This window comes from Arthrobacter sp. H35-D1 (assembly GCF_030063185.1).
In the GTDB taxonomy this organism is placed as follows: Bacteria; Actinomycetota; Actinomycetes; order Actinomycetales; family Micrococcaceae; genus Specibacter.
In genome coordinates this window covers 1-57671 of the sequence record NZ_JASISP010000005.1, presented here as the reverse complement: position 1 = coordinate 57671, position 57671 = coordinate 1, and the positions used below count along the sequence as shown (strand labels likewise).

Below are 57671 nucleotides of genomic sequence, written 5' to 3'. Positions count from 1 at the left end.
CTTGGGGCTGCGGGAAAAGAGGGAACGCTTGGGCTTGTCAGCGTTGCTGGGTGCGGAGTCAGTCGTTTTGGCCATAGTAATTCAATTCTAGCGGGTGTTGGAGGAGAATGCTGCGCGGGAAATTGCCAACGCTTTCCGCTACTGGGCGGCGATGAGCGATGCTGCTTCTTGGCGCGTGGAACCTGAATCCTCGATGCCTTCGGCAATATGCGCCAGGTGCTCGGGAATATCAAGACCCTTTTTGCGCATGGCAGTGGCCCAGAGGCGTCCGGCGCGGTAGGAAGAACGAACCAACGGCCCGCTCATGACGCCCAGGTAACCGATTTCCTCCGCTTCCTGCGAGAGCTCCACGAACTCCTGCGGCTTGACCCAACGGTCCACCGGCAGGTGGCGCTCGGAGGGGCGCAGGTACTGGGTGATCGTGATCAAGTCGGTCCCGGCGTCGTGCAGGTCCTGCAGGGCCTGGGAAATTTCCTCACGGGTTTCACCCATGCCAAGGATCAGGTTGGACTTGGTGACCATGCCTTGGTCCCGTCCCTGGGTGATGACATCGAGCGAGCGTTCGTAGCGGAAGGCCGGGCGGATTCGCTTGAAGATGCGCGGCACGGTCTCCACATTGTGGGCGAACACCTCGGGCTTGGATTCACAGATGGCTGTGATGTGCTCGGGCTTGCCGGAGAAGTCGGGGATCAAGAGCTCGACGCCGGTGTTCGGGTTGAGCTCATGGATTTTGCGCACTGTCTCGGCGTAGAGCCAAACCCCTTCGTCTTCGAGGTCGTCGCGGGCCACACCGGTGACGGTGGCATAGCGCAAGTTCATCTTCACGACGGAGCGGGCAACTTTGGTGGGCTCAAACATGTCAATGGGCGAGGGCTTGCCGGTGTCGATCTGGCAGAAGTCGCAACGACGTGTGCACTCGGAGCCGCCAATGAGGAACGTTGCCTCGCGGTCTTCCCAGCATTCGAAGATGTTGGGACAGCCTGCTTCTTCGCAGACCGTATGCAGGCCTTGGCTCTTCACCAGGTTTTTCATGGCGATGTACTCGGGGCCCATGGATACCTTGGCCTTCATCCATTCGGGCTTGCGCTCCACGGGGACGGCCGAGTTTCGCTGCTCAATGCGCAACAGCTTGCGTCCTTCAGGTGCCAACGTCACAGCAGTGCTCCTTCTGACTGGGCCGCTTTCGCGGAACCAGCGGTTGTTGCCTGTTCAGGCTGGGTCTCGGCGATCAGCGGGGCAAGGAAACGCGCGGTGGCGTCCTTGACCAGCGGCACGAGATCTTGCGGGGAAATGTTCTTGCCGGTTTCGGCCTGCAAGGTGGTGGTTCCTGCATCCTGAATGCCGCAGGCGATGATCTGCGCATACGGATCCAGGCTGTTGTTGGCATTGATGGCAATGCCGTGCATGGTGACGCCGTCGTGGACCCGGATGCCAATGGCGGCAATCTTTCGGTCCCCGCCCTTGTCATCGGCCGGCAGCCAAATGCCGGCGCGGCCGTCGACGCGAACGCCCACCACGCCACAGTGGCCCAACACCTCAATGATGATGTCTTCCAGGGCGTGGACGTAGGCCCGGATGCTGTGGGCGTCGGCCAAGCGCACAATCGGATACATGACCAATTGTCCGGGGCCGTGCCAGGTGAGCTTGCCGCCGCGGTCCACGTTGATCACAGGCGTTCCGTCAAAGGGCCGTTCATGGTCCTCGGTGCGTTTGCCTGCCGTGTAGACGGGTGCATGCTCCAGTAAAAGGGCAGTATGGGGTGATTTGCCAGCAACCACATCGGCGTGGACCTGGCGTTGTTGCTCCCAAGCATCGTTGTAATCGATAAAATTCGGGGCAAATCCGACTTCGCAGAACTCAACAGTCATACAGGACACTTTAGAGGACATTGCATCCACACCTAAATCAGAATTCACACCGTTTCGGTCGCCTGTGGATAACTTGACGCACGAATTCAAAAAGCGGACTAGAACTGATACATGGACAAGGTGGGAATCGACGCAGCAACCGGGCAGTCGCCGCGGGTGCCCGGCCATGAGCCTGTGCGCTGCTTGGGACAGGGGGCGAATGGGAGTGTGTGGCTCATTGCCCCGGACGACGGCGGCCCTTGCCTTGCCGCCAAAACCCTCACCGTTGCTGCGGGTGACGGAGCAGACACAAACGATGCTCTGCTTCGTCACAATGAAAGCCAGATCACACAGGAGTGGAGGGTGCTTGCCCAATTCCGGCATGACCATCTCATTCCAGTCCATGGGGTGGTGCAGGATTTCTCGGGTGCCTGGGTGCTGCTCATGGACCATGCCGCAGGAGGGTCATTGGAGCAGGTGGTGAGCAGCCGGGGCACGCTGGAGGTGGGGGAAACGGTGACTGTCCTGACGCCGATGGGCCAGGTTCTGGCCTTCTTGCACGCCAGGGGTGCCGTGCACGGAGACGTGTCCCCGGGGAATGTGTTGCTTAGTTCCGCCGGCAAGCCCCTACTATCCGACTTTGGCTTCGGGAGGTTGCTCGGCCAGGAAGAACGGCCGTTGGCGGGAACACCAGGCTTCTACTGCAGCACGGACACGCTCCGTGATGAAGCCGCCGACGTATATGCCTTGGCGTCCGTGGGCTGGTACGCCCTGACGGGGCGGCCGGCGCCGCCCACGAGGGACAGGTTGCCGTTGGGCGCATTCGTGGGGGACGTGCCCGGGGAGCTGGTGGCTGCCCTGGAAGCGGGGCTGGATGAAGATCCCGCCCGCCGGCCCACGGCCGCCGCGTTTGCGCAAGCCGTGTTCCGCAGTTCCGCTGCCGTTCCCGTGGCACTCGGGCATGCCGTGCATCCGAGCGTCCTGCCGGAGCTGCTGACCCGCAAAGAGGCCAGGGATCGGAGGGCCAAGGGCCATGCCGGCGCAACCAGGGTGCGTCGCGGCGGACGGGCTACCGGCGCCCAGCGGCCCCACGCAATTCGCAGGCGGAAGCGGGCAGGGTTGCTGGTGCCTTTCCCTGTGCTGCCACGGTGGTTGCGGCTGCGCGAACTGTGGCTCAATCGCCAAGGCAGGCGCATGGGCCCGTTGTGGGGCAGTGGAGTGGCCAAGGCCCGCGTGCGCGGGACTGGAGCGGACACCGGAGCGGGTATACGGCCGGGGACAGGAGCCGGTCATGGGTCGGGGAGAAGAGCCGGACGACGAGTGGTCATGCTCGCCCTGGTTGTCGCGGTGGCGGCATGTTTGGCTCTGGCGGCGGTCAACGGTGCATGGTTGGGCCCCGGTGCACAGGGGCAGGGCGACACGCCTGGAACGAATTCCCACGGTACGGCCAGTGCATCCCAGAGCGGGTGGTCGGTGGCTTTGCCCGCGGTGATTCGAACGGGGCTGGCGGCGGAGGCGCCGCTGGATGCATTGCCTGCGCTGGCCTGGCTGCGCTCGTATGCGCTGTCCACGGCAAATGCCGCCTTGTTGTCCAAGGTCAATGCCCCAGGTTCCCCGGCCCGAGACGCGGATCTTGCCGTTCTGGCGAGCCTGGAAGAACGCGGCCACATGTTCAGCGGGCTTCAGACAAGCATTGAACACGCCAGCATTGAACAAACACGCGGTGTACAAACACGCGGTGCCGGTGCGTCGCGCACGACGGTCGGGGCCACGGTCACCACGAGCGCCTTCATTGAACAGGATGCCGCAGGGAACGTTGTCCACCGGCAAGAGAAACCACAGCAGCAGGTGCTGGAAATCGTCATGGTGAAGGTGGAAGGGAGGTGGGTGATTGAAGAAATACTGGGTGCCGGATAAGGCGTGCCGGACAGCGGAGGCCGAGGCAAAAAAGTAGGTGGCAGCCGCACAAGCAGCTGCCACCTGTGGACCAACGACTTTGCCGGTCCCAACCTTGAAGGCTTGGTTATGCCTCGAGCGTTGCCTCGAGGGTGATCTCAACACCTGCAAGTGCTGCAGAAACGGGGCAACCGGCCTTGGCTGCATTGGCGATGCGGTCAAAGTCTTCCTGGCTGATGCCGGGAATCTTGGTGGCAAGTGTCAGGTGGCTGGTGGTGATGCCGGTGCCTGGCACGAAGGTCACGGCAGCCGCGGTGTTGACGTAGTCGGCAGCCTTGCCCTCTTCGCCAAGGAAGAGGCTGAACGCCATGGCAAAGCATGATGCGTGTGCGGCGGCAATCAGCTCTTCCGGGCTGGTCCCGCCCTCGGCAGCTTCGGCGCGTGCCTTCCAGGTGATGTCAAAGCTGCCAATTTCCGAGCTGTCCAACGTAACCTGTCCGGCACCTGTGGGAAGGTCGCCGACCCAGCCTGCATGGGCGTTGCGAGTTGTAGCCATGTTCACTCCTATGAATCGTAAATGAGGGGCACTATTGATCGGCTGTGCGGTAGCCCAGCGATCCCTTCCAGCCTATGCCCTAAACATAAACAAGGCACTTTCGCTGCCTGTCGGCGTGGACACAATCCACGTCACAGGCACCGAAAGTGCCAAAGGGTGTGCGGGCTAGACGGACCAGAGGGCCGCCACGCCGATGTTGATCAGGGCCATGCCGCCCACTGCATGGGCCAGGCCCTTGGGAACTTTCTGGTTGGCCCTCGCCTTGCGGTAGCCAATGATGGCCGGAACCAGGACCGCGATGGCGATGATGATCTTCACACCCATCTTGATGTGGAAAGCCGTTGTCGGGCTGCCGGTGGCCTCAAAAACGCCCACAAGGGCAAGGCCCGTCACAAGCTGGGCGATGGCGCCCCACAGCTGGATGGGCAAAACGGTGGGCTTCTTGAACGTGGCAAACCAGCCGCCAACAATGGCTGCTGCGCCGAGGATGTGCAGGAACACCAGAATGCTTGTAAGTACTGTCATGGGGTTAGCTTACGCAACTTGGTGACACAGTGTCTAAGGCAGTCCGCTTAATGTGGCACACATGACACCGACAGGAAAAACACCGGCGGCCGGTGACTTGATTGCTCAAGTCACCGGCCGCCGTCGAACGTTCACTGCATTAGCGAACCAGGGATGTTACAGACCCAGGTCTGCCTCAAACGCCCCATCTTCCAAGCGGGCCTTCAAGGTCTGCAGGAAGCGACCGGCATCCGCGCCGTCCACCAGGCGGTGGTCGTACGTCAGGCACAGGTACATCATGTGGCGGATGGCGATGGTGTCGTCGCCGTCGGCATCGGCCACCACCACGGCGCGCTTGACGATCGCGCCGGTGCCCAGGATGGCAACGTTGGGCTGGTTGATGATCGGGGTGTCGAACAGTGCCCCGACGCTGCCGATGTTGGTGATCGAGAACGTGCCGCCGGCAAGTTCATCCGGACCGATCTTGCCGCTGCGGGTGCGAGCGGCAACGTCAGCAATCTTGCTGGCCATCCCGGCCAGGTTCAGATCGCCTGCATTGGCAATGACGGGAACCAGCAGGCCCTTGTCAGTGTCCACGGCAAAGCCCAAGTGTTCGGCATTGTGGTACGTGATCTGCTGGGTTTCCTCGTCGTACTCACCATTGACCGAGGGGTGCTGCTTGAGCGCCTCCGCCACGGCCTTGGCAATGAACGGCAGGTACGTCAGCTTGGCGCCATTGACGGCCTGGAACTGATCCTTGGCCTTGGTGCGCAGCTTCACGATGCGCGTTATGTCAATCTCGTGCACCTGGGTGAGCTGCGTGGAAGCTTCCAGCGACTCGCGCATGCGCCGGGCGATGACCTGGCGGATCCGGGGGGCCTTGACTGTGGTGCCGCGCAATGAAGACGGTACGACGGCGGGAGCGGACTTCGGTGCCGAGGCTGCTGCCGGTGCCGGAGCAGCGGCCTTGGCAGCCTCCGCTGCAGCGAGCACATCCTGCTTGCGGATGCGCCCGCCAACACCGGTTCCGGTGACGGTGGAGATGTCCACGCCCTGCTGGTTGGCCAGCTTGCGTACCAGCGGAGTCACGTAGTTCGACTCGGAGCCCGAAGATGCCGCAGCGGCCGGAGCAGCTGCAGGCTTGGCCGCCGGTGCAGCAGGTGCTGCCGGTGCGGGGGCCGACGCCGGTTTGGCCGGAGCTGCTGCGGGCTTGGCTGCCGGAGCGGCGGGTGCCTGTGCAGGTTTGGCAGCTGGAGCGGCAGGGGCTGCCGGCTCCGCTGCGGGAGCCGCCTCGGCTGCCGGAGCTGCCGCGGCGGGCTTGGCCGCAGGAGCGCCTGAACCAATCAGGGCCAGGACGCCACCAACTTCGGCAGTCTCGTCTTCGGGTACGCGGATTTCCTGCAAGATACCTGCCACGGGGGACGGAATCTCGGTGTCAACCTTGTCGGTGGAGACCTCAAGGATCGGCTCGTCGACCTCGACGGTGTCGCCCACGGCCTTGAGCCAACGGGTGACAGTGCCTTCGGTGACGGACTCGCCCAGTGCGGGCAAGATGAGCTCGTGGGCATCGCCGGAAGGCGCATCTTCCGAGGCTGCAGGTGCTTCCGCAGGAGCTGCAGGAGCTTCGGCAGGAGCGGCAGGCGTTTCTTCCGGGGCGGCAGCTGGTTCGGCCGGCGACTCTGCCGGGGCGGCTTCGCCGGAACCGATGCGGCACAGGGGGGCACCGACTTCAGCGGTCTCGTCCTCGGGTACGAGGATTTCTTCCAAAGTGCCGGCGAAAGGCGACGGGATTTCTGTGTCAACCTTGTCGGTGGAAACTTCCAGCAAGGGCTCGTCGACTTCGACAAGGTCCCCGACCTGCTTCAACCATCGCGTGACGGTACCTTCGGTGACGCTTTCACCCAAGGCGGGCAAGTTCACGGATTCAGACATTTCGTCCCCGTTCTCCTTCTTGTGTGCTGCATTTCGCTAATGGTGCACTGAAGTGCATCGCTAGGAAATTCTGCAAATTATGTATTGTTTTGTAGCTTAGTGCACCCGGCGCGGGCGCCGGGTGCACTAAGGAAATCTCTTGCTAGCCGTGGAGCGGGCGACCGGCCAAGGCCATGGCCGCTTCACCGAGGGCTTCGTTCTGCGTGGGGTGCGCGTGGATGAGGCCGGCAATGTCCTCGGGGTACGCTTCCCAGTTCACGATGAGCTGTGCCTCGCCGATCTGCTCGCCAATGTGGGTGCCGATCATGTGCACACCCACCACGGGGCCGTCCTTTTCGCGGACATACTTGATGATGCCGCCGGTGCCCAGGATGGCGCTCTTGCCGTTGCCTGCCAAGTTGTACTCGGTGGTCTCGACGTTGCCGTCGCCGAACTTTTCCTTGGCCTGCTTTTCGTTCAAGCCGACGGAAGCAATCTCCGGGTCGCAGTACGTGACCTTGGGGATGTTGATGTCCTCCACGATGACGGGGTTCATGCCCGCGATTTCCTCGGCGACGAAGATGCCCTGCTGGAAGCCGCGGTGTGCGAGCTGGATGCCGGGGACAATGTCGCCCACGGCATAGACGTTGCCAACACCGGTGTGCAGGCGCTCGTTGGTGATGACGAAGCCGCGGTCAACGGTGACCCCTGCTTCCTCAAAGCCCAGGCCCGCGGTGGAGGGGCCGCGGCCCACGGCAACGAGCATGAGGTCCGCTTCGAAGGTCTTGCCGTCCACCAAGGTGGCCTTGACGCCGTCGTTGTTCTGCTCAATGCCCTGGAAGAAGGTGCCCGTGTTGGACTTGATCCCGCGCTTGCGGAACGTGCGCTCCAGGATCTTGATGATGGACGCGTCCTCGTTCGGAACCAGCGACGGCAGGCCCTCGATGATGGTGACGTCGACGCCGAAGGACTTCCACACTGAAGCAAATTCGACGCCGATGACACCGCCTCCGAGGACGATGGCGCTCTTGGGCAGCTCAGTCATGGTCAGGGCCTCGTCGGAGGTGATGACCTTGCCGCCGATCTCCAGGCCAGGCAGGCTGCGCGAGTAGGAACCGGTGGCCAGAACAATGTTCTTGCCCGTGTAGTTCACTCCGCCGACGGTGACGGTGTTGGCTGCGGTCAAGCGGCCTTCGCCGTCGATGACGGTGATGCCCTTGCCCTTGATGAGCCCCTGCAGGCCCTTGTACTTGCCGGCAACAATGCCGTCCTTGTACTTGTTGACGCCCACCAGGTCGATGCTCTCGAGCGTGCTGTTGACGCCAATGGAGGAGCCCTCACGCGCAAGGTCGGCAACTTCTGCTGCGTGCAGCAATGCCTTGGTGGGGATACAGCCGTTGTGCAGGCAGGTGCCGCCCAACTTGCCCTTCTCCACGAGACCAACGGTCATGCCCAGTTGGACGGCACGCAGCGCCGTAGCGTAACCGCCACTGCCACCGCCGAGAACCAAAATATCGAATTCTTGCCCAGCTGCCTGTTCGGCCACTTAGACGCTCCCTCGCGTTAGGTTGGCGCACCTGTTGATTGTGCGCTTTTTTCATCAATTATTGAAAGAAGCGGGCTCTTCCAGCAAGGAGGGGCTGCTTCTTCCGGTCAAAGACAAATACTTTCAGCATTTACCTTACGTCAGTTGACGCATGCAACACCCACACCCAAGTCACACTAAAGGCGAATGTGGTCATACTCACTTTGTTGGCGCCGGCAGTGCAGGCCCGGCATAACCGGGCCTGCACTGGCTTTGGATGGGGCTGCACCGACTTTCGCGGGTCAGTCCTTCGTTGCTCAGGCGCTGCGGGCGACGACGTCTTCCACATAGCTGACAAGGGTGCGGACAGCCATGCCGGTGCCCTGCTTGGGCGTGTAGCCGTAGGGTGCGCTTTCATTGAACGCGGGCCCGGCAATGTCCACGTGGGCCCACGGGATGGTCTCCCCGCTCTTGCTCTTGCCGATGAACTCCTGGAGGAACACGGCCGCTGTCATCATACCGCCCATGCGTTCACCGATGTTGGCCATGTCCGCCACCGGGGAATCCAGCGACGGGCGCAGTTCCTCCGGCAGCGGCATGGGCCAGAGAAGTTCGCCGGCCCTGTCGGCCGCTGCCTTCAGTGCGGCGCTGACGCCTTCGTCGCCCATGACTGCGGCCGTACGGTGACCCAAGGCCACCACCTGCGCACCCGTGAGCGTGGCAACGTCGATGATGACGTCGGGGAACTCCTGGGAAGCTGCCACGAGCCCGTCGGCCATCACCAGGCGGCCCTCGGCGTCGGTGTTGAGGACTTCAACGGTCTTTCCGCCAAACATCGTGAGGACGTCGGAGGGCCGAATGGCCGTGCCCGAGGGCATGTTCTCGGCAATGCACAACCAGCCGGTGACATTGACGGGCAGTCCCAGCCCTGCCACCGCCAACACTGTGTTCAGCACGGCAGCGGCACCGGCCATGTCGCACTTCATGGTCATCATGCCCGCGCCCGGTTTGATGGAGATGCCGCCGCTGTCAAAGGTGATGCCCTTGCCGACCAAGGCCAGATCAGCCACTGCGCGCTCGGACTTGTACTCCAGCTTCACCAGGCGGGGCGGGCGCGAGGAGCCCTGGCCCACGCCCATGATGCCGCCGTAACCGTCCTTCAGGAGCCGCTTTTCGTCGAAAACGGTGACCTTGACGGGCAAGCCCTTGGCCAGATCCTTCGCGGCTTCGGCGAAAGTTGCCGGGTACAGCTTGCTGGGCGGTTCGTTGACAAGTGTCCGCGTGGCGTTGACGGCCTTGGAGACAATGGCGGCGCGTTCCAGTGCCGCAGCCAGTTCCGGATCCTTCGCCTGGGTGGAGTGGATCGTGACCTTCGCCACCGGATCCTTTCGGCCCTTGGTGCTCGAATGCAAGCTGGCGTACTGGTAGGCACCCAGCGCGGCACCTTCAGCCAGGGCGGCGACTTCGGTGACCGTCGTCGTCGGCACCGCGAAAAGCACGTGCTTGATCCCGGCCAGCTGACGGATGGTGGCCCCGGCAGCGCGGCGCAGTGCCTCTTCGCTGGGAGCGCCGTTCTTGACGGGACCGACGCCGGCCAGCACCAGAATGCCGGCACCGGTCTCGGGCATCCCGGGCAGGCGCACCACCTGGTCGGCCGCACCGGTGACGCCCAAGGCGGGCAGGGATGCCTTGAGCGAGGAGAGGGCCGCGGGGGAGAGGGGTGCATCCAAAAGGACGGGGCCGTCTTCGCCCTTGCTCACGGCAATGACGAGGGCGTCGGCGGAGACCTTTGCCAGCTCGGTGCCGATCACGCGGAAGCTGATGTTTTCTTTCACACTCACTGAAATACTGTCCTCACGTTGTATGTAGATGAACGGTCATGAATGCTTTTGATCGTAGCCCCATCGCCGGCCAATTGCCTGCCGAATGCCCGCCGGCACCGATTGGCAGGTGTTGCCCGGCGCGGGCTGCGGTACCGTATGAGCCATGAGCGAAAAGAGCGAAGAACTCCTGCAGGGCCCGCTGCACCAGTGGCATCTTGACCACGGGGCAAAAATGGCCGAGTTTGGCGGCTGGCTGATGCCGTTGCAGTACGACGGCGGTGGCGTGGTGGCCGAGCACAAGGCGGTGCGCGCTGCCGTTGGCCTTTTTGACGTCTCGCATTTGGGCAAGGTTGCGATTCGCGGCGCCGGAGCCGTGGAGTTTGCCAACCGATGCCTCTCCAACGATCTCGGCCGGGTCAAGCCCGGCAGCGCCCAGTACACGTTGGCACTGACGGAGAGCGGCACCGTCATTGACGACCTCATTGCCTATTTGCGCGCCGGGGACGAGTTGTTCCTGATCCCCAATGCCGCCAACACCGCTGCCGTGGTGGCTGCCCTGGAAGCTGCTCGGGCCGCCGGGGGAGCCGAGGTGGAGATCGCCGATCTGCACCGCAGCTTTGGCGTCTTCGCCGTCCAGGGCCCGCTGGCCAACACCGTCATGGCGGCCGTGGACCTGCCACAACCCGCCGACTACATGTCATTCGTCGATGCGACGGTTAAAATCAATGGCGCCGACATTGCGCTGACCATTTGCCGCACCGGCTACACGGGCGAGCTTGGCTACGAAGTGGTGCCGGCATGGGAGGACGCTCCTGCGGTGTGGGAGGCGCTGGCTGCGGCAGTGGAAGATGCCGGCGGCCGCCCGGCCGGGCTTGGTGCCCGCGACACCCTGCGCACCGAGATGGGCTACGCACTGCACGGGCACGAACTCTCCACCGAGATCACCCCTGTCGAGGCCGGCGTTGGCTGGGCCGTGGGCTGGAAGAAGGACGCGTTTTGGGGCAAGGAAGCGCTTACCGCGCAAAAGGCCGACGGCGCGCCCCGCAAGTCTGTCGGACTGCTGGCGACTGACCGCGGCGTCCCTCGAGCCGGAGTGGAGGTCCTGGACCTTGCAGGGAACATTGTTGGCCACACAACGTCGGGGACGTTTTCGCCAACCTTGGGCAACGGCGTCGCACTTGCCTTGGTGGAGCCGGGCATTGAAATGGGTCAGGCGCTGGCCCTTGACATCCGTGGGCGTCGCTTGGGCGTGAAAGTGGTCAAGCCGCCCTTTGTCCAGGGCAGTACCAAGGCGTAGCGCCTGAAGGGCTGATGCATCGAAGGCCTGAGCTCGAAGAGCCGGCGCATCATAGCCGTGCGCATGAAGCACTGCAGCATGGAATGATCAGCACGCAAGCAGCGTTGTGCTGTGCAAAGACGCAAGCAGCTGAGGATAACCATGAATGTCACCGAGTACACCCCGTTCCACGACCCCGAGTCCCTCTATGTCCTCAATGAGGAACTGCTGGCCGCCGAGGACCTCAAGGGGATAAACCTGCTCATGTCCATTACCGGCTTCTCCGACGCGGGCCACGTCGTGAACCAGATCTCCACCGAACTCACGGAGCAGCTGGCAGGGGAGCCGGTGGCAATCTTCGACGTTGACCAGCTCGTTGACTACCGCTCGCGCCGGCCACGCGTGACGTTCACGGAGGACCGCCTCAGCGACTATCGGGCTCCTACGCTGGTGCTGCACCGCATGGTGGACGCTCTCGGCACGCCGTTCCTCCTCTTGTCCGGACATGAACCGGACCTGCAATGGGAACGGTTTAGCCGCGCCGTGCTGGGCCTCGTCGAACGTTTTGACGTCAATCTTGTGGCATGGGTGCATTCGGTGCCGATGCCCGTCCCGCACACCAGGCCCATTGGGGCCACGGTGCACGGGAACCGTCCGGACCTGATCGAGGGCATTTCGACGTGGAAAACCACCATGGACATCCCGTCGGCGATCGGACATCTCCTGGAAATCAAGCTGGACGCCGCCGGCCGCAACGTGGTGGGCTATGCAGTCCATGTGCCGCATTACCTCTCCGACGCCGAATACCCGCCGGCCGCCGTGGCCGGTTTGGAATATTTGGGCGCCGCGGCCTCGCTGATGCTGCCCAGCGAACGGCTGCGGGAGGCCGGACGCGCCGTGGAACGCCAAATAGCCGAGCAGGTTGAAGGCTCCAGCGACGTTGCCGCCGTGGTGGCAAACCTGGAAAAACAGTACGACGAACGCACCGAAGGCACGGCCCGCCGTTCGCTGCTGGCAGGGGAAAATGATGAACTGCCCGACGCCGATGAACTCGGTGCCGCCGTCGAGGCATATTTGGCAAGCCGTGATGGAGGGCCGCAGCGCGGAGCCTAGAAACAGGCAAGAACGTAAAAACTACAGAGTCTGAAACTGGCATAAACTGTTCCGGTGAATAGTAGACGTGCGTGGTTGGTGTGGGGTGTTGGAGTTTTTGCCTACCTGATTGCCGTCACGCAGAGAACATCCTTTGGTGTCGCCGGGCTTGTGGCCACGGACCGCTTTGACGCCACGGCGTCGGCCCTTTCGGCGTTCACTGTCATTCAACTCGTGGTGTACGCCAGCTTGCAGATTCCCGTCGGCGTCCTGGTGGACAGGTTCGGCCCGCGGGTCATGATCGCCACCGGCGCGGCCCTGATGACCGTGGGCCAGTTGCAACTGGCAGCGGCCACCACCGTCCCGGCCGGAGTGATAGGCAGGGTCTTCGTCGGGGCGGGGGACGCCATGACGTTCATTGCCGTGATCCGTCTCATCCCCTTTTGGTTCCCCCCGCGCAAGGCGCCCGTGCTGACCCAAATGACCGGGCAGCTTGGCCAATTCGGCCAGCTCATCAGCATCGCCCCCTTTGCCTTCGTGCTGCACAATGCCGGCTGGAGCCCTGCGTTTGTGGGGCTGGCAGCCTTGGGCGTGTTGGCCTGTATCCTGTCGGCGGCGTTGGTCCGCAATGCCCCCGCGGACACCTTGGCGCCCATGGCAGCCCAAGGATTCAAGGACACGGCAGCCGATCTGGCCACTGCGTGGCGGCAACCCGGCACCCGGCTTGGAATGTGGAGCCACTTTGCCACCCAGTTCGCCGGCAACGTGTTTGTCCTGACCTGGGGCTATCCGTTCCTGGTTTCCGGTCAGGGCCTGAGCCCGGCCACTGCCAGCGTGCTGCTGAGTTTGTTTGTGGTGGTCGGGCTCATTTGCGGACCTTTCCTGGGCAGCTGGGTGGGCCGGCACCCGCTGCGCCGCTCCACCCTTGTGCTGGCGGTGGCGGCAACCACCATTGTCGCCTGGGCTGCGGTCTTGTTGCAGGCGGGCCCGGCACCGCTGTGGCTGCTCGTGGTGCTGGTGCTGGTCCTGGCCCTCGGCGGCCCCGCCTCCATGATCGGCTTTGACTTCGCCAGGACGTTCAATCCGTCCCACCGGATTGGCACCGCCACCGGCATTGTCAATGTGGGTGGCTTTTTTGCTGCCCTTGTCACCATGTACATGATCGGCCTCATCCTTGACCTGCTCAATGGCGCCGGTTTCTCTCCGGAAGGACTGTACTCCCTTGACGCCTTCCGCATCGCCTTCTCCTTCCAGTTCTTGGTGCTGGGCACCGGCATGATTGCCGTTGTTGGACTCAGGCGGAAAGTGCGCCGAGCCATGGCAGAACACGGGGAGCGCGTGCCGCCGGTGCGGGAGGTCATCGCCGACAGTCGCCGCAGACGCCAGCAATATCGCCAGGAACTAAAACAGGAGCGCCTGGACAGGAAGGGTTAGCGCGTCATTGACGTGGTGCCCGCCGGCGGACGCTTGTGAACCGTTTCATGGTGAAGCAGACCCCTGTTATCCACAGATTCGACGCTTTCGCCCGAATGCCCTGTTTTCGCTGCCTGCGGGCCAGCAGCCTTGAGGCATGGGAAAACAACTAGAGAAGATAAGCGTCAGTGCCGGTGAGGACCTCCTGGCATTCATCCCCCATATCGTGGGGTATTGGCCGGAGAACAGCATTGTCTGCATTGGGATGCAGGGCAAGCGGCTGCGAGCCACCATGCGCCTGGACCTGCCGCCGGTGGACACGGTGGAACCGGTCTGTTTTGCCGAGCTTGCCGCAGTCCAGCTGGCCAGTGACAGGGACGCCGACGGCTGTCTGTTGGCAATCTTTGGCCCGGACGAGTGGGAGCAGGGGCAAGACTCGCCGCAGGCCGGGATCTATCATGAATTCAAGGCCGCCTTCGCCGCCATCGGTCTCCCCGTCAGGGACGGCTGGTACGTCGGTGCGGAACATTGGCGCAGCATGGAATGCATGGATCCGCGGTGTTGCCCGTGGCCGGGCAAGGGCATTGCCTCCATCAAGGAAAGCTATGTCAATACCGAGTTCATTTTCCGGGGAAGCATGGTCAGGGAGAACCCCAAGGCGCAAATTCAGGAGTTGACGGCACTCCGGGACGCCGAGTTTGCCGTTTCAGTCGCCTCCGCCGGCACAGTGCTGCAGGAAACCTTGGCCATGAGGGGCTCCGTGGCCCGGCAACTGGGCACCAGCCTGGGCCTGTGGGAACAAGCCTTGCACGACTGGCCGACAACTCCCGGACCGGGCCTAGCCGCCTACCTGTTGGCCTCCTTGGCGGACATAGCGGTCAGGGATGCCGTCATCGTGGCCCTGGCCACGTCCCCTGAATGGTCGCTGGCAGGTGCGGCGGGGCTTGGACTCGTGTCCCCGGACCCGTCGCCACCAAGCGTTGAAAATCCCGTGCTGCCCTGCTTGGGTGCCAACTTTGACGCAAAGCAGGCCGCGGGGAGCGAAATCGTCCTCGAGGACGTGATCGAGTCCTTGTCCGATGAGGACCTGAAGCGGGCAGTCCATGACTTTGGCAGGGTCTTGGTGGGCGAAATCGACGAAATTGATGACGGGTGCGCAGTTGGGCTGGTCGGAGTGGCCGGGGTGGCAGAAGCGGCTGGGCTGGCAGAAGTGGTGGGGACGGCCGAGACGGCTGGGCCCGACTGGGTGCGCCTGGACCGTGCCGAACCGTTGCTGCAGTTCCTGGCAGCTTCCACGGAAGCCTCAGACAAGGCACCGGTGTTGTGCCTGCTCGGTTGGATCCAGTGGTGCAAGGGGCGCGGAACTTGGGCCGGGCACTACTTCCAAGCCTGCCAGGCACACCAGCCGGGCTACCGCTTGGCCGCCCTGCTCGACGAGTTGCTGGCCGTGGGGCACATTGCCGAGTGTGCCAAGAACTCCCGGACCGCCTGGCGCGGCTACGGGACCGACGTCGCGGCGTGACACGTTCACGGGCGCCCATCACTGCCCGGGCGGGGCCGCACGCCGGCCCGGCCCGAGCTGTGATCTTTATTGCAACAACCAACCCGCCGCGAGGGTGCAACAGGCAAGAGTCACGCAGCAAACCGTGAGACACTAGAGGACAAGACCCGGTTGGGTTCGTGTTGATGCATTGACTGAGTTTGAGCAAGAGGGCTTGGAAGAGTTTTCCAGGCCGGCGGGAACAATACCGCCGCAGAGGGAGTTATACCCTCTGACCCTCCAAGCAAATGTCGTGCGCCAAGCAACATGGACTTGACAGGGTCATAGTGGTGTTGCCCGAAGGTAACTCCACAGACCGCCGTAAGAAAGGTTTTCTGTGTCTGCTACTGCCAAGAGCAAAGTCTCCACAAACAAGGAGATCGAGGACCCCGCATCTTCAGCCACCGTGCCGCTGACACCAGCACAGAAGCGCGCCGCCACGATCGCCGCCAAGAAGGCTGCTGCTGCAGCCGCCGGTGAGGGCGCACCCGCTGCCGCAGCCAAGAAGGCTCCGGCCGCTCGGCGGGGAAGCAAAGCCAAGGTCGAGGACGAGTCCGCCACCGAGCCTACCGCCGAAGACGAAGAGCGGGACGAATCCAAGCCGGAGCGCCCCGTCGCCACCGGTTCAGGCTTCGTCTACTCCGACTCGGACGATGACGATGCTCCCATCCAGCAGGTCATGTCAGCTGGTGCAACCGCCGACCCCGTCAAGGACTACTTGAAGCAAATCGGCAAGGTGGCACTGCTCAACGCCGAGCAGGAAGTTGATCTGGCGCTGCGTATCGAAGCCGGCCTGTTCGCGCAGGAAAAGCTCGACACCATCAGCGCCAAGATGAACGATCAGCTCAAGCGCGACCTCGTCCGGATCGTGCACGACGGGAAGCGCGCCAAGAACCACCTGCTCGAAGCCAACCTGCGCCTCGTCGTGTCCCTGGCCAAGCGCTACACAGGCCGCGGCATGCTGTTCCTTGACTTGATCCAGGAAGGCAACCTGGGCCTGATCCGTGCGGTTGAGAAGTTCGACTACACCAAGGGCTTCAAGTTCTCCACCTACGCCACGTGGTGGATTCGTCAGGCGATCACGCGCGCCATGGCCGACCAGGCCCGCACCATCCGCATCCCGGTGCACATGGTGGAAGTCATCAACAAGCTGGCACGTGTCCAGCGCCAGATGCTTCAGGACCTCGGCCGTGAACCAACACCCGAAGAGTTGGCCAAGGAACTGGACATGACCCCTGAAAAGGTTGTTGAAGTCCAAAAGTACGGCCGCGAACCCATCTCCCTGCACACACCCCTGGGTGAAGACGGCGATTCCGAGTTCGGCGACTTAATTGAAGACTCCGAAGCAGTCGTGCCTGCCGATGCCGTGTCGTTCACCCTGTTGCAGGAACAACTGCACTCGGTGCTTGACACTCTCTCCGAGCGTGAAGCCGGTGTCGTTGCCATGCGCTTTGGCTTGACCGATGGACAGCCGAAGACTTTAGACGAAATCGGCAAGGTCTACGGGGTGACGCGTGAGCGCATCCGCCAGATAGAGTCAAAAACCATGTCCAAGCTGCGACACCCCTCACGCTCGCAAGTGCTGCGGGACTACCTGGACTAGTCCCCACGCCCTCCCCAATGGTGTCCGCTGGCGCGTTCACCATTGGGGCCCCTCGGGCGCGTGGGCCCATATGCGTTGGCTAGCGAGCTGACATTGGGCCCCTCGGAATCGTGGGCCCACCCACGCCCTACCTCGGGCGCAGGGGCCCAGGTACTGTGGCTAGCGAGCTGGCATTGGGGCCCCTCGGAGTCGTGGGCCCACCTGCGGCCTCCAGTATGTTTGGCCAGGGTGGGCCAGTCTTAAACAAGTGAAGGGCCCTGGATGTCCAGGGCCCTTCACTTTCAGGCGGCCATGTTGGCTCGAGGTCTTATTCGACGGGCAGCGGATCTTTTTCGTTCAGCCGGCTTGTCTCGTCGTACCATTCAGAAGCCAAGGGCTTCAGTGTGGATTCCACTGCGCGGGCGTGGTGGCCGCAGAAGAGCAGCTCACCGCCGGAGGATTCCAAGACCACGCGCACATAGGCTTGGGCACTGCAGCGGTCGCAGCGATCAAGGGTGGTCAGCTGAGGGCTGGTGACGGTCGTGGTGGTCATGATGGCCTCCTTCATTAGGTCTTGTACTTCATACAACCACTTTTTCTTGGACTTGCTTCCCTCCGCGGGCAACTTTCGCTAACCGCGTATCCGCGGCAACAGGGGACAACGCAGCCATGCTTGGCCGGCAAATGTCGGCGCACCCATTAACCTTGGTAGAGACCGGCCAACAAAAAACTTGAAGGAGTATGTCCACGTGGCACGCCAGAGTTCCGATTACAGCGCCCGCCACCTTTCCGTCCTGGAGGGCCTGGAGGCCGTCAGAAAACGCCCGGGCATGTACATCGGCTCCACCGACTCCCGGGGCCTCATGCACTGCCTGTGGGAAATCATCGACAACTCAGTCGATGAGGCCCTCGCCGGGTACGGGCAAAACATCTCCGTCATCCTGCACAAGGATGGCTCCGTCGAGGTGCACGACGACGGTCGCGGCATCCCCGTGGACGTCGAACCCAAAACCGGGTTGTCTGGCGTGGAAGTGGTGCTGACGAAGCTTCATGCCGGCGGCAAGTTCGGCGGCAGCTCCTATGCAGCCTCCGGTGGCCTGCACGGCGTGGGCGCCAGTGTGGTCAATGCGCTGTCATCGCGCATGGATGCGCTGGTGGACCGGGGTGGGAAAACGTACCAAATGAGCTTCCGCCGTGGTGAACCCGGGCACTTCAAGGACGTCGGGCGGACGCTGAGCCCCACAGTGGAATTTGCGCCATTCACCGAGGCCTCGAGCTTGGACATTGTTGGCAGCACCAAGCGTGGGGTCACGGGCACCCGCATCCGGTACTGGGCCGACCCGCAAATTTTTACGAAGGACGCCAAATTCTCCTACGAGGAGCTTGTTTCCCGTGCCCGCCAAACGTCTTTCTTGGTCCCAGGCCTAAAAATCAAGGTTGTGGACGAGCGACGCTTGGCAGGTACGCCGGGGGAATTTGCCACCCACGAGGAACTTTTCCACCACGACGGCGGCCTCTCCGAATTTGTTGATTTCCTCTCCGTTGGCGGTGACGTCACCGATATTTGGCGGCTGCAGGGCCATGGCACCTTTACCGAGACGGTCCCGGTCCTGAACGGACAGGGCCATTTGGAGAGCACCGCGATTGAGCGCGACTGCGAGGTGGACATCGCGTTGCGGTGGGGGATCGGTTACGACACCACCATGCGCAGTTTCGTCAATATCATTGCCACGCCCAAGGGCGGTCGCCACCAGGAGGGCTTCGAGCAAGCCCTTTTGAAAACTTTCCGCAAAGTCATTGAAACCAATGCACGCAAGCTCAAGGCCGGCAACGACAAAATCGAAAAGGACGACGTCATGGCCGGCCTGACGGCCGTGCTCACCGTGCGCCTGGCCGAACCCCAGTTTGAAGGCCAAACCAAGGAAATCCTTGGCACGCCGGCGGTCAAGAACATCGTGGCCAAGGTCGTCGAGAAGGAACTGAAGGCCAAGCTGGAATCCACCGCGCGCGGGGAAAAGATCCAAGCCGCCACCTTGCTGGAAAAAGTTGTCTCGGAAATGAAGTCCCGCATTTCGGCCCGCGTGCACAAGGAAACCCAACGTCGCAAGACGGCTCTGGAATCCTCGTCGCTGCCCACGAAACTGGCAGACTGCCGCAGCACCGACATTGCCGAGACGGAACTTTTCATCGTCGAAGGCGACAGCGCCCTGGGCACGGCCCGGCGAGCCCGGTCCTCCGACTTTCAGGCATTGCTACCCATCCGCGGCAAGATCCTCAACGTCCAGAAGGCGTCTGTGGGCGACATGCTGGCCAACGCCGAGTGTGCCGCACTTATCCAGGTCCTGGGGGCAGGATCGGGGCGCAGCTTCGACCTTGCCTCGGCCCGCTACGGCAAGGTGATCCTCATGACGGACGCCGACGTGGACGGGGCCCACATCCGCACGCTCCTGCTGACGCTGTTCTTCCGCTACATGCGTCCCATGATCGACGCCGGCAACGTCTATGCGGCCGTCCCGCCACTTCACCGGGTGGAAGTCATCAATGCAGGCTCCAAGCCGAACGAGATGGTCTACACCTACTCTGAGAAGGAACTGCACGACCTGCTGAGCAAGCTGGAGAAATCCAAAAAGCAATACAAGAAGCCTATCCAGCGCTACAAGGGTTTGGGGGAGATGGATGCCGACCAGCTGGCGGAAACCACCATGGATCCTCGCCATCGGATGCTGCGCCGTGTCACGACGGCGGATGCGGACCGGGCAGAGCACACCTTTGAGCTGTTGATGGGATCGGAAGTGGCGCCACGCAAGGAGTTCATCGTCGCGGGCAGCGACTTGTTGGACCAGGAACGCATCGACGCGTAGCGCAATCAGCCTCCCATTCCCCAACGTCCTCGTCGGGGGTGGGAGGTTGGCCCGGCTCAAGTTGCGGCAGCTTGCGCCGGGCCGGCCTAAGCCAGGATGCCGGGCACCAGCAGCAGCGCTGTTGGCAGGGCCAGGAGCAGCAAGGCCCCTGCGACAACAAGTCCCTGTCTGCCGGCCGACAAGGCCGGTGCCGGGGCGAGCAACCTGCCCAGCCGGGCGGAGGTGGTTTCCGGGGTGTCGATCTTCGCCGCATTGTCTGCAACGAGCGAATCTGCTGGCAGCTGCGCGGAGCCGCTGGCCACCAGCGCAATTGCCGTGACGAGAGTGGCTTTGCTCACGGAGCGCAAGGCCACCTCGTCTGCCAGGATCTCAATCAACGAGGACACTGCATGTTGGGCCAGCTTTGAGGTCGGCAGCCACGGCAGGGCGGATCGCCATGCGGCAAAGGACCACAACAGCAGGTGGTGGCGCTGGCTCAGGTGGGTTTGCTCGTGCAACAACACGGCGCGCAGTTCCTCCGGGCTGAGCAAGTCAAGCAGCCCTTCAGACAGGACCGTGACGGAACGCGAGCCACCGGGCAGGCAGTACGCCACGGGAGCCTGGTGGCTGATGACAAGCGTGTCGGGCCTGTCGATGGAGGGGGAGCTGAGTAGATTGAGCAAGTCGCGGTGGCGTCTCCGTTGGCGCTCAATGCGGAAGAACGTCAGCCACAGCGTGAAGATCAGATGGGCGGACAAGAGTGCTGCGGCGCTCAGCGCAAAGGCGTGGACCAAGCCCAGCGTGTCAAGGGATTGACGGCCAACAACAATCTGTGCCAACCCCTGCAGGCCGCTGGCAAGGTTGTCGCCCAGCGGCACCAGTCCGTAGCAGAGCATGGCCCCAATCATGGACAGGCCGCCAGCCAGCGCTATGGACTGCCACAACACCATGGCAGCAACAGGGGCCCGAGCAGGCCAAGCCGCGCGGGCAAGGAAAACGGGAACCGGCCAAGCCAAGGCAACGGCAAGGATGGCGAGGAACCAGGAGGTCCAAAACATGTTCTACAACTTACCGTGTCCTGCTGGCCGGCCGGTGCCGAGGGACGCCACCGAGGACCGTGTTCCCAGCTATCGTCCCAGCAGCTTCCGCAGGGTTTCCGCTTCACCTGAGCTGACAGTTCCAATGAAACGGGCCAACACGGCTTCGCGGTCCGGGGCCGAGCCCAGTACCTCGAGCATCAATTCAGCCGTGTGGTCTTCGCGGCTTGTGACAGCGTGGTAGCGGTGCGGGCGTGAAGAGCGCTCACGCTCAACAAGTCCCTTCTTCTCCAGCCGGGACAAAACTGTCAAGACCGTCGTGACAGCGAGCGGGCGGGCCGCAACAGTATCGTCGCCCGTGGTGCGTTGGGTGAGCAGGTCACGCAGGGTGTTTGCCGTGATGGCTTCCTGATGTTCCCACAGCAGGTCCATGACCGCCCTCTCGAGATCTCCAAGCGTTGCCATTTACATCCTTCTGATTTCACTGCCCGGCATTGAGTTGTGGCGCATCAAACACCAACAGCTATAAATGTACAGGTTTTGACAACAAAGTTCTACACGGGGTAGAAATAGTACTTCTACAGTACGTAGAAAGTTGTCTTCGTACTGCACTCCAACGGCCCGCACATTTACATGAACGAGGGGTAACTAGTGGAAGCTCTGGAAATTGCCAGATGGCAGTTCGGCATCGTGACGGTGTACCACTTCTTGATGGTGCCGCTCACAATCGGACTCGGCACCCTGGTGGCCATCCTGCAGACGCGCTGGCTTAAAACAGGTAAAGAAGAATACCTGCGGATGACTAAATTTTGGGGCAAGCTGTTCCTTATCAACTTCATCATGGGTGTGGCCACCGGTATCGTCCAAGAGTTCCAGTTCGGTATGGCATGGAGTGAATACAGCCGCTTTGTGGGCGACGTCTTCGGTGCGCCGCTGGCCATGGAGGCGTTGTTGGCGTTCTTTGTGGAGTCCACTTTCCTGGGCCTGTGGATCTTTGGGTGGAAGAAATTGCCGGCCAAGGTGCATTTGGCCTGCCTTTGGATCGCCGTGGTCGGATCGATCGTCTCGGCCTACTTCATCCTCGTGGCCAACTCCTGGATGCAGCATCCCGTGGGTGTGGAAATGATCGAAGGTCGTCCGCAAATGGTGGACGCCTGGGCGGTCTTTACCAACAACACTGCCATGGTGGCGTTCTTCCACACCATCACCGGCGCCCTGGCCGTGGCCGGCGGCTTCCTGCTGGGCATTTCCTGGTACCAGCTGTGGCGCCGGCGCAAGGATGGGATCGACACCGTCGACGCCCAAGGCCGTGTGGTGGTGGGTGAATCCGCCGCCATCGCCGGCCGGGACAAGAAGGACCACGCCGTCTGGATCAAGTCCTTGCGCATTGGGGCGGTGGTGGCCATGATTGCTTTTGCCGGGTCCGCCGTGTCCGGTGACTTGTCGGGGAAGCTGATGTTCGAACAGCAGCCCATGAAGATGGCCGCAGCGGAGGCCGCCTGCCACGACGGGACCAGTTTCTCCGTGCTCTCGCTCGGAGATGTCGGCAGTCGCGACTGCTCGGATGTGGTGGCGGTCATGGAGGTGCCCGGACTGCTGTCGTTCCTGGCACACAATGACTTCACCACGGAGATCAAGGGAGTCAACACCCTTGTTCCGGAATACCAGGAAAAGTACGGCAAATACCTGCCCGACGATCCGATGTACGGCGACCGTGCAGGCCAGGAAATCAACTACGTGCCGATCATGCCCGTCACCTATTGGGGCTTCCGCATGATGATCGGCTTCGGCGGTCTCGCCGCAATGGCGGCAGGCATCGCCTTGTTGGTCACCCGCAAGGGTACGGTGCCGCGTTCCAAGCCCCTGATGCGGCTGGCGCTTGTGGGCATGCTGGCACCCTTTGGTGCGAATGCGGCCGGTTGGATCTTCACCGAGATGGGCCGCCAGCCGTTCGTGGTTGCACCCAACCCCTCCATGAGCGGGGTTGACCAGGTCTTCATGTTCACTGCCTCCGCCGTTTCCCCCGGGGTGTCGGCAGGGGAGGTGATCTTCTCCCTCGTGACGCTCACCACGGTGTACGCGGTGTTGCTGGTGGTGGAGGTTGTCCTGTTGACCAAGTACATCCGCGGCGGCGTGGTCTCTGCCATGCCGGAGCTGGATACGACCCGGCCCGACGGCGGCAGCGGCCCCGGTGGGGAGGATGAGGACGATGTACTTGCGTTTGCGTATTGATCTTCCGCACCTCCCACCGTGCACTGCCCTTGACGAGCTGCTGGAACTAAAGGACAAATGATGGATTTTCTGCCTACTTTATGGTTCATACTCATTGCCGTGCTGTGGATTGGCTATCTCTTCCTCGAAGGATTCGATCTGGGCGTCGGCATGCTCATGAAGACCTTCGCCCGTGATGAAAAGGAACGCCGCGTCCTGCTCAACACCGTCGGTCCCGTGTGGGACGGCAACGAAGTGTGGCTGCTGACAGCCGCCGGCGCCACCTTTGCCGCCTTCCCATTCTGGTACGCCTCGCTCTTTTCAGCACTGTACATTCCGCTGGTCTTCGTCCTGTTGGGCCTGATCTTCCGCGCCGTGGCGTTTGAGTACCGCGGCAAGGTGCACTCCAACCGTTGGCGGAAGACGTGGGACTGGGCCATTGCGCTGGGCTCCTTCGTGGCAGCCTTCGGCATCGGCGCCATGCTGGCGTTGACCACCACGGGACTGCCGCTGAACGCCAACGGCGACAGGGTCGGCGGACCCTTTGCCTGGTTTACCTGGTACGCCGTGCTGGGCGGCCTTGCCGTGGTCGGCTTTGCGTTGATCCACGCAGCGGCTTTTGTGGCGCTGAAGACCGACGGCGACATCCGCCACCGCGCCCGCCGCCTCGTCGGGCGCTGGATGCCCGTTGGGCTGCTGCCGCTGGCATTGTGGGCCATCACCGTTGCCGTGCAACATGGCAAGTGGTTCAGCTGGATACTCCTTGCCGTCGCCGTTGGAGCAGCTGTGGCCGCCTGGCGGGCGAACCGTGCCGATCGAGAGGGCTTCAGCTTCCTCGGGATGGGCGTGTTCCTGCTGGCCGGTGCCGCCGCCATCTTTAGCGCCGTCTACCCCGTGGTATTGCCCTCAACGCTGGATCCGTTGTGGAACCTGACAGTGGAGAACGCCTCGTCCTCGAGCTACACGCTGGGCCTGATGTCGATCGTGGCCGCAGTGGGTGTTCCGCTCGTGCTCGCCTACCAGGGTTGGACGTACTGGGTCTTCCGCAAGCGCATCACGGTGGCACACCTGCCCGAGCCGTTGGACTTTGGCCCGGCCGTGGCCCCTGAAAAGGCCCTCGCAAGCGAAGGAACGAAGGCGTAGCATGAGCCCCCGCCCCGCACTCCCTGATGTCAAGTCGACTCGAGTTGCCTTGGCAGGCCTGGCCGGATTGGCCGCCGTCAAGGCCGTGGCCCTCGTCCTGCTCATGGGAGCCTTGGCCCATGCCCTCGGCCAGTGGGCGTCCGGGTCCACCCTTGACCCGGTCAAGTTGCTTGTTCAGGGCAGTGTGGGGGCAGGGCTTCTGGGAGCTGCGGTGTGGGGCCAGGCCATCATGGCCCGGCGCGCCGCGCTCGGCGCCAAGGAAGAGTTGCGGGGCAAATTGGTGGCGCACCGCCTCGCCGGCCGTCCCGGCAACAACGGTGGGAGCGGCGGGGCAACTGGAAGTCGCGAAGGCGTGGGGGCGGAGGGCATGTTGGCCAGCCGCGGCCTCGACGGCCTTGACAACTATTTCAGCGCCTATCTGCCGGCCCTTGTCACCTGTGCCGTGCTTCCATTGATGATCGGCCTGCAGATCCTGATTTCCGACTGGGTCAGCGCGCTCATCGTGGTCCTGACAGTGCCGCTCGTTCCGGTGTTTATGATCTTGATCGGTTTCCACACCCAGGAACGGGTGGAAATGGCCGCCCGCGGCTTGGACAGGCTCTCGAACCACCTACTTGAACTGGCTCGGGGCTTGCCCGTCCTGGTGGGCCTGCGCCGCGCATCGGCGCAGCGAAAAGCCCTGTCCGATGTGTGCGAGGCCTACCGCAAGTCCACCATGGCGACCTTGCGCACGGCTTTTCTGTCCTCCATGGCACTGGAGCTGATCAGCACCATCTCGGTGGCGGTGGTGGCGGTGTTCATCGGCGTCAGGCTCGTGGACGGCGGCATGACGCTGGAGGCCGGACTGCTGGCGCTCATGCTGGCACCCGAGTGCTTCAGGCCGCTGCGCGACGTCGGGGCGGCCCACCACGGCAGCGAAGACGGCGTGGAAGCCCTGCGCCGCGTCAACGAAATTCTCGACGCCGAAATTCTCGACGCCGAGCTTCCGCGGTCTGCTGCCGACGCGCCCGTCGTCGAGGTGCTTGCCGCGGACCCACTGGCCGTCGACGTCCCCAACGCCGACCTGCCCAACGCCGACGTGCCGGCTGGGGACGGCAAGGTTGTTTTGCTGGCCAGGGACCTATCGGTGCAGTATCCGGGACGAGGCGTGCCGGCCGTTGACGGATTCTCGGCCACGCTCATGCCCGGTGCGGCACTGGTGCTGGCAACACCCAGCGGCACGGGCAAGTCAAGCATTTTGGCCGCGATTGCAGGGACGCTTCCCGTCGGCGGGGAACACGGCGCCGTGACGGGTGGCCAGTTGTTTGTGCGTTCACGGGAGTCCCTTGTGTATGTCTCCCAACACCCAGCCTTCACGGAGGACACCGTGTTGGCGGAAGTGGAGCTGTACGCCGCCGGACCGCAGCAGCTCAAGACGGACACCGAGACGCTCCTGACGGCCCTTGGCCATGTCAACGCGGCACATTTGGCGCAGCGCACGGTGGTGGACTGCAGCCCCGGTGAACTGCGCCGGGTGGCAGTGGCCCGCGCCTTGGCCCGCATGGCAGTGGATCCCGGCGTGGAGCTGGCGCTTTTTGACGAGCCCACAGCCCACCTCGACCCTGTTTCCGCCGCTGCCGTGCGCCGGGCCCTGGCCAACCAGCACGGCAGCGTGGCCGTTGTGGTGGCCACACACGATCAGGTCCTGGCAACGATGCTGGGTGCCGAGCCACTCCCGGAGCCAACATTCCCTGCGCCGGAACTCGCGGTGCCGGAACTCGCAGTGCCGGAACTCCTCGTGCCAGAGCTTGCTGTGCCAGCGCTCCCTGCAGCCTGGGAGCCGGAACCCGCCGTCCAGCAGAGCGCACAACGGCAGGCCGAAAAGGCCCGTCGCCCGCGCCTGCTGTGGCGCCACTTGCGGCTGCTTCCACTGCGTTCCCCGCGGTTTGCTGCAGGCGTGCTGGTTTCCGCCTTGGCCACTCTCAGTGCCGCGGCGCTGTCGGGAATTTCCGGCTGGCTCATCGTGTGGGCTGCCCAGCAGCCTCCCATTTTGTACCTCTTGACCTTGATTGTGGGTGTGCGGGCGTTCGGGATCGGGCGCTCCGTCCTGCGCTATTGCGATCGTCTGCTGACCCACGACGCCGTGTTCCGTTGGGCCGCCGAACTCCGCCTGAAGCTGTGGGACTCCCTCGGGTCCTCCGTCTTGCACTGGGGCAAGCTGACCCGCTCGGGCGGCGCCCTCGGCACCCTCGTGGCGGATGTGGACGAGCTGCGCGACGCCGTGCCGCGTGCGGTGGTGCCCATCCCTGCCGCCGTCATTTCCTATGGCGCCATCCTGGCGGCCCTTGCCATGCTGGTTCCCGAAGTCACGTGGATCGTCGCGGTGGTGGGCGTGCTTGGCCTGCTGGTGCTGCCGCTGGTGGTTCTGGCCGCGCAGCGGCGCGCCTCGGCGGCTGCTGCCGTGCATCGCATCTGGCTGGCCGGCCGGGTGACAACCCTGTTTGCCGCCGCCGAGCAACTGGGAGCCAACGGTGTGGGTGCCGCCCAGGCAGCCAAGTTCAGCGCAGCGGACGGAACCGTGGCAAAGCCGCTGCGCCGCCTGGCCTGGTCCGACGGACTGGGCCAGGGTGCCGTTTTCTTCGTGACAGGCCTGGCGGCCGTGGCGGTCACCCTGGCCGGCATTGCCGCAGGGACGGATCCGCGCGCCGTAGCTGTGGCCGCCCTGCTCATGCTGGCCCTGTCCGAACCACTGGGCCAATACCTGGAAGCAGTCTCGGCGCTGCCTGCATTGTCGGCCTTGATGGCCAGGACGCTCCCCCTGCTTGCCGCGCCCGCCACGGTCATCGAGCCGGGGGACTCCGTGGCGCGATCCGCCGCGGAGAATCCTGTGTTGGAACTGGCGGTCGAGTCCATCACCGCCCGCTACCCGAACACCGACGAAGCGGTCTTCACAGGTGTCGGCGGTGGCACGCAGCGGGGAAACTGGTGGACCGTCAGCGGGCCCTCGGGTTCGGGGAAGTCCACCCTGCTGGCCGTTCTGCTGGGCTTCCTCCAACCCGAAAGCGGGCGGTACCTGCTCAACGAAAGGCCGGCATCGGCCCAAACCCTCGGCGGCATTGCCTGGTGCCCGCAAGACGCCTACTTGTTTAATTCAACGCTCCGCTCCAATCTGGCCCTGGCCCGGCCCGCAGCATCGCCTCCCACGGACACCGAATTGGAGCAGGCCCTGCACGTGGTGGGTCTTGGCCCGTGGCTGGCGCAGCTGCCTTTGGGGCTTGGCACGCGCGTGGGCCCCGGCGGACATCATCTCTCGGGTGGGCAGCGGACTCGTGTGTCGGTGGCACGCACACTCGTGGCCGGGGCCGACGTCGTGCTTCTTGACGAACCCACCGCCCACCTGGGCGAAGACGAGGCGGGGGAGTTGGTGGCGGACCTGCGTGTCGCCCTTTCCGGTGCGGCCGTGGTCCTGGTGACGCACGACGCCGAACTGGCCGCGGCCGGCGACACCCACCTGGTGCTCGGCGCAGGAACGGGCGGCGCAGGAACGGGCAAGGCAGGCATGGTGCGCCAGGGAGCAGGCGTTTAGGCTGGGGGAATGCCCCCAACGACGAATGGAATCGTGCCCGGTGCCGAAGGACTTGCCTTCCGCCCGCTGGAAGCAACCGACCTTGACCGTTGGCTGGAACTGGTGGTGCGAATCGCAGGGGCCGAGCACACGCACTGGCACGAGACACGCTCGGAATTGGCTGTCTGCTTTGCGGACACGGTCAATCCGGCAGCGGCGAACACCCTGGCCGGCGTGGACGGGTCCGGCGCTGTCCGCGCCTTCGGTCGGGTGTCGAAGAACCGCTCCAGCGACAAGGCCTACATCTTCGGCGGCGTCGACCCGCAATGGCGGCACCGGGGACTGGGAGCGGCCATGCTTGCATGGCAGAAAGGACAGGTCCAGGCGAGGTTCGCCGCCGAGGGCCAACTCTCCCCGCAAGCGCGCAGCTACGCCGAAGAAGGCAATGCGGCTCCCACGTCGCTCCTGGAACAGGCGGGCTACTCCGTGTCTCGGTACTTCGCCGAGATGCGCCGACCATTGGCTGGCGCCCCGGTGGTGGCTGTGCCCGAGGGCATTCGCATCGTGACGTTCGCGCAGGAATTTGCGGAAGACGTGCGGTTGGCGCACAACGAGGCCTTTGCCGACCATTGGGGCTCCGAACCCAGAAGCGTCCAGCAGTGGGAGTTCCTGCTGCGCAACGAGCAGTTTCGGCCGGAGTGGTCTGCCGTGGCGCTCGATGCCGCCACCGGGGAGTTGGCCGGCTACCAGCTGTCCCAGTACGATCCCGAGCGGTTCACCAAGGAGGGCCGGGAGGAAGGCTACACCGAGCTGTTGGGCGTGCGCCGGAGGTGGCGCGGCCGCGGGATTGCCCGCACTTTGCTGGCCGACGCCATGGCCCGGTACAAGGCGGCCGGGATGGATTACGCCTGCCTGGACGTGGACACGGAGAACCCCACCGGTGCGCAGGGCCTGTACGAACGGATGGGCTACCGGCCGCTGCGGCGCACCATCGCCTGGGACAAGAAGCTGGACCCGCCGAGGGCTTGATTTGACCAGGCGTTGATCCGCTCAGGCGTTGATGTCGTGCAAGTGGTGGAAAATGTCGTGCAGGAAGTAGCCGGCCAGGGTCACCACGGTGAATTCAGCACCGTTGCTGCGCAGCCCCCGGCGTTCCCACTGGTCTTCATCGACGGCGGCAAAGGCGGCCGCCGCATCCAAGCCGTTTTGCACCAGCTCACCGGCAACCTCGTCCGGATCAAGGCAGGAGTAGCCGCCGTCGAGGGCTGCCGTGTCCTGGTCCCAGTCGGCGAAGGTGGGGTTCTCGTCCCGGAGCATGAGTTCGAGCCTGCCGATGAACACTTCGAAAACGTCCCTGACATGGGCGCTGTACTCGAGCACCGACCACTTGCCGGGAGTGGACCTTTCCTCGACATTGGCCCCGCGCAGGGCGTTCTGCCATCGCGGCAGGAGCGCCGGAATCATGGTTGCCGCCGTGGCGGGTGTGGCGTCGGAGGCATTGAATCCGCACTCCGGGCACACTCGCTGCAGAACCCAGGTCCAGTCTTTCTCATCGGGAATGATAGCCATGTGGCCAGTCTATGCCGACGCCCCGACGCCCCGCCGCGTTGCCTCGCCACGCCGCATGGAGGTTCGAGACCGTGCCCAGTCATCTCGCAGGCGGCTGGCGGTGTTGGCACGTTCGCCGTGAAGCCACGTGAGAACCTCGGTGGCTCCGCTGCGCGCGGCAGCATCAAGCGGCGTCAATGGTTCCCGGGCGGGGAGCCAGTCAAGCACGGCACCGTGGCGGAGCAGGTACTGTGCTGCGGTGACCTGCCCGCCGTGGCAGGCGGCCCAGAACCCGTCGCTGAGTTGGGCGGATCTGAGCCGATCTGATCTGAGCTGGTCCATGAGCCCGAGCGATGCCGCAGTGAAGAGGTTGACACGTGCGCCGCGGGCGACCAGACGCCGCGCCGTCTTCCACGGTGCGAATTCCACTGTGCGAAGGCGGTCGCGTCATCGAGGGGCGTCCCGCCGGCGATCACGGCTCCCGGCGCGTCGATCCCCGCACCGGCGTCCAAGAGCGCGTCGAGGACCGCGACGTCGCCACTGCTGGCGGCCCAGTGCAATGGCGTCTCGCCGCATGGACCCCGAAACCTGGCGTTGACATCGGCGCCCCCCTGGGCGAGCACGGCAACGGATGCGGCGCCACGGGGAAAGTGGCCGGGCCAGTCCGTGGCCACATGCAGCAGGGTGCCAGACATTCCGCCCGGACTGCGCTTGCCGATCCTTGCGGTGGCCGGGCCCGGCTGTGCGGTCAGAAGCTGGTGGAGCACGTCGACACCTCCCTGCTGCACGGCGCGCACAGCAGCCCGCGCCAAGGGATCGCCAATGCCCCATGTCTTCACAGGCTGCCTCCCGCCGACGCTGCCAGCATGACACGGCGCGGGCCGGACTGCACGTCTGGGTTTCGGCTGCGGGCGCCCGGTTTCATGGACGATTCAGTGGCACCGGGAAATCCAAGTCAGGCAGGTCGTTTGCTGACAGTGCGCCTGCCCTGCGGTCGGCTGATCCCGACCTAGTCCAGCGGGAGTTCAAAGGCCTCCTGGGTGCTGTCGTGCATGGGCTGGGGGTCGCTGGCGGGAGCGGCCGGGGTCTTCGGGGGACTTGCAGTTGCCGGCGGGACGGCAGCTGCATCGGAGTTGGAGGCCTGGCCGGGTCCGGTCAGGCTGGGCCCGATCAAGTCGATGGCCGCACTGAGCGCCACGCCCGAGCCGTCGCGGTGGCCGTGTTCAACCGGCAGCGCCCGTGCCACCCCTGACAGGGTGGACGCCTTGGCCGGACCATGCCCGGCCCAGGACGCCAGCAGCCGGTCTTCGCCCTTGAGGAAACGGTGCACCCGCACCCCTGCAGTGGCGCGGCCCTTGGCCGGGTAGTCGGAAAATGCCGTCACCTTGGCGGAGCCCGACGGCGTGCCCGGCAGGGCTTCCTGTCCGCCTGCCACCGTGACCACCACTGCTTCAGGATCGGCGGGGGAGACGATTCCAAAGGACAACACGGCGTCTCCGGGGGTGAGCTTGATGCCGGCCATGCCTCCTGCAGTGCGCCCCTGCGGACGAACCGTGGCGGCACTGTAGCGAAGCAGCCGGGCGCCGAGGGTGACAAACACCAGTTCGTCGTCGTCCCCGGCAACGCCGGCGCCCACCACAAAGTCCTTGGGCTTGAGGGAGATGTACTCCCAGTCGTCGCGGTTCAGCGGATAGTCGGGGCTGACGCGCTTGACCACGCCGGAGGCCGTGCCCACGGCAAAGATGCTGTTCAACGGCACGAAGCCGACAAGGGTTTCGCCCTTGGTCAGCGTGATGAAGTCCTTGGCTGCCACGCCGCCGGACAGGTTGGGCAGGGAGTTGGTGGGCGGCAGCACGGGCATGTCCACCACTTGCAAGCGGAGCATGCGCCCCAGCGAGGTCAGTGCGCCAATTTCCGATCGGGCGGTGGATTTCAGCACGGAAGAGAAAACGTCGTGCTTGCTGCGGCCCCCGGAATCCGCGAGTGGATCGGCGGTGCTTGTCCGGGCGATCTGCCCGGTGGCGCTCAGCAGCACCCAGCAGGGATCGTCGGCAATCTCAAGTGCCAGTGGGTTTGCCTTGGCGGCCTTGCCGTTTGCGCCGGCAGCCAACGCCTTGGCCACGGACGGGGCCATGGCCTCGGATTCAAGCAGCACCGTGCGCCTCGGCGTGGCGTATTTGCTGGCAACCTCGCCCATTTCGTCCGAGACCAGCTGGTGCAGCAGCTCCTTGGAATCCAAAATGGCTTGCAAGGCTTCGATTTCGCGGCGCAGCTGTTCGCGCTCTGCTTCCAGCTCCACCATGGAGAATCGGGTGAGCTGGCGCAGGCGCAAGGCCAGGATGTAGTCCGCCTGGACCTCGGAGAGGTCGTAGATGGCCATCAGGCGTTCGCGTGCGGCCGCCACCTGGTCCGAGGAACGGATGATCTGGATGACCTCGTCAATGTCCAGGATGGCGATGAGCAGGCCCTCCACCAGATGCAGGCGGTCAAGTTTCTTGGCCAGGCGGAAGGTGGTGCGGCGACGCACCACGTCAATGCGGTGGGCCACAAACACCTGCAACAGCGGAAGCAGTCCCAGGGTTTGCGGCTGGCCTTCGACGAGGCAGACGTTGTTGATGCCAAAGGATTCTTCCAGCGGCGTGTAGCGGTACAGCTGCTCCATGACGGCGGCCGGGTTGAAGCCGTTCTTGATCTCCAGGACCAGCCGCAGCCCGTGCTTGCGGTCGGACAGGTCGATGAAGTCGGCGATGCCCACCAACTTCTTGTTGTTGACGGCATCCTTGACCTTTTCCTTGACCTTTTCCGGGCCCACCAAATACGGCAGCTCGGTGACCACAAGGCCCACCCGCCGCGCGGAAATCTGCTCAACAGCCATCTTGGCCCGGGTCTTGAAGGAACCGCGGCCCGTGGCGTAGGCGTCCCGGATCCCCTGCAGGCCCACAATGCGCCCGCCCGAGGGCAGGTCGGGCCCGGGCACATACGCCATGATGTCCTCGAGCGTGGCTTCGGGATTGGCGATCAGGTGTTGCGCGGCGGCAACAACCTCGCCAAGGTTGTGGGGGGCCATGTTGGTGGCCATGCCTACGGCAATCCCGCTGGCACCGTTGACCAGGAGGTTCGGGTAGGCGGCGGGCAGCACCGAAGGCTGCGTCCACTCGTTGTCGTAGGTGGGGATGAAGTCCACCACGTTCTCATCCAGGTTCCCCGTCAGCTCCAGGGCGGGGGCGGCTAGACGCGCCTCCGTGTAGCGGGGGGCTGCGGGGCCGTCGTCGAGCGAACCGAAGTTGCCGTGCCCGTCGATGAGCGGCAGGCGCAGGGAATGGTCCTGCGCCATGCGCACCATGGTGTCGTAAATGGCCGTGTCCCCGTGCGGGTGCAGCTTGCCCATGACCTCGCCCACCACGCGGGCGCTCTTGACATGGCCCTTCTCGGGACGGAGCCCCATGTCGGTCATCATGTACAAGATGCGCCGCTGCACAGGCTTGAGCCCGTCGCGGGCATCGGGCAGCGCCCGGGAGTAAATCACCGAATAGGCGTACTCCAGGAAGGAGCCTTCCATTTCACTTGAAACATCAACATCAACAATGTTTTCGGTGAAATCCTTGGGGAAGGTGCCGTCTGCGGGAAGTTGGCGCTTGGCCATGGTTGCGGTGGTTCCTTTTCTGCCTGGGAGTGTTGCGTCTCTGGCATGCATGCACAAAGCAAGATCATGTCGGTACAGTGATTCTATGGTGAAGCAAGAGCTCGCGCCCGAATATCCGGCCCATTGGGAAGCCGATGTTGTTCTCCGTGACGGCAGCACGGGCCATTTGCGGCCCATGACGGCAGCCGATGCGGACGCCGTGCAGGCATTTCACATGGCGCAGTCGCAAAATTCCATCTATCTGCGCTTCTTTACGTACAAATCCAAGCTCACGGCCAAGGAGCTGCGCCGATTTACCGAGCTTGACTACCACGACCGTGTGGCATTTGTCATAACGCGCGGTGAAGGCATTATTGGCATTGGGCGCTATGACAGGCTCGATGACCCCTCGGACGCCGAAGTGGCGTTCAATGTTTCCGACGCCCACCAGGGCCGGGGCGTCGGTTCGATTCTGCTCGAACACTTGGCGGTGGCGGCGCGGGAGAACGGGATCAGCAAGTTCTCGGCCGAGGTCCTGCCGGAGAATCGGAAGATGATGCAGGTTTTCTCCGATGCCGGTTATGAGGTGCAACGGCACTTTGACGACGGCGTGGTGTCGCTCCGTTTTGACATCGACCCCACGGAAAAGTCCCGCGCCGTCATGGAATCCCGGGAGCACAGAGCCGAGGCCCTCAGCCTGGCCGGGTTCCTGGCACCGGCCTCCGTGGCCGTGATCGGTGCCAGCCGGGCGTGGGGGAGCGTGGGCCAGCAGCTCCTTGAGCACGTGGTCGAGGGCAAATTCACCGGTGCCGTCCACGCCGTCAACCAGAATGCCCTGGAGGTCTCCGGCATGATGCCATACGCCAGCATTGGCGAGGTTCCGGGGCCTGTGGACCTGGCCGTCATCGCCGTGCCGTACGGCCAGGTCCCGGCCGTGGTGGAGCAGTGCGGCAGGGCCGGGGTGAAGGGCCTTGTCGTCGCCACGGCGGGTTTTGCGGACGACGGCGAACGCGGCCTTGCGCGGCAGCGTGCACTGGTGCGCCAAGCCAGGGCAAACGGCATGCGGGTGGTGGGTCCCGCTTCGCTGGGCGTGGCCAACACCGACCCTGCCGTGTTGCTGAACGCCTCGATGGCGCCTGCCCTGCCGGTGAGAGGCGGACTGGGGATCTTCAGCCAGTCCGCGGCGTTGGGGGTTTCCTTGTTTGCCTCCTTGAGCCGGCGCGATGTGGGCATGTCCACCGTGCTCTCGGCGGGCAACCGGGCAGACGTCTCAGGCAATGACATGATGCAGTTTTGGGAGGACGACCCCAACACGAGTGCGTGCGGGCTGTACCTTGAATCGATTGGCAACCCGCGCAAGTTCTCCCGCATTTCCCGGCGCCTGTCCCGAAGCAAGCCCGTCATCGTTGCCAAGTCGGACTCCATGGGGCTGCGGCTGCCGCCGGGCCACGGCGTCCGCACCACCCAGGCCCCGGCCGGTGCGCTGGATGCCATGCTGCGCCAGTCCGGCGTCGTGCGGGTGAATACCATCGAGGAACTCTCCGACGTGGCCCAGATCGTGGTGGGGCAGCCGCTGCCCAAGGGGTCCGGCCTTGCCATTGTGGCCAACTCCGGCGCGCTCGGCACGGTGGTGGCCGATGCCACCGAACAGCATGGGCTCAAGGTGGCAGCCGTCGAGTCGAACCTGGTCCTGGACACGGGCCAGTCGAAGGCATTGCCGCTGCTCAAGCGCGCCGTGCTTGAGGTGCTGGGTCGCGAGGGTGTGGACTCGGCGATCGTGACGCTGCTTCCGGTGGTGGGGCTGACGGTGGACGTGATTGCCGCAACGCTGCAGCAGTGCTCGGCGGAGTCGGGGAAGCCCGTCATCGCCGTTTTTACGGGCACTATCAACAAGGACATTCACATCAACCGGCAAATGGCCGGGACGCTGCCGGCGTTCTCCAGCCCGGGCGCTGCCATTGCCGCACTGGCGGCCGTGACCCGCTACTCGCAATGGCTGACGCTTGAAAAACCCGTTTTTGACGTTCCGCAGGGTGTCGACACGCGCGGTGCCGAAGCCTTGCTGGACGGCTGGCTGGCCGAGGTGGAGGGGGCTGAACTTCTCACGCTGGATGCGGGGCAGGCTGGGGAACTTTTGGGCCGTTACGGCATTGACGTGCTGGAGTCGGCGCCCTTTGCCAGCGACGACCAGGCCGTGGCCGAGGCCGAGCGGCTGGGCTGGCCCGTTGCAATCAAGACCATTGATCCCTCGCTGCGCCACAGGATGGATTTGGGCGGTGTGCGGATCAACATTGAAAATGCGGAGTCGCTGCGGCGCAACATTGTCCGGATGCGCAGGTTCCTGAAACCGTACGGGGACAAGGAGCTGGAAGTGCAGGCCATGGCCGAAGTGGGCCAGTCGTGCACTTTGCGGGCCATCGAGGACCCCTCGCTGGGGCCGGTGGTGTCTTTCGGGCTGACAGGGGACGCGGTGAACCTGCTGGACGACTGGGCGCACAGGGTGCCGCCGCTGTCGGTGGCCGACACGGCCGAGCTCATTCGCTCGCCGCGGGCTGCCGTGAAGCTCTTTGGCTACGAAGGATTGCCATCCGGCAATATCAAGGCGCTGGAGGACCTGGTGGCCCGGGTGGCCATGCTCAAGGACGAACACCCCGACGTTGCCTTCATCGAGTTCAAGCCGATTTTGGTTGGCCCCACGGCCGTCACCGTCCTCGCAGTCGATGTGCGCATTGGCAACTCCGCCCAGCGGACCGACAGCGCGAGACGAGCCATGATTTTCTAGGGCAGCGGGGCAATTCCATGAAAGCGGGGCAACAGGGCTGGCCGGGGGAGGCGCCCAGTTCGCAACGTCGCCGCCAAAATGCGAAAATGGGACAATGAACAGCTTCGGCGCCGGTGCCCCGGCCAATACCAAGGGCCGCGATTTGGAAACCGCACTCCAGCGGTCAGGATTTTACCCTCGGCTGGTTGCCGACGTGGTCAACGATGCCCTTGACGGCCAGGAAAGCCTTGCGCACCTGATCCACTTGGAAACCCACTTTGACCGCACTGAAGTGCACAGACACATCACAGTGCTTGTGCTGACCACTGACATGCTTGTCATCACCCATGTGGACGACCACCAACTCGATGATTCGGGGGAGCAGATCGTGGCCCAGGTGTCCACCGAGTCCGTCCCCGTCACCCAGATCAACTCGGTGGTGCTCAGCTACATCTACTCCCAGCCGCAGGACTACAAGCCCTCGGACCCGGCGCGCGAGCTCACCCTTGCCATCGCGTGGTCCGGTGGACAGCGGGTGGAGATGGCCCCGGCGTCGTGCGGGGACCCCGCCTGCGACGCCGACCACGGTTACTCGGGTTCGATCGCCCAAGAGGACATTGCGCTGCGCATCAGCGCCGAGGCGGAGGGGCTGCAGGCGGTGGCCGACGCCAAGGCTTTTGCCCGTGCCCTGCGCGCCGTCAACACCGGTACCGGTGCCCCCGCCCACATGGCGCTGGGGACCACCAGGTTCCCCGCCTTTGGTGCGCGCTTGGGCCGCTCCCATTACCGCCGCTGACGCCGCGGACGGGACTGACACTGTGGACAGGACCGACACTGTGAGCAAATATGACGCAGTGGGCGGTGCCTCGGCCACGGGTGTCGCGCTCTCGGCCGGCCAGCCCGCGTTGCCCGCAGCGCCCGCCTACGGCAAGGCCAGCATTGGCGATGTACTTAGCAGTGCCGCGGCGGTGCTGGGCGATGATTCCTTTGAAAATGTGCTGAACCTGCCGGCAGCCCCGCGGATCTGCGTGGTGCTTGCCGACGGCTTGGGCAAGGCCCTGCTGAAGCAGCGTTCTGCCCACGCACCGTTTTTGCGCGGCGTCATGGCGCAGGACAACGATGGCGGGCACCCCCGGACCTTGCAGGCTGCGTTTCCCAGCACGACGGTGACGTCGCTGACCTCCCTGGGCACAGGTGCCGTTCCCGGGCGGCACGGCATGGTGGGTTACGACGTGCTCGACCCGCGCCAGGACCGCGTCGTGAACTTGCTGGGCAACTGGGACGCCGGCGTCGATCCGTTGCAATGGCAGCCTTGTGCCACCGTCTTTGAAAAGTTGTCCGCCTCGGTGCCCTGCACCACGGTGAGCCTGCCGCGCTTTGCCGATTCGCCCATGACCCGGGCAGCGCTGCGAGGCAGCGAGTTCCGCGGCGCCACCTCAACGCACGCCCGGGTGGAAGAGGCGGCTGCTGCTTTGGCCGCGTCACCTCGGGGACTTGTGTACTTGTACTGGAGCGAGCTGGACAAGGCGGGCCACGCCCACGGTGCGGATTCCGCGCAGTGGGAGCATCAGCTGGAAGAGCTCGACGCCGGCATGAAGCGTCTTGCTGCCACCGCACCGGCGGATGCCCTGATCCTTTTGACGGCCGACCACGGCATGGTGGATGTGCCCCGTTCAGCCAGGATCGACTACTCGGTGTTCCCTGAACTTGTGGCAGGAGTCCGCCACACGGCAGGGGAGCCGCGCATGGTGCACCTGTACCTGGAGCCGGGAACCACGGAGGAAGCACGCGGGGAACTCATGGCAGCCTGGCTTGAGCGTTTCGGCAAGAAAGCCTGGGTCCTGACACGGGAACAGGCTGTGGCGGCAGGCTATTTTGGCGAGGTTGCCCACACCGTCAGTGCCCGCATCGGCGACGTCCTGATCCTGGCCAGGGAGTCCATCGCGTTTTATGATCTGCGCAGGGTGCGTGCCCAAGCCATGGAGGTGGTGGGCCAGCATGGTTCCATCACCAAGGCCGAGCGCGAGGTGCCGTTGTTGCGCATCCCCGTGACACCGAAGAAGGCAGGAGCCCCAAGAAAGGGCGCCAAACGCCGCTAGCGGCCCTGCCCACGGAGGGGACAGCGAGGAGGGGGCAACAGGCCCAACGTGGTTGTATCGACGGGAATCGCCCGGTTCGGGGGATGAAACGGCCGCAACCGGCACATAGGCTGGCCCTACAGTTCGGTCCGGCAAGCCAGCACATCGTCGACGCGAACGCCTCCGTTGCGAAGAAGTATCCGTTTGATGACCGAAAAGATTTCGACGATGCCGACAGGGGTTTTCTTGGCGCGCTCGAGCCCGGCGTCGTCCGAGCAGCAGGCGGGCGAGTGGTGTGGGACAACGACAGCTACGCGTTTTTGTCCGGCGATGCCCCGTCCACGGTGAACCCAAGCCTGTGGCGGCAATCCACCCTGGTGGCAAAACAGGGCTTGTACGAGGTCGTCGAAGGGATCTATCAGGTACGCGGCATGGACCTCTCGAACATCACGTTCATCGAGGGAGATACCGGCGTGATCGTGACCGATCCGCTGATCTGCACCGAAACGGCCGCCGCCGCACTCGGACTGTACCGGCACCATCGCGGTGATCGTCCGGTCGTGGCTGTCATCTACACCCACAGCCACGTCGATCATTTCGGTGGCGTGTTCGGTGTCGCGACACACGCTGAGGTTGACGCCGGGACCATCCAGATCATTGCGCCCGAAGGCCTGGTCGAACACGCGGTGGCAGGGAACGTGTACGTGGGAACGCTCATGAGCCGCCGCGCCAGCTACATGTACGGGGCAGCTCTCGAACGCGGACCGCAAGGTGCGGTCGGTGCAGGGCTGGGCCAGACGACGTCGCCCGGAGAGATCGGACTGATAGTGCCCACTCTCGAGATCACGACCACCGGCGAAAAACATACCATCGACGGTATCGAGATCGAGTTCCAGATGGCACCGGGCACCGAAGCTCCCATTGAGATGCACTTCTACTTTCCCGACTACCGGGCACTGTGCATGGCTGAGAACGCCACCCACACGCTGCACAATCGGCTGACCCTGCGCGGAGCCATCGTGCGCGACCCGCACGTCTGGTCCGGCTACCTCACCGAAGCGATCGAAACGTTCGGCGACCGCACCGATGTTGCCTTCGCCTCGCACCACTGGCCGACGTGGCGCTCACATCGAGTCATTGAACTCCTGTCGACGCAGCGAGATCTTTACGGCTATCTGCACGACCAGACGTTGCGGCTGCTGAACCAGGGATGCACCGGCGCCGAAATCGCCGAGCTGATCACGCTGCCTCCTGCGCTCGAATCCGCATGGAACACCCACGGCTACTATGGCTCGGGCAGCCACAACGTGAAGGCCATCTACCAACGCTACAGGGGATGGTTCGACGGCAACCCCGCCCGGCTGTGGCCGCACCCGCCTGCGGAGCTCTCCCGCCGATACGTGGAGGCCATCGGCGGAATGGACCGGATCGTCGAGTTGGCGCAGGTGGCGCACGACGACGCGGACTTCCGCTGGGCGGCCACCTTGTTGGATCACGCCGTGTTCACCGATGAGAAACATTCAGGAGCACGGGAGCTGTATGCAGACACGCTGGAGCAACTCGCTTACGGTTCCGAGAACGGCACGTGGCGAAACTTTTTCTTTCCGGTGCCACGGAGCTGCGGGAGGGGACCTTCGGTACTCCCACGGTGACGTCGTCACCTGCGATGCTCGCGCAATTGACCCCCGCCCAACAGTTTGACGCGATCGCGATCTCCGTCAACGGCCCGAAAGCGTGGAGCTTGGATCTCGCTTTTGACGTGAGGTTCACAGACAACGCTGGCGACGCCAACTACCGTCTCACCCTGCGCAACGGTGTCTTGGTTTATATTGGACGACCGGCCGACGACACCGCCGCGGCGAGCATCGGCCTGACGAAGATGCGGATGCTGCAACTCCTCGGAGGCGACACGGAGTCCCCGGGTCTTGACATCACCGGGGACGCCTCCGCACTACGGACACTGATGGGCGTGCTCGATGCCGGCGACCCAGATTTCAACATCGTCTCTCCTGACGATTCAAGCAAACCAAAACGGACCCCGGATCAAGTTCGTCTGACCCGGATGGCGGTGTCCACCAGCAGGACCATTCGGCACCTATATGTTGTTCGGGCGTGAGCGTTCCCGTGTAGAGCATGCCATCGAGAGCGTCGAGCAACACCTGGTTTGCCACACCCACCGAGCGAGTGGCCTCCCGCATCCCCGACTACTTCTATATGCTGTGAACATGGTTGGACGCGTCCAGCCATGAGACCTAGGCACGCATGTGGCGTCACGAACGAGAGCCACATCTGCTCTCGTCCAGCGAACACCAAGGAGTGCCGTGATGAACATGAAGCTCGAGTTGATACCGATCCCTGTCAGCGATGTTGACCGGGCCAAAGCCTTCTACGTCGGAAAGCTCGGGTTCGTCGAGGATGTTGATGTGCGTCCCGCTGAAGGTGTTCGAGTGGTGCAACTGACACCGCCAGGGTCTGCGTGTTCGATCGGTTTGGGCACGGGCATGCCCGCCTATGACGACAGGTTCCCAGGCACGGTCAAGGCTTTGCATCTGGTGGTGGCAGACATTGAAAAGACCCGAGACCACCTCCTGGGGCGCGGGACTGATGTCAGTGAAATTGTTGATGTTGGCGGAGGCGTAAAGTTCGCTTCGCTCAGCGACCCGGACGGCAACACCCTGACGTTGCAGGAAATGGCATGGCGCACCGGTGAAAAGTACTGACAGCGGAATGCCCTGACGGATCTCGACAGACGAGGCCTTGGGAAGCGACGCATGAGCGACGACCTGGAAGTACGCGCGGCCGCCATCCTCACACAACTCCGTGGCGAAGGCGATCCCAATGTGCGGGCCGAACTGGGCACCCGTTACGGGATCCATACCGATCAAGCGGTCGGCATCACCATGGCCAGTATGAAAGCGATGGCCAAACCGCTGCGCCCGAACCACGGCCTTGCCCTGGCGCTGTGGACGTCAGAACTTTACGAGGCACGCACCATCACCGCGCATATTGACGACCCGCAGCTTGTTGACGTGGATCAAATGAATGACTGGTGCTCCGACTTCGATAACTGGGCCCTGGTGGACCCCGTGTGTTTCACGCTGTTCGGCACGGCTCCTGCTGCGTGGTCGATGCTCGAGCCGTGGGCCAACAGCGGGGGCGAGTTTACAAAGCGTGCCGGGTTTGCTTTGTTGTGGGCACCAGCGCTCCATGACAAGAACGCTGCCGACCATCATTTCGAGAAAGCGCTGGCGATGATCGGCGCGAACGCCGGCGACCCCCGGCATCTCGTGGGGAAAGCACAAACCATGGCCCTCCGTGCAATCGTGCACAAAAGACCAGTGCTGCTGCCCCGTGAGCATGGCGCACAGCCGTGAAGGAGCTCGTCCTTGTTTGGCCTCTCCTTGTTTGGTTCCGCCTTTTTTAGCCCAGGAAAGTCAGGGCCAAGCCGAGAGTAAACATGCAGGGCAGCAGAATCGGCACGCCATGGACTGCCGCAAAGATCGTCGAGCTGGTCAGGGATGCCCGAGCCACCAGTGGCACTGCTCCGACGGCCGACGCCTCCAAATCGCCGCTCCCTCCCGCGGGCGGCGTTCCCGATATTGCGACGAAGAGCAGTTGGGCCGCCACAAGCGCGATGAAGAGCAGGATGGCATGGATGGCAAGCACAACCAACCCAAACGCCAGGACAGTGACCACGAGAACGGATGCGAGAATGACCATGCTCGATCGCACGTTTAGCGGGGAACGCACCTCCACATTAGATGAAAAGCACGGAGAACGGCACGGCAGAGTTGCCCTCCGGAGCTAGTCGCCCTTGGTGCCGAAGACTATTTCGTCCCAGCTGGGCACGCTGGAGCGTTTGGGCTTTGTGGAGGCCTTGCGTTCCAATCGCGCAGCCACTTCGCTGTCGCTGGGCCCGTTCTCCGTGCGAGTGCTGTCATTGGAACCACTGTGGCTTGCGTTGTTTTCTGCGGCAGCCTTTTCCGTGGAAGCGTTGCCCGAGGATTCACTGTCGTAGGAGCGTTCGCCCGACACGACGACCTCCCTGGTTTCGCTGCTGACTTCGGCGACACTGCCAAGGGTGTCGGAGCCGTGCTGGTGGTGCTCGGACAGGCGCGGTGCCAGTTTCAGGAACGGGATGGAACGCAGCCTGTCCTTGCTGCTTGCAGCAGGTGCAGCGGCGGTGCCGGCGCCGTCGGTTGCAGATGCGGCCATATCCGGATCAAAGTCCTCGGTTTTGGCGCCATAAAGCTCTTCATCGCGGGGGTGGGCACCGGGAACCGACTTGCCGATCATGGCGGCCAGTTCGTCGTCGCCGTCTTCGTCCAGTCCCAGGCGCACGCCGCGACGGGATCGCAACATGTCAAGGAGGCCGTGGCCGCGGTGTGCCTCTTCCTCGACAGGTGACGTCTCCGTGGGGCGTGAATCGAGGTTGTCTGTTCCTTCGCCGGAAGGCTCCGTGTCAATGTCGGAGGGATCGGCGTCGGCCTCGACATCAAAGGGCTTGTCGATGACTGCGCTGAGTCGACGTGCCGAGACAGGGCTGTCCAGGGGCTCGAGTTCACTGAGTTGCTGCGCCCAGCGGTTCGCGTTGTGCAGGGTTTTGCGTGCGGCGTGGAAACGCCACAGGGCCGGGGGCGCCTCGCCAATGCTGGTCGCTGCCATCGCGGTGCCAGGTTCGAATTCTGCGCTGATGGTCCAGTCGCCGGCCTTGTCGCGCCAAGCATCCCAGCGCAGCGACTTGGGGTCGATGCCGAAGGCCGCAATGCGGTGCCGCACCATTTCATCCAAGGATGCAGGGCTCTCACCAAAGGCAGACTTGTAACCGTCGTTGTGGGCGGTGGGAGCGGCAACCTCCACGGCCCGTGCCTGGCCGGCGATGTACTCGCGCTCTGCGAGCACGGGACCTTCGTAACGGCGCACCTGCTCGAGGGACAGCCCCGATTGCTCGGAGACATCCGCTGCGGTGGCTCCGGCCCGGACCAACGACTGGATTTCCCGCGGCGTCATGCGGGCCCCGGATTGCTGGAGCATGTGGACGGAGCGGTGGGGCGTTTTACCCACCGCTGTGCGCAGCGCCTCATCCAAGGGAAGTAGGTAGATGTCTCCATCGGGACCACTGAGCAACAGGTGTCCGCCGTCGTCGTGGACACCCACCAGCCGCAGATCAGCCATGCCGTCCTCCCAAAAAGTCTTTCATTACACTCCGAAACTTTGCCATCTATGGGCCAAATTACCTACTACCGTTGCAGGCGTGGCGCAAGATCACTGTAAAAAACGGGCCACGCGCAGGGTGGCACAACAAAAAGTGACTTAAGCCTGCTGCGAACTCGGGCAGGGACTGGCATCCGCCAGGTGTTTAACATTTTATGGTGTTGGCAGTATTTATCTACTGCCGCCCTTGCGGTGATTCTAAGGAAGTAACAATGACAACCGGCTACCACAGGCCAAGGACGGCCCAACGCCCCGCCGGCCCCGGCACTGCAATGAACGCTGTGATCGATCTGACGGAAACCGAGGGGGCGGAGAACTACGAACTCCCCGGGAGCCAGACGCCCGCCGAGGAATTGGCCATGGAGATACTGGCCGAACAGACTGATGAATTCACTTGCAATTCATGCTTCCTGGTCCGGCACCGGTCACAGCTGGCGCGTGAAAAGTCCGACTTGAAATACTGCAGCGACTGTGAAGGCTGAATGCCCGGCGGCTTGGGGGATCGGGGTTCTGCAAGTTGACTCAGGCTTGCGGGTTCATGCTTCCGGGCTGGATTGTCCGGCGTTGGGCTGTCCTGTGCTGGGCCGTGCGGTGCCCCGCAGGGCAGCGACAAGGTGTTCCGGGTTGCGCGAGGACGTCAGCCAGTAGGGGGTGCGGTCGGAGGGGTCGGTGATTTCCACCTTCACGACAGGCTTGATCCAGCCGCGGATGCACAGGTAAGCCAAGCCGTTGAGCTTGGTGCCGCGCTGTTCAGTGGCGTCCTCGCCGTGGTAGAACGTCACGTCGCCAACATACTGGCGCTCAATCTGGGCCCTTCCCACCCGCAGTGTCTCAGGGGTCACCTCAATGGTCGGGGTCGAGCCGATGAGCAGGGTGGCCTGGCCGATAAGCAAGACGAAGAAAGCCACGTAGCCGGCCGTCGGGCTGATCGGGATGAAGATCAGGATGCCGGCCGCGGAGAGCCCAACCACAATGACCCATCCCCAGAAACCGGGCCAGAGTTTCTCAATGTAGTGAGCCGTTGAGGGGGACGTTGCGCTCTGCGGCGAAGGTGATGACATGCCTATAGCTTTTCACCTTTCCGGTAGTAAATCACCTCGGCCGCCCCGACGCCCGGGCAGGCGCCGCGCGCCTGTTCGGGATAGAGTGGGTTGTTGTGACCGAACAGACTTTTCCCTCAAGCCACGGCTCCGACGACGGACGCCCCACACTGAGCGTGCAGTTGCGCATGATCGACGCCGGAATCGAGCCTCCCAGCTACGCCCACCCGGGTGATGCAGGTGCCGATTTGCGCACGCGGATCGATGTGGTGCTGGCGCCGGGAGAGCGTGCCTTGGTCCCCACCGGTGTGAGCATTGCGCTGCCGTTTGGTTTTGTGGCCCTGGTCCACCCTCGTTCCGGCCTGGCCACGAAGCAAGGGCTGACCATTGTCAACAGTCCAGGCACCGTGGACGCCGGCTACCGTGGCGAGCTTTCAGTGACTCTCTTGAACACTGACGCCCAGCATTCCATCTCGCTGACCAGGGGCGATAGAATTGCACAAATGGTGATTCAGCGCGTGGAAATGGCGGAGTTCATTGAGGTGAACGAGTTGCCGGCTTCAGTGCGCGGCACCGGCGGGTTCGGGTCCACCGGTGGATTTTCCCCGGCACCCCACAGCGAAGCGGCGCCAAGGTCCAGCAACGGCTAAGCAGCCGCCCCAATTATCTCGCGTTCCAACTTTTTACAAGGAGTCTTAATCCCATGGCTTTTGGGTTTGGCAAGAAAAACAAGAACAGCTCGGACGAGGCGGCGGAGTCCGGCCTTGCTGCCGTCGATCCGGACGGTACAGGATCCGCAGCGGACGGTGCAGGCCAGGAGATGTTGAATCTCCCTCCCGACCCCTCCGACACCGTCTATGACCGTGCAATGCACGGTCCTTTGGACCTGTCCGAGGTCGAGAACACCGACGGCTACGTGGACTTGGGTGCACTGCTCGTCACACCCCGCGAAGGCCTGTCGCTGCGCCTTGAAGTGGAGGAGAGCACCTCGCGCGTCATTGCCGTGACCCTTGATTTGAACGGCTCAAGCCTGCAACTGCAGGCCTTTGCCGCATCGCGCTCGGAAGAGCTGTGGCGTGACATCCGCGAGCAGATCGGCCTGTCGGTCGGTGCACAGGGCGGGGAGATTGAAATTCTCGACGGCATCTTCGGCAAAGAAGTCTTGGCGAAGGTTCCGGTCCAGACCAGCGAAGGAAGCAATGGTTTCCGCGTGGCCCGTTTCTTGGGCATCGACGGCCCGCGCTGGTTCCTGCGTGGGGTTTTGGGTGGCAACGCCGCGGTGGACAGCGAAGCTGCCCAGGAACTTGAGGACTTGTTCCGCGGCGTCGTTGTGGTCCGCGGCGAGACCCCGCTGCCTCCGCGCGACCTGCTGCTTTTGCGCCTGCCCAAGGATGCTGCCTCCAGTCCCGACGGGGCCATGCCCACCGATCCGGCTGCTCCGGCCCAAGGTGGGGAGCCGTTGCAGCGCGGACCCGAAATCACAGCGATCGGCTGACTTTGGCACCCATGCAGCAGGGCGACTGGCCTGGCCTTACAGCCATCAGCGAGTTGCCCGCCCGCGGACGCGCAGTGTGCACAGGCATCATTGACGCCGTCACCATCCTGCCGGCGTCGATGGTGCCTGCCTATACCGCAATAGTCACCGACCGCGAGACTCGCCGCAGTAGCGCCGACGGCATCAATCACCGCCTGCGCTTGGTGTGGACGGGACGACGGCGCGTGCCCGGCATTGTGGCAGGAACGCGTTTGCGGGTCGAGGGCATGGTCTCGCTTCGCGACGGACTGCCCACCATGTACAACCCACGCTACGAGATCATCGGAACCCAGGAGACCTAGTTGAGTCAGCAGAGCCCCGAAGAGAATCCGCCAGCGCAAGAGCCCAACGGTGGTTTCGCTGAGATTGCCCAGGAAATGGCCGCCAAGAGCGCCCTGACGCGCAAGGAAAACGGTCACATTGACCTGCTGGCCGCCGCCGGGGGAGTCAGGGGCATTGCAGAAAGTGTGCTGCCCGGGCTTGTCTTCCTGGTGGCTTTCACCATCACCCGGGACCTCACCATTGCGCTCGTCGGATCAGTGGCCATGGCCGTAGTCTTCCTCGTGGCGCGACTGATCCAGCGCACGCCCTTGACCCAGGCACTGGCCGGAATCGCCGGCGTCGCACTCTCCGCGTTCCTGGCCATGAAGACCGGCAAAGCCGAGAATTACTACTTGGTGGGATTCATCACCAATGGCGCCTACATCCTCGCCATGGTGGTTTCCATTGCGGTGCGGTGGCCTGTTTTGGGTCTGTTGTTCGGTTATGCCCGCAATGAGGGTGTGCGTTGGCGTGACAAACCTGAACGGCTCCGTGCCTACCGCGTCGCGACATGGATCGTGGTGGCCGTCATGGCGGCGCGCCTGGTGGTGCAACTTCCGCTTTACCTCACGGAACAAGTCGACGCCCTGGGGGCCATGCGCCTGATCATGGGTGTTCCGCTGTATGCCTTTGGCCTGTGGATCGCTTGGCTGGTCAGCCGGCCCGTGACCGAGGCCAAACCAGCTAGCTGAACGTTCTAGTGGAAAGGCCTTTGCCTCCTGTGATCCCCGGTGCCATCATGGCCGCCAGCTGGAGGAACTGGCGACTGGAAAGTGCCCGGAATCTATGTGTAACGAAATTATAACTTTTTACCGTTGGCGGCTAGGCTTGAAAAAATACATGCCCTTGATGGGTATGTTCGTGGCCCGCTTCGCCAAACCCCGTCGGCGGACCGCGACCGTTCAGCTTCCCGACGGGGGCGGAGGAACCACCACCGGTGCCACAGTGCACCTTGGGGTGAAGCCCGCTCAGCACACCATGGACCTCACGGCCGTGTGTTGGTCGGGCCGGGGAGGCACCTCGCCCGAATCCGACAGCTAACTTCGCCGGCGTCGAGAGGATTGCCATTTTGTCTGTCGCACGCCAGCACGGCCGCCGCCGCGCCACACCCATCAAATCTTCGCCAGCATTGCCGGGACGCCATTGGGTCCCGGGACTTGAACCAGCCCGTAGAGGCGGCAAGGGCCGCAAGCAGCTGGGTATCGTCGCAGTGGCGGCAGCCATTGCCCTGACCGCTCTGCCGGTGGCCCATGCTGAATCCCACCGTCTTGCACCGGCTGTCACCGTCGGGGCGTCCGTGCCTTCAGCAACGCTGCAGCAGGACGTGACTGCCGACAAGGATGTTGAGGTGAGCTTTGCCAAGCCGAAGGTCTTCAGCAAACCCGCACCCCCGGCGTCTCCTGCCAGTGCAGTGCAGCCTGCCGCTGCGGAGCAATCTTCGCTCCCGGCCCCCGCTCCAACCCCGGCACCGGCGGCTGTGGATCAGGTCCCGGTGGTCCAGACGTTGTCGGGGCTGCGCCCGCCCTTGGCCGCGCTGACGGTCACCTCGCCGTTCGGGTACCGCACTAATCCATTGACGGGCGCGGCCGCGGAGTTGCACACGGGGACTGATTTTGCCGGTTCGTGCGGCACCGCGGTGTTCGCCGCCGGAGCCGGGACGGTGACGGAAGCAGGTTGGAGCCAGTACGGGGGCGGGAACCGCATCGTCGTCGACCATGGCGGCGGCATCAAAACTACATACAACCACTTGGATTCCATTGCCGTCAGCGTAGGCCAGCAGGTCGGTGCGGGTGCGCAGATTGCCGGCGTCGGGACCACGGGAAACTCCACCGGCTGCCACCTGCATTTTGAAGTCATGCAGAACGGCCAAACCATTGATCCCGCACCCTTCATCTGACCGGCTGCGCAACACCGACGGATGATGGGCCCTGGATCCCTCGGCCAGCCGGGGAATCCAGGGCCTGCTGGCCTCTGCGCGCAAATGGGTGCTGCGGAGGTCGGACGGCGCCCCATAGCCGATTCCGGGGTCCACGTGGTTGCGGGTGCCTCTCAGTGCACCTGTCAGCGTTTCTTGGGAGTGGCCCGTCCGGCGAGAACGGCTCCGACGATCATCAGGACTGCGGCGGTGGGATAGCCGATGAAGAGGTCCTGGATTCCGGGTGGGCCCCCAGTTAGGGCGACGTGGACGATCCAGTGGGAGAGTCCCACCAAGACCCCGACTGCTATTATCAGTTGTCCCATTCGGACCAGAAAGCGGTGGTGCCGGAAGTCTTTGGCAACGTCGTTGTCGGGGAGATTGTTGTTCACGGGATGTCTCCTAAGGGGTGTGGTGGGTCAACCGTTGGTGCCACCGGAGCAGGCTGCCCCGGGTTCGGGTGTTTGCGGGCCCATGGCGTAGGCCTTGATGAAGACGGGCAGGCGGGAATCGTCGGCGCTCGGGACGTTGAGCTGGGTGCCCCACGCGGAGGCGGTGACAGCGGAGGTTTGGTCCGGGTTGGGGCTGAGCAGGACATAAGGCTTGTTCTTGACCAGAGTTGTCAACGTCCCCAGATCTGTGGGGGAGATGCCGGGCTTGTAAGTGATCCACACTGCCCCGTGTTCAAGGGAGTGGACTGCCCGCTCTTCATTTACAGGTTCCGGGTATGTACCGCAGTTGGTCCAGGTTGCCGAGTGGTCCCCGCCGACACCCGGGACCTGCGGGTAGCCCACCGCAGTTTTGACGTGGTTGCGGGTCAGGTTCGAGTAGGTCTCGATGCCGGCGATAGGTTTCTTGGCAGCCTCCTCCGTGGCAGTCCGAGATTGAACGGAACCGGTAACGACGAACGCGACGATGGTGATGACGGCGATCGCCAGCAGGCCAAGGCCGCCGTAGACGAAGAGGCTCCGGTTGCGTTGCTTGCGCCGGTGCGCGGTCAACACTGCATTTACTTTTGCTTGGCGTTCGGCTTGGCGTTGGGCTTGGTGGTCGTTGGCATCATTCATTGGGGGCTCCCAAGGAAGACGGCTTTACAACGGCGTCGGAGGAACTGGCCGTGGGCGCTGAATCTTCGGTGGAGGAATTGATGGTGGAGCGGGCCTTGCGGCGTGTGGCAAGGAACCAGGCAGTCCCGGCGAGCAGCAGCAGGCCCGAGACCCAGGTGTTCACCCGCAGTCCCAGAATGGTGTTGGCGTAGTCGGAGCGGAGTAGTTCGAACATGAACCGTCCGGAAGTGTAAAAAACCACGTAGAGCGCAAATACGGATCCGGCACCGAAGCGGAATTTTTTGTCCAGGACCAGCAGGACCGCGGCTGCGGCCAGGCACCACAAGGATTCGTAGAGAAACGTTGGTTGAAAGTAGCCGAGCACCACTGGCACCCCGGAATTGTCGAGGACGGCTCGGCCGGTGGTGAAGTCCATCTGGTGGATCTGCAGTTTCCACAGCGCAGTGCTGGGGCCGCCGTAGAGTTCGTTGTTGAACCAGTTTCCCCACCGGCCCAGGCCCTGAGCGATCAGCAGTCCTGGCGCCGCTGCGTCAATGAGTGTGGCAAAGGGCACGTTGTGGCGGCGGCAGCCAATGTAGGCCCCGAGCAGGCCCAACGCGATGGCACCCCAGATGCCCAGCCCGCCGTCCCAAATTTTCAGCGCGTTCCACGGATTTTTCCCGGGTACAAAATACAGCTCGGGGTCCGTGATGACGTGATAGAGGCGTCCGCCGACGATCCCGAAGGGGACCGCCCACATCGTAATGTCCAGGATCACCCCCGGAGTTCCTCCCCGGGCGGTCAGCCGCCGGCCGGCGAGCCAGACTGCAATGATGATTCCTGCCAGGATGCACAGGGCGTAGTAGCGGATGGTCAGCGGTCCGAGTTGGAACGCTGCCACGGTGGGGGAAGGAATGGACATGCTATTCAGTGTTGTGGGAATCATGGTGGTTGGGCCTTAGCTGAGATAGGAGAAGATGCCCATCATGCCGCGTTCTGCATGGTAGGCGTTGTGGCAGTGGAAGAGCCACTGGCCCGGATTGTCTGCATCGAACTGGACGGTCACGGTTTCCATGGGCCGGACAATGACGGTGTCCTTCCGGGCCCCATCGGTTCCGATTTGGAAGGTGTGGCCGTGGATGTGCATGGGGTGCCACATCATGGTGTCGTTGATGAACTTCACTTCCACCCGTTCCCCGGCTTTGAGGTCAAAGGCATTCTCGAACGGTTTGGCCATATCGAAGCGGCGTCCGTTGATGCTCCAGTCGTACTTCATCATTCCGCCGGTGAGCCGTAGTTCATGGACCCGGTCGGGTTTCTTGGCGGGCAGGGTCACGGAGGGGTCCGCGGTGAGTTGGCCGCCGTCGACCACTGTGCCGGTGAGGGTGGTGGGCAGGCTCTCCCGGGCTGGGGCGGTCCCGGCCCCTGTGGTGATGAGCCCGTAGGCCATTTGCCCTTTCCCTTCGGCCAGTGCTAGAACGGCGGTAAAGCCTTCCTTAACTGTCAGGAGGGCGTCGATGCGCTCACCCATGCCGAGGACGACGGCGTCGACCTCGGTGTGCCGGATGGGGAACCCGTCGGTGTGGGTCAGGGTCAGCTGCTGGTTGGGGACGCCGAGACGGTAGGCGGTGTCCCCGGCAGCGTTGATGATGCGCAGGCGGACTTTCTCACCCGGTTTGGCCATGAATGTTTCCGGATTTCCCGGGTCCTTGCCGTTGAAGAGATGGAAGGGGTAGGCGACGTCACCGGCGTCGCCGCCCAAAAAGTCGCTGGAGGCACCCATGAGCATGTGCCCCATAGTCATGCCGCCACCTTGGTCCATGGTTCCCGGGTCCTTTGTTCCTTGGTCCGTGTTGCCGTGGTCCATGCCGTCCATTCCACCCTCTCCCATGCCTGCGCCCATGCCCTGGGAGAGTTCCTTCATGACGTCCTCCGGTGTTCCGGTGACTCCGTCGAGCCAGTCATCAAGGATGATCACCCATTCCTTGTCATAAACGAGCGTCTCATTGGGATCATCGATGATGAGCGCCCCGTAGAGGGCTTGTTCGCGCTGCATTTCCACGTGTGAGTGGTACCAGTAGGTTCCGGGGTGGGAGAGCTTGAAGTCGTAGCCATTCTCGGACCCGGGGGCGAATGCGTCCTGGGTGATGCCGGGCACGCCGTCGTCGTTGTTGCGCAGGGCCAGTCCGTGCCAGTGCACGCTGGTGCCGTCACTGAGCTTGTTGGCAACAGCGACCTTGAGTTGGTCGCCCACTGCGCCGCGCAGGGTTGGTGCCACGAGGGTGCCGTTGTAGCCGGCGGTGGTGATGGTTTTGCCTGCCAGCGTGGTGGTCAGTGGTGCCGGTGTCAGCGTCGCGGTGATGGTTTTCCCGGTTGCAGCCCGGCTGGCTTCGGTGTCCGCGATCAGCGGATCCGTGGGCAGTATCCGGTTCTGTTGGCTTGCTTTGATGGCGGGAGTGCAGGCACTGAGCGCGGCCATGGCGGCAGCGGCGACGGACAGTCCAAGGAAGGAGCGTCGGTTGAGGGTGTTGTTCATGGTGAAATCCTTTGTTGGTGGCCGGTTAGACGGGGGTGATGAAGGTGCCGGCGAGGTTTTGCAATTGATAGATCCATTTCATCCACAGGCCGGTGACCATCATCAGGCCCAGGGCGATCAGCATCGCTGCCCCGAGGATGTTGACCACGCGGATATGCCGGCGGACCAGGCCCAATACACGAGTGACCCAGCCGAGTCCCAGAGCCACGAGGACAAAGGGAATGCCGAGGCCCAGGCAGTAGACGAAGGCCAGCAAGGCCCCGCGCCCGGCGCTGCCCGTTGAGACGCTCAGGGCAAGGACGGCGCTGAGCGTGGGGCCCATGCAGGGGGTCCACCCCAGTCCAAACACGACGCCCAATACCGGGGCGCCGCCGAGACCGGTGCGGCGGGTGAGATTCATTTTGCGGCTCTGCTGGAGCCAAGAGAAACCGCCCAGCAGCACCAGACCCATCAGAATGACCACGATTCCCAGGAAGCGCATGAGCAGGTCCTGCCAGCGCAGCAGCCATGATCCGATCAGGCCAAATGCGGCACCGTAGAGCGTGAACACGGCGGCGAAGCCCAGAATGAACAACCCCACCCCGGTCAAGACGCGGCGGCGGTTCCCCGGCTCGTTGGGATTGGCCAGCCCGGATACATAGCCCAGGTATCCGGGCACCAGCGGCAAGATGCACGGCGACAGGAAAGACACTATGCCGGCGACGAGGGCCAGCAACATGGCCAAGAGCAGGGCACCGTCGGTGACGTTGGTGGCGAAGAATTCCCCGATGTCCACGACGTTAGGGTGTGGCGGAGCTGAAGGTTGCTCCGCCGTCGGTGGAGTTCTGGATACCTGTAGTTGTGGATGCCCAGATTGCCGGTTTGCCAGCGTCACCGGCCAGGGCGGTGATGGCTTGGACTTCTCCTTCCACCGTTCCTGTGGCTGTCCAGGTGAGTCCGGCGTCGGTGGAGACATGGACGCTGCCATCCGGGGCAACCCCCGCGACGTCGGTGGGGGCCTTCTGGGCCGAGGCGGCGAAGGCGACAAATTGCATCAGTGGGGCGGTTGGGACGGGTTCCCAGGTCTTCCCGCCGTCGGTGGAGCGTTGCAGGCCTTCCTCGGTGGTGGCCAGGACTATCGGTGTGGAGGGGTTGCTGGCCAGTACGGCAGGGGCGAAGGTCGCTGTGGAGGTGTCCCAAGTGATGCCGTCGGTGCTGGTGCGCAGTTCGCCGTCGAAGGCGACGAGGTTGTCTCGTGAGGCGGTCAGCGCGTGGAAGTCAGATTGGCCTTGGCGTGAGAGAGGCTCCCACGTTTTGCCGGCATCCGTGGAGCGGATGAGTCCGACGGGGTTCGGCAGTGTCGAGCCGGGCCCGGGGTGGCCGGAGGCATAGAACACTTGGGGATCGGCAGTGGGAGTGAATCCCATGAGGTCAATGGTGTTCGTGCCGACCTTGACAGAGGATTCGCCGGTGGCGTCGTAGAGACCGTCATGGGTGGCGAGCAGGACTTCAGTGGTTACCGGGTCCACCGAAATCGCATGGACATGCCCGGCAGGGGCCGGCATGGTCGCGGGTGCATCGGAGGTGGTGGAGGTGGTGGCTGACGTGCAGCCGGCCAATGCCAGCGGGAAGGCAAGCGCCGCGCCGGCGATCGAGAGGCGAGTGCGTGAAAAGAGAGTGCGGGGGGTCACTAGTGGTCTCCAAAAAAAAGTAACGGGGTGAACTGGGTCGGTGGCGGCCGCAACTGGGCCGTACCGCCACCGATAGTTGGCGCGGGTGGTCCGTTAGAGGGCTGCCAGCAGATCTTTCATGTCGTTGATTTCGGCTTCTTGGCTGGAAACGATCGTTTTGGCCAGCGAGACGGCATCAGAGTTCTTGCCGTCTACGACCTCGGTCTTGGCCATTTGCAAGGCGCCTTCGTGGTGGGCAGTCATCTGGATCAGGAACATCCTTGCGGCTTCGGTGCCTTCGGCGGCCTTCAGTTTGTCCAAATCGGCGCTGGTCATCATGCCCTCCATAGCGTGGTCCCCCGTCATGGCGGTGGGTTCACCCCAAGAGTTTAGAAAGTTCGTCATGGTGGTGATCTCCGGGGCCTGGGCGGCTTTTATGTCCTTGGACAGGGCGATGATTTTTGCGTCCATGCCGGGCTTTGCCAGCATGATGTCACTCATCTCCACCGCCTGGGAGTGGTGGGGCAGCATCATTTGGGCGAACATCGTGTCTGCTGCATTGTGCTCCCCGTCGATGGAGGGACCCTGTGCGGTGGACATGGCCGAGCTGCCGTGGTCCATGCCGGGCATGGCACCGCCTTCGGTGCCGGTGGAGCAGCCGGATAGGGCAATTATCGCGGCAAGTGCGGTCGCGGAAAAGGTCAGAATTTTTTTCAAGGGGAACAGTCCTCAACTCAAAGGGTTTCACTACAGGGGAGCCGTCACCCCGTGGTGGGGTGCGTAGACGATGTCCCGCCACAGGGTGGCAGGCAGGGCCGTCGTTCTATGTTCGGCTGATGCAGAGTTGAGTCAGGGACGGGGCGTTGAAGACGAGGTCCGCCGGCTTGGGCTTGGCATGACCAGTTTCGGTGGGGCCGGCGGCAGGGTCAGGAACCAGCCCGGGCGGTGGAGCCGCTGGTGTGGCAGCCCCTGCGGCGGGGATGCAAGCCCCGTGGCTGGCCATCGATGTGTCACAGCCCGACGGTGCACACCCGCAGACCGCATTGCTGCCTTGGTAGTCGGGAACTGCAGAAGCCTGGACATGATCGGAGGCCGTCAGGGCAGGTGTCGCTGCAGAGTGCGCAGCGACAGGAATAGCCGCAGCAGGGTCGACTGCTGTCATATTGGCGGTAATTTCTGTCGCGCCGGCGCTACTAGCGTAGACCGGTGCTGACGACGCCGCTGTCTGCCCGCTGCCGATCACGTGCATGCCCAGCAGTCCGACCACCAAGACGAGCATGAGAATGAGCAGCCCGCCCCAGCGCAGCAAGGTTCCCTGCAGCGGCAAGAAGCTGCGTGCATGCATGGCCGGAACCTTCCTGGCGGCTGGGTGATGATGGTCGTTGTGAAGTGTACTGGGCCAAACTGGGTGGTTCCGGTGGAGCGGGTTTAGCGCACCTCGGCCGGGTTGAGCTTGAGTCGGCGCAGCAGTTGGGCGTTCAGTGCCACGACAATAGTGGACAGGGACATGAGTACTGCTCCGGCGGCGGGTGAGAGCACGAACCCGACGCCGGCCAGCACTCCGGCGGCCAGGGGGACGGCGATAATATTGTAGCCGGTGGCCCAGACCAAGTTTTGCCACATCTTACGATAACTGGCTTGGGACAGGTCGACTGTGGAGAGCACGGCGCGGGGGTCGTTTCCGGCCAGAACCACTCCGGCGGATTCCATGGCGACGTCCGTTCCGGCACCGATCGCGATGCCAACTTCTGCCCTGGCGAGTGCGGGTGCGTCATTGACGCCGTCACCGACCATGGCCACCTTCATGCCGCGGCCTTGGAGTTCGGCCACTTTCTGATCTTTGTCTTGGGGCAGGACTTCGGCAAAGACCTCGTCGATGCCGAGCTCGGCGGCCACAGCCGTGGCGACTTGCTGGGCGTCACCGGTGATTATGGCAACTTTGATGCCCCGGGTCTGCAGGGCGTGGACTGCCTGTCGGGATTCATTACGGATTTCATCTTCCAAGGCGACGGCGCCGATCACCGCACCATCCTTGATGACGTGCAGAATCGAGGCCCCGCGGTTCATCCACTCTGTTGTCGCAGTTGCGATCTGCTCTGGTTCGGTGAGTTCGAGTTCCGTCAGTAGTGCCGGACCGCCGACGGCCACGGTGGAACCATCAATGGTTGCTTGGACTCCGCGGCCGGTCATCGAATGGAACGCCGTGGCTGCCAAGGCTGGAGTGTCGGCCTTGTTCGCGGCTGCAATGATGGCGCGGGCCACGGGGTGTTCGCTGTCTGATTCCACAGCGGCCGCTAGAGTCAACAACTCATCCGTTGTCAGTCCATCAACGGCGGCGACGTCCGTGAGGGCCGGTTCGCCCTTGGTGAGGGTTCCGGTTTTGTCGAAGAGGACGACGTCGATGGTCCGCATCCGCTCCAAAGCCATCCGGTCCTTGATCAATACCCCTGCCTTGGCCGCACGCTCGGTGGAGATGGCAATGACCAAGGGGATAGCTAGACCCAGGGCGTGGGGGCAGGCAATGACGAGCACTGTCACGGTGCGGGCTACGGCGTCGGGAATGCTGCCCAGCAGCGACCAAACGATGAAGGTGATGACGCCGGCCCCGGCGGCGAAGTAAAACAGGAACGCTGCGGCACGGTCGGCCAGTGCCTGTGCCCGGGATGTGGAGGATTGGGCTTCGGACACCAGCCGCTGAATCCCCGCCAACGCTGTGTCATCCCCGACGGCTGTCACCCTTACGCGGAGAGAACTATCCGTTGCAACAGTGCCAGCCACCACGGGGTCCCCGATCGAGCGGGGGACGGTTTTGGACTCGCCGGTGATCATGGACTCGTCTACTTCAGCGGACCCGTCGGTGATTTCTCCGTCAGCGGGCAGCCTTGCGCCGGGACGGACCAGGACAATATCGTCGGGGTTCAGCTGTGCGATGCTGATGGTTTCGGTGCCGCCGTCGACAACCCGCTCAGCCTCATCCGGCAACAGGGCCGCCAGTGCATCGAGGGCACCTCTGGCTGAGCCGAGTGCGCGCATTTCAATCCAGTGCCCTAGCAACATGATGGCCACCAGCAGTGCCAGCTCCCACCAGAAATCCAGGTCGAAGCCGCCAAGGCCCAGGCTCGTCACCCAAGAAGCAATGAAGGCGACCGTGATGGCCATGGAGATGAGCAGCATCATGGCCGGTTGGCGGGACTTGATTTCCTGCCATCCACCCTTGAGGAACGGCTGGCCACCGTAGAAGAAGATGATGGTTCCCAGCAGAGGCGGGATCCAGACCGAACCTGGGAACTCGGGCACGGCGTAGCCAAGGAGATTCCCGAACATGGGACTGAAGAACACGACAGGGATGGACAGGAGCAGGGTCAGCCAGAAGCGGTTCTTGAACATGGCGGTGCTATGACCGGCATGTTGTCCCTCGTTGTGCACGGCATGGTCGTCATGAGCCATGTCGCCGTGCTGCATCGAGGGCTGATCCAGCACTGTATGACTTGCGGTTTTTTGATTTACAGGCAAGACCCGTTCCGGTGCGGTGTCAGTCGCTTGGTGGCCGGTGGGTTTGTTGTGGTTGTCCACGTCACTCCTAGCTCAGCGGTGCGGAAAAGGGCAGCAGATGGTTAGTTTCCGGTAAGGGTGTAGCCGGCATTGTCGACGGCGGCCTGCACCGATGCCATGCCAGCATCACCGGTGACGGTCAGCGATGAGATGCCAGCGGCCACCAACTCAACGGTGGCCGACTCCACTCCCTGTACCGCTGAGACAGCCGTTTCCACGGTTTGCACGCAATGCCCGCACGTCAGGCCCTCCAGCTCGTACTTCGTGCCGGCAGTCCCACCCGGAACGGCGGGAGTCGAGACCACGGCGCTCGAGTCTGTGGAGCAGCACGAACAGCCACTGTCAGTGGCAGGGGTCAGATTGAGATCTTCACGGGTTTCGATTCCGCACATGTCAGCTAATTCCTTTGAGTAGAGGTGAATTGTGCGTTGCGGGATGAACGGCAGTGGCGACCGGAATGATCCTCAGTCGAGACAAACTACTTCACTGACAACACGTCAAATATACCCTCCGGGGGTATTTCGAGTCAAGGTGCGCGAACCCTTGATGTTGGCGCGGGCATCGGAACGTCATTGGGTTCCCCGTTGTGTTGAGACGACGAGGTCGCATTCGTGTTGAGCGTCGCGTGGTTTGGTGATGGGTGCGTCAGCGGGGGTGACGATCAGGAGCGTCCGGGGCGTCCAACCAGGCCTGCAGCCGGTGGCTTGCAGGGAACGGTGTGAATGCGAGCATATTTGCATCGATCTTCTCGGGGTGTTCGGCAATCCTGGGCTGCCTATGGTCCTGAGTATTGATGACCCGTTCGAGCCACCCCAGCATGAAGGGGTCAAGCATAAAGGGGACAAGGTCCATGTCCTGAGGCCCGGTCAGCGCGTGGACACGAATGCTTGGGCGGGGTATGCCCGAGCTTGGTTGCTATGCCATGTAAATGGCTGCGGCCCCAGCCTGACGTGATCTGAGTGTTGGCTGACTGGCTGTTCCATGGCGTTATTTGTGGTGTTTGTGGGTGTAGGTGATGAGGAATTGTTCTAGTGGGCTTGTGTGGGTGGGGTTGGTGGTGGGTGCGGTGGTGTGGAGGTTGGTGTTGAGGGCGTTGTTGAGTTTTTTCTTGAGCC

The 57671-nt window shown here is 63.5% G+C and carries 52 protein-coding genes, 1 pseudogene and 1 riboswitch (1 of these 54 running past the window's edge); of the genes and pseudogenes, 24 read left to right on the top strand and 29 right to left on the bottom strand.

Annotation, left to right across the window (positions count from 1 at the left end):
* The 3 genes from QMG25_RS08140 to lipB all read right to left on the bottom strand — a co-directional run.
* On the bottom strand, window positions 1–75 hold the 5' end (the start) of the coding sequence (locus QMG25_RS08140) for a DUF4191 domain-containing protein (RefSeq protein ID WP_283459104.1). 696 nt of this gene lie to the left of the window's left edge; the window shows 75 of its 771 coding nt (coding positions 1–75); its start codon is at window positions 73–75; its stop codon lies off the left edge, out of view.
* A gap of 63 nt (window positions 76–138) precedes the next feature.
* Window positions 139–1155 (bottom strand): lipoyl synthase, encoded by a 1017-nt coding sequence (gene lipA / locus QMG25_RS08135; RefSeq protein WP_283459102.1) that lies wholly within the window; start codon window positions 1153–1155, stop codon window positions 139–141.
* Window positions 1152–1889 carry a lipoyl(octanoyl) transferase LipB gene (lipB, locus tag QMG25_RS08130; protein ID WP_283459101.1) on the bottom strand — a complete coding sequence of 246 codons (738 nt, stop codon included), beginning with the start codon at window positions 1887–1889 and terminating at the stop codon, window positions 1152–1154. The genes lipA and lipB overlap by 4 nt, the downstream gene beginning before the upstream one ends.
* A gap of 90 nt (window positions 1890–1979) precedes the next feature.
* On the opposite strand from lipB, the gene QMG25_RS08125 reads away from it, so the two are divergent.
* On the top strand, window positions 1980–3764 hold the full coding sequence (locus QMG25_RS08125; RefSeq protein ID WP_283459099.1) for a serine/threonine protein kinase: 1785 nt from the start codon (window positions 1980–1982) through the stop codon (window positions 3762–3764).
* Between the two features lie 106 nt (window positions 3765–3870).
* On the opposite strand, the gene QMG25_RS08120 is transcribed toward QMG25_RS08125, so the two are convergent.
* The 5 genes from QMG25_RS08120 to QMG25_RS08100 all read right to left on the bottom strand — a co-directional run bounded on the left by QMG25_RS08120 (window position 3871) and on the right by QMG25_RS08100 (window position 10080).
* Window positions 3871–4299, bottom strand: coding sequence for an OsmC family peroxiredoxin (locus QMG25_RS08120; protein WP_283459097.1), 429 nt, complete (start codon window positions 4297–4299; stop codon window positions 3871–3873).
* A gap of 165 nt (window positions 4300–4464) precedes the next feature.
* On the bottom strand, window positions 4465–4824 hold the full coding sequence (locus QMG25_RS08115) for a hypothetical protein (RefSeq protein ID WP_283459095.1): 360 nt from the start codon (window positions 4822–4824) through the stop codon (window positions 4465–4467).
* 156 nt (window positions 4825–4980) lie between these two features.
* Window positions 4981–6735: a 2-oxoglutarate dehydrogenase, E2 component, dihydrolipoamide succinyltransferase gene (sucB, locus tag QMG25_RS08110; RefSeq protein ID WP_283459093.1), complete on the bottom strand. Its 1755-nt coding sequence runs from the start codon at window positions 6733–6735 to the stop codon at window positions 4981–4983.
* Window positions 6736–6877: 142 nt separating this feature from the next.
* Window positions 6878–8260 (bottom strand): dihydrolipoyl dehydrogenase, encoded by a 1383-nt coding sequence (gene lpdA, locus QMG25_RS08105; protein WP_283459091.1) that lies wholly within the window; start codon window positions 8258–8260, stop codon window positions 6878–6880.
* A gap of 296 nt (window positions 8261–8556) precedes the next feature.
* A complete protein-coding gene (locus QMG25_RS08100; protein WP_502866370.1) occupies window positions 8557–10080 on the bottom strand; it encodes a leucyl aminopeptidase in 1524 nt (507 codons plus the stop codon).
* 145 nt (window positions 10081–10225) lie between these two features.
* Between QMG25_RS08100 and gcvT the strand changes: the two genes are divergently transcribed.
* The 5 genes from gcvT (at window position 10226) to QMG25_RS08075 (ending at window position 16986) form a co-directional block, all read left to right on the top strand.
* Window positions 10226–11359, top strand: coding sequence for a glycine cleavage system aminomethyltransferase GcvT (gene gcvT, locus QMG25_RS08095; protein ID WP_283459089.1), 1134 nt, complete (start codon window positions 10226–10228; stop codon window positions 11357–11359).
* A gap of 141 nt (window positions 11360–11500) precedes the next feature.
* Window positions 11501–12451 (top strand): proteasome assembly chaperone family protein, encoded by a 951-nt coding sequence (locus tag QMG25_RS08090; RefSeq protein ID WP_283459086.1) that lies wholly within the window; start codon window positions 11501–11503, stop codon window positions 12449–12451.
* Between the two features lie 54 nt (window positions 12452–12505).
* Window positions 12506–13864, top strand: a complete 1359-nt coding sequence (locus tag QMG25_RS08085; protein WP_283459084.1) for an MFS transporter — start codon at window positions 12506–12508, stop codon at window positions 13862–13864.
* Between the two features lie 136 nt (window positions 13865–14000).
* On the top strand, window positions 14001–15365 hold the full coding sequence (locus tag QMG25_RS08080; RefSeq protein WP_283459082.1) for a DUF4192 family protein: 1365 nt from the start codon (window positions 14001–14003) through the stop codon (window positions 15363–15365).
* Between the two features lie 355 nt (window positions 15366–15720).
* Window positions 15721–16986, top strand: coding sequence for an RNA polymerase sigma factor (locus QMG25_RS08075; protein ID WP_283459080.1), 1266 nt, complete (start codon window positions 15721–15723; stop codon window positions 16984–16986).
* A 307-nt stretch (window positions 16987–17293) separates the two neighbouring features.
* Here the strand turns inward: QMG25_RS08075 and QMG25_RS08070 are convergent, their stop codons facing one another.
* Window positions 17294–17518 carry a DUF7455 domain-containing protein gene (locus QMG25_RS08070; RefSeq protein WP_283459078.1) on the bottom strand — a complete coding sequence of 75 codons (225 nt, stop codon included), beginning with the start codon at window positions 17516–17518 and terminating at the stop codon, window positions 17294–17296.
* A 196-nt stretch (window positions 17519–17714) separates the two neighbouring features.
* On the opposite strand from QMG25_RS08070, the gene QMG25_RS08065 reads away from it, so the two are divergent.
* Window positions 17715–19826, top strand: a complete 2112-nt coding sequence (locus QMG25_RS08065; protein ID WP_283459076.1) for a DNA gyrase/topoisomerase IV subunit B — start codon at window positions 17715–17717, stop codon at window positions 19824–19826.
* Window positions 19827–19912: 86 nt separating this feature from the next.
* On the opposite strand, the gene QMG25_RS08060 is transcribed toward QMG25_RS08065, so the two are convergent.
* The gene (locus tag QMG25_RS08060) at window positions 19913–20863 is read right to left on the bottom strand and encodes a M56 family metallopeptidase (protein ID WP_283459074.1); all 951 of its coding nucleotides are present in this window, start codon (window positions 20861–20863) and stop codon (window positions 19913–19915) included.
* A gap of 69 nt (window positions 20864–20932) precedes the next feature.
* Window positions 20933–21307 (bottom strand): BlaI/MecI/CopY family transcriptional regulator, encoded by a 375-nt coding sequence (locus tag QMG25_RS08055; RefSeq protein WP_283459072.1) that lies wholly within the window; start codon window positions 21305–21307, stop codon window positions 20933–20935.
* A 186-nt stretch (window positions 21308–21493) separates the two neighbouring features.
* On the opposite strand from QMG25_RS08055, the gene QMG25_RS08050 reads away from it, so the two are divergent.
* Genes QMG25_RS08050 through QMG25_RS08035 form a run of 4 tightly spaced genes read left to right on the top strand, consistent with a single transcriptional unit; the run spans window position 21494 to window position 28769 of the window.
* The gene (locus QMG25_RS08050) at window positions 21494–23074 is read left to right on the top strand and encodes a cytochrome ubiquinol oxidase subunit I (RefSeq protein WP_283459070.1); all 1581 of its coding nucleotides are present in this window, start codon (window positions 21494–21496) and stop codon (window positions 23072–23074) included.
* A 60-nt stretch (window positions 23075–23134) separates the two neighbouring features.
* Window positions 23135–24196, top strand: a complete 1062-nt coding sequence (gene cydB, locus QMG25_RS08045) for a cytochrome d ubiquinol oxidase subunit II (RefSeq protein ID WP_283459340.1) — start codon at window positions 23135–23137, stop codon at window positions 24194–24196.
* A 1-nt stretch (window position 24197) separates the two neighbouring features.
* Window positions 24198–27761: a thiol reductant ABC exporter subunit CydC gene (gene cydC, locus QMG25_RS08040; protein WP_283459068.1), complete on the top strand. Its 3564-nt coding sequence runs from the start codon at window positions 24198–24200 to the stop codon at window positions 27759–27761.
* Between the two features lie 9 nt (window positions 27762–27770).
* Window positions 27771–28769: a GNAT family N-acetyltransferase gene (locus QMG25_RS08035; protein WP_283459066.1), complete on the top strand. Its 999-nt coding sequence runs from the start codon at window positions 27771–27773 to the stop codon at window positions 28767–28769.
* A 21-nt stretch (window positions 28770–28790) separates the two neighbouring features.
* Here the strand turns inward: QMG25_RS08035 and QMG25_RS08030 are convergent, their stop codons facing one another.
* From QMG25_RS08030 to QMG25_RS08015, 4 genes and pseudogenes are all read right to left on the bottom strand, one after another.
* Entirely contained in the window at window positions 28791–29309 is a 519-nt protein-coding gene (locus QMG25_RS08030; protein ID WP_283459064.1) for a DinB family protein, read from the bottom strand.
* Window positions 29310–29318: 9 nt separating this feature from the next.
* Window positions 29319–29717 carry an ankyrin repeat domain-containing protein gene (locus QMG25_RS08025; protein WP_283459062.1) on the bottom strand — a complete coding sequence of 133 codons (399 nt, stop codon included), beginning with the start codon at window positions 29715–29717 and terminating at the stop codon, window positions 29319–29321.
* 95 nt (window positions 29718–29812) lie between these two features.
* Window positions 29813–30055, bottom strand: a pseudogene (locus tag QMG25_RS20515) (hypothetical protein); the annotation flags it as partial.
* A gap of 242 nt (window positions 30056–30297) precedes the next feature.
* Window positions 30298–32931, bottom strand: coding sequence for a DNA gyrase/topoisomerase IV subunit A (locus tag QMG25_RS08015; RefSeq protein ID WP_283459058.1), 2634 nt, complete (start codon window positions 32929–32931; stop codon window positions 30298–30300).
* An 85-nt stretch (window positions 32932–33016) separates the two neighbouring features.
* Here QMG25_RS08015 and QMG25_RS08010 point away from each other — a divergent pair, with 85 nt between their 5' ends.
* From QMG25_RS08010 to QMG25_RS07980, 7 genes are all read left to right on the top strand, one after another.
* Window positions 33017–35692: a bifunctional acetate--CoA ligase family protein/GNAT family N-acetyltransferase gene (locus QMG25_RS08010; protein ID WP_283459056.1), complete on the top strand. Its 2676-nt coding sequence runs from the start codon at window positions 33017–33019 to the stop codon at window positions 35690–35692.
* Window positions 35693–35786: 94 nt separating this feature from the next.
* Window positions 35787–36467 carry a DUF5998 family protein gene (locus QMG25_RS08005; RefSeq protein WP_283459054.1) on the top strand — a complete coding sequence of 227 codons (681 nt, stop codon included), beginning with the start codon at window positions 35787–35789 and terminating at the stop codon, window positions 36465–36467.
* 40 nt (window positions 36468–36507) lie between these two features.
* On the top strand, window positions 36508–37770 hold the full coding sequence (locus QMG25_RS08000) for an alkaline phosphatase family protein (protein ID WP_283459052.1): 1263 nt from the start codon (window positions 36508–36510) through the stop codon (window positions 37768–37770).
* An 83-nt stretch (window positions 37771–37853) separates the two neighbouring features.
* On the top strand, window positions 37854–39401 hold the full coding sequence (locus QMG25_RS07995) for an alkyl/aryl-sulfatase (protein WP_283459050.1): 1548 nt from the start codon (window positions 37854–37856) through the stop codon (window positions 39399–39401).
* A complete protein-coding gene (locus tag QMG25_RS07990; protein WP_283459048.1) occupies window positions 39335–39865 on the top strand; it encodes an alkyl sulfatase C-terminal domain-containing protein in 531 nt (176 codons plus the stop codon). Before QMG25_RS07995 ends, QMG25_RS07990 begins: the two co-directional genes overlap by 67 nt.
* 208 nt (window positions 39866–40073) lie before the next feature.
* Entirely contained in the window at window positions 40074–40469 is a 396-nt protein-coding gene (locus tag QMG25_RS07985) for a VOC family protein (protein WP_283459046.1), read from the top strand.
* 51 nt (window positions 40470–40520) lie between these two features.
* Window positions 40521–41123 (top strand): DNA alkylation repair protein, encoded by a 603-nt coding sequence (locus tag QMG25_RS07980; protein WP_283459044.1) that lies wholly within the window; start codon window positions 40521–40523, stop codon window positions 41121–41123.
* A gap of 46 nt (window positions 41124–41169) precedes the next feature.
* Here the strand turns inward: QMG25_RS07980 and QMG25_RS07975 are convergent, their stop codons facing one another.
* Together QMG25_RS07975 and sepH are read right to left on the bottom strand one after the other, a co-directional pair.
* The gene (locus QMG25_RS07975) at window positions 41170–41469 is read right to left on the bottom strand and encodes a hypothetical protein (protein WP_283459042.1); all 300 of its coding nucleotides are present in this window, start codon (window positions 41467–41469) and stop codon (window positions 41170–41172) included.
* 84 nt (window positions 41470–41553) lie between these two features.
* Window positions 41554–42924, bottom strand: coding sequence for a septation protein SepH (gene sepH / locus QMG25_RS07970; protein WP_283459040.1), 1371 nt, complete (start codon window positions 42922–42924; stop codon window positions 41554–41556).
* 251 nt (window positions 42925–43175) lie between these two features.
* Between sepH and QMG25_RS07965 the strand changes: the two genes are divergently transcribed.
* A complete protein-coding gene (locus QMG25_RS07965) occupies window positions 43176–43445 on the top strand; it encodes a DUF4193 family protein (protein WP_283459038.1) in 270 nt (89 codons plus the stop codon).
* 54 nt (window positions 43446–43499) lie between these two features.
* On the opposite strand, the gene QMG25_RS07960 is transcribed toward QMG25_RS07965, so the two are convergent.
* Window positions 43500–44024, bottom strand: a complete 525-nt coding sequence (locus QMG25_RS07960; protein ID WP_283459035.1) for a DUF3093 domain-containing protein — start codon at window positions 44022–44024, stop codon at window positions 43500–43502.
* 95 nt (window positions 44025–44119) lie between these two features.
* On the opposite strand from QMG25_RS07960, the gene dut reads away from it, so the two are divergent.
* From dut to QMG25_RS07935, 5 genes are all read left to right on the top strand, one after another.
* The gene (gene dut / locus QMG25_RS07955; protein WP_283459033.1) at window positions 44120–44653 is read left to right on the top strand and encodes a dUTP diphosphatase; all 534 of its coding nucleotides are present in this window, start codon (window positions 44120–44122) and stop codon (window positions 44651–44653) included.
* A 53-nt stretch (window positions 44654–44706) separates the two neighbouring features.
* Window positions 44707–45498: a DUF3710 domain-containing protein gene (locus QMG25_RS07950; RefSeq protein WP_283459031.1), complete on the top strand. Its 792-nt coding sequence runs from the start codon at window positions 44707–44709 to the stop codon at window positions 45496–45498.
* A gap of 11 nt (window positions 45499–45509) precedes the next feature.
* The gene (locus tag QMG25_RS07945) at window positions 45510–45839 is read left to right on the top strand and encodes a single stranded DNA-binding domain-containing protein (protein ID WP_283459028.1); all 330 of its coding nucleotides are present in this window, start codon (window positions 45510–45512) and stop codon (window positions 45837–45839) included.
* A 75-nt stretch (window positions 45840–45914) separates the two neighbouring features.
* Window positions 45915–46550 (top strand): DUF3159 domain-containing protein, encoded by a 636-nt coding sequence (locus QMG25_RS07940; RefSeq protein ID WP_283459339.1) that lies wholly within the window; start codon window positions 45915–45917, stop codon window positions 46548–46550.
* Between the two features lie 197 nt (window positions 46551–46747).
* Window positions 46748–46922: riboswitch (cyclic di-AMP (ydaO/yuaA leader) on the top strand.
* Between the two features lie 5 nt (window positions 46923–46927).
* The gene (locus QMG25_RS07935) at window positions 46928–47755 is read left to right on the top strand and encodes a M23 family metallopeptidase (protein WP_283459026.1); all 828 of its coding nucleotides are present in this window, start codon (window positions 46928–46930) and stop codon (window positions 47753–47755) included.
* Window positions 47756–47919: 164 nt separating this feature from the next.
* Here QMG25_RS07935 and QMG25_RS07930 read toward each other — a convergent pair whose 3' ends face one another.
* The 11 genes from QMG25_RS07930 to QMG25_RS07880 form a co-directional block, all read right to left on the bottom strand.
* The gene (locus QMG25_RS07930) at window positions 47920–48165 is read right to left on the bottom strand and encodes a hypothetical protein (RefSeq protein ID WP_283459024.1); all 246 of its coding nucleotides are present in this window, start codon (window positions 48163–48165) and stop codon (window positions 47920–47922) included.
* A 27-nt stretch (window positions 48166–48192) separates the two neighbouring features.
* The gene (locus QMG25_RS07925; protein ID WP_283459022.1) at window positions 48193–48840 is read right to left on the bottom strand and encodes a thioredoxin-like domain-containing protein; all 648 of its coding nucleotides are present in this window, start codon (window positions 48838–48840) and stop codon (window positions 48193–48195) included.
* A complete protein-coding gene (gene lgt / locus QMG25_RS07920; protein WP_502866369.1) occupies window positions 48833–49765 on the bottom strand; it encodes a prolipoprotein diacylglyceryl transferase in 933 nt (310 codons plus the stop codon). Before lgt ends, QMG25_RS07925 begins: the two co-directional genes overlap by 8 nt.
* A gap of 12 nt (window positions 49766–49777) precedes the next feature.
* A complete protein-coding gene (locus QMG25_RS07915; RefSeq protein WP_283459017.1) occupies window positions 49778–51355 on the bottom strand; it encodes a multicopper oxidase family protein in 1578 nt (525 codons plus the stop codon).
* 25 nt (window positions 51356–51380) lie between these two features.
* Entirely contained in the window at window positions 51381–52130 is a 750-nt protein-coding gene (locus QMG25_RS07910) for a cytochrome c biogenesis CcdA family protein (RefSeq protein ID WP_283459015.1), read from the bottom strand.
* A gap of 4 nt (window positions 52131–52134) precedes the next feature.
* Window positions 52135–53025: a F510_1955 family glycosylhydrolase gene (locus tag QMG25_RS07905; RefSeq protein WP_283459013.1), complete on the bottom strand. Its 891-nt coding sequence runs from the start codon at window positions 53023–53025 to the stop codon at window positions 52135–52137.
* A gap of 93 nt (window positions 53026–53118) precedes the next feature.
* Window positions 53119–53721 (bottom strand): DUF305 domain-containing protein, encoded by a 603-nt coding sequence (locus QMG25_RS07900; protein ID WP_283459011.1) that lies wholly within the window; start codon window positions 53719–53721, stop codon window positions 53119–53121.
* Between the two features lie 106 nt (window positions 53722–53827).
* Window positions 53828–54349 (bottom strand): hypothetical protein, encoded by a 522-nt coding sequence (locus QMG25_RS07895; protein ID WP_283459009.1) that lies wholly within the window; start codon window positions 54347–54349, stop codon window positions 53828–53830.
* Between the two features lie 83 nt (window positions 54350–54432).
* Complete coding sequence (locus QMG25_RS07890; protein WP_283459337.1) at window positions 54433–56484, bottom strand: copper-translocating P-type ATPase; 2052 nt, start codon at window positions 56482–56484, stop codon at window positions 54433–54435.
* A 134-nt stretch (window positions 56485–56618) separates the two neighbouring features.
* Complete coding sequence (locus QMG25_RS07885) at window positions 56619–56948, bottom strand: heavy-metal-associated domain-containing protein (protein WP_283459007.1); 330 nt, start codon at window positions 56946–56948, stop codon at window positions 56619–56621.
* 253 nt (window positions 56949–57201) lie between these two features.
* Window positions 57202–57408 carry a hypothetical protein gene (locus QMG25_RS07880; RefSeq protein WP_283459005.1) on the bottom strand — a complete coding sequence of 69 codons (207 nt, stop codon included), beginning with the start codon at window positions 57406–57408 and terminating at the stop codon, window positions 57202–57204.
* Window positions 57409–57671: the final 263 nt, after the last annotated feature.

Coding starts and splice junctions, on each gene's coding strand:
- lipB (WP_283459101.1), bottom strand. CDS start 1,889: ATGTCCTCTAAAGTGTCCTGTATGACTGTTGAGTTCTGCGAAGTCGGA.
- QMG25_RS08125 (WP_283459099.1), top strand. CDS start 1,980: ATGGACAAGGTGGGAATCGACGCAGCAACCGGGCAGTCGCCGCGGGTG.
- QMG25_RS08120 (WP_283459097.1), bottom strand. CDS start 4,299: ATGGCTACAACTCGCAACGCCCATGCAGGCTGGGTCGGCGACCTTCCC.
- QMG25_RS08115 (WP_283459095.1), bottom strand. CDS start 4,824: ATGACAGTACTTACAAGCATTCTGGTGTTCCTGCACATCCTCGGCGCA.
- sucB (WP_283459093.1), bottom strand. CDS start 6,735: ATGTCTGAATCCGTGAACTTGCCCGCCTTGGGTGAAAGCGTCACCGAA.
- gcvT (WP_283459089.1), top strand. CDS start 10,226: ATGAGCGAAAAGAGCGAAGAACTCCTGCAGGGCCCGCTGCACCAGTGG.
- QMG25_RS08090 (WP_283459086.1), top strand. CDS start 11,501: ATGAATGTCACCGAGTACACCCCGTTCCACGACCCCGAGTCCCTCTAT.
- QMG25_RS08080 (WP_283459082.1), top strand. CDS start 14,001: ATGGGAAAACAACTAGAGAAGATAAGCGTCAGTGCCGGTGAGGACCTC.
- QMG25_RS08070 (WP_283459078.1), bottom strand. CDS start 17,518: ATGACCACCACGACCGTCACCAGCCCTCAGCTGACCACCCTTGATCGC.
- QMG25_RS08060 (WP_283459074.1), bottom strand. CDS start 20,863: ATGTTTTGGACCTCCTGGTTCCTCGCCATCCTTGCCGTTGCCTTGGCT.
- QMG25_RS08055 (WP_283459072.1), bottom strand. CDS start 21,307: ATGGCAACGCTTGGAGATCTCGAGAGGGCGGTCATGGACCTGCTGTGG.
- cydB (WP_283459340.1), top strand. CDS start 23,135: ATGGATTTTCTGCCTACTTTATGGTTCATACTCATTGCCGTGCTGTGG.
- cydC (WP_283459068.1), top strand. CDS start 24,198: ATGAGCCCCCGCCCCGCACTCCCTGATGTCAAGTCGACTCGAGTTGCC.
- QMG25_RS08035 (WP_283459066.1), top strand. CDS start 27,771: ATGCCCCCAACGACGAATGGAATCGTGCCCGGTGCCGAAGGACTTGCC.
- QMG25_RS08030 (WP_283459064.1), bottom strand. CDS start 29,309: ATGGCTATCATTCCCGATGAGAAAGACTGGACCTGGGTTCTGCAGCGA.
- QMG25_RS08015 (WP_283459058.1), bottom strand. CDS start 32,931: ATGGCCAAGCGCCAACTTCCCGCAGACGGCACCTTCCCCAAGGATTTC.
- QMG25_RS08010 (WP_283459056.1), top strand. CDS start 33,017: ATGGTGAAGCAAGAGCTCGCGCCCGAATATCCGGCCCATTGGGAAGCC.
- QMG25_RS08005 (WP_283459054.1), top strand. CDS start 35,787: ATGAACAGCTTCGGCGCCGGTGCCCCGGCCAATACCAAGGGCCGCGAT.
- QMG25_RS07995 (WP_283459050.1), top strand. CDS start 37,854: ATGAAACGGCCGCAACCGGCACATAGGCTGGCCCTACAGTTCGGTCCG.
- QMG25_RS07985 (WP_283459046.1), top strand. CDS start 40,074: ATGAACATGAAGCTCGAGTTGATACCGATCCCTGTCAGCGATGTTGAC.
- QMG25_RS07980 (WP_283459044.1), top strand. CDS start 40,521: ATGAGCGACGACCTGGAAGTACGCGCGGCCGCCATCCTCACACAACTC.
- QMG25_RS07975 (WP_283459042.1), bottom strand. CDS start 41,469: ATGGTCATTCTCGCATCCGTTCTCGTGGTCACTGTCCTGGCGTTTGGG.
- sepH (WP_283459040.1), bottom strand. CDS start 42,924: ATGGCTGATCTGCGGCTGGTGGGTGTCCACGACGACGGCGGACACCTG.
- QMG25_RS07965 (WP_283459038.1), top strand. CDS start 43,176: ATGACAACCGGCTACCACAGGCCAAGGACGGCCCAACGCCCCGCCGGC.
- QMG25_RS07960 (WP_283459035.1), bottom strand. CDS start 44,024: ATGTCATCACCTTCGCCGCAGAGCGCAACGTCCCCCTCAACGGCTCAC.
- QMG25_RS07950 (WP_283459031.1), top strand. CDS start 44,707: ATGGCTTTTGGGTTTGGCAAGAAAAACAAGAACAGCTCGGACGAGGCG.
- QMG25_RS07945 (WP_283459028.1), top strand. CDS start 45,510: ATGCAGCAGGGCGACTGGCCTGGCCTTACAGCCATCAGCGAGTTGCCC.
- QMG25_RS07940 (WP_283459339.1), top strand. CDS start 45,915: ATGGCCGCCAAGAGCGCCCTGACGCGCAAGGAAAACGGTCACATTGAC.
- QMG25_RS07925 (WP_283459022.1), bottom strand. CDS start 48,840: ATGAATGATGCCAACGACCACCAAGCCCAACGCCAAGCCGAACGCCAA.
- lgt (WP_502866369.1), bottom strand. CDS start 49,765: ATGATTCCCACAACACTGAATAGCATGTCCATTCCTTCCCCCACCGTG.
- QMG25_RS07915 (WP_283459017.1), bottom strand. CDS start 51,355: ATGAACAACACCCTCAACCGACGCTCCTTCCTTGGACTGTCCGTCGCC.
- QMG25_RS07895 (WP_283459009.1), bottom strand. CDS start 54,349: ATGCATGCACGCAGCTTCTTGCCGCTGCAGGGAACCTTGCTGCGCTGG.
- QMG25_RS07885 (WP_283459007.1), bottom strand. CDS start 56,948: ATGTGCGGAATCGAAACCCGTGAAGATCTCAATCTGACCCCTGCCACT.
- QMG25_RS07880 (WP_283459005.1), bottom strand. CDS start 57,408: ATGGACCTTGTCCCCTTTATGCTTGACCCCTTCATGCTGGGGTGGCTC.